This window comes from Mucilaginibacter antarcticus (assembly GCF_042686155.1).
Taxonomy (GTDB): Bacteria; Bacteroidota; Bacteroidia; order Sphingobacteriales; family Sphingobacteriaceae; genus Mucilaginibacter; species Mucilaginibacter antarcticus.
Window position 1 is genome coordinate 1 of sequence record NZ_JBHUON010000006.1, and the last position, 56473, is coordinate 56473.

Genomic DNA, 56473 nt, shown 5'->3' on the forward strand with positions numbered 1-56473 from the left:
ACCTCGCTATAGCCCTGATCGTTGTGCAATGCGGCGGAGACCCGGGTTTGTTTTTCAAAACATAAAAATGGTCGGAATTTCTTCCGACCATTCGTGGAATAACCGGCCTTTTAATTTTTATGATGATGCAATAATTACTACTATCTAAAAGATTTATATTGCTGAATCTCGCCTTTTAATTGCTGTATTTGTTCTTGTGCCTGTTTGTTAGCCAGGTAATAGTAAATAAAGCCTATCAAAAATATTTTACCCAACACAAATACAGCAGCAAACGCATACCGCCAGGCCTTGTGTATCCGCATGTGGTTAGACGATGACTCAACCTCAATAAACTGGTTGCCTTTATCGTTGTCGTGGCGTTTGTAACCAGTGTTAGCTTCTTTTACCTCGGGCAACATTTCGGGGGATGGAATAAGGCCATTAATGCCATCTTCAATACGGGTAAGCATATTTGGTGGTGGCGGTATGGCTATATGCTGCGCCAGGCGCTCCATGTCAAGCTCAACCTCAAACAAAGCATCTCTAACTTCGGGATATTGCTTTTTTAACCGCAATAATTCGCGGGTTTCTTCTTCAGAAGCCGAACCCAATACATAGGACTCCAAAACCCCACTTTCTATGTATTCCTTAATTTTCATTATACTTCCTTATAATTATAAAAGCTTCTTTCAAAAGTTTTTTTACCAGCTCTTCAGGTCGATTGATTTCTGTAGCAAGCTGCGCGGTTGTTTTTTTGCGATAGTAAATATTGCAAAAAATCAGCTTCTGCTCTTCGGTCATTTCATTCAAATGCTTATTGGGCAAGCTGTGCGTGGCATTCGGTGGATTGCAGCCTGCAGCCGCGTAGTCAAATTTAGCCAGTTGGTTTTTGGCATAACGTTGTAACGCGCACCAGTTGCTGCCCTCGTTCCAATTTATCGTGGTGAAATTTTGCGCCAGGCCCTTAAATATCTTTACCAGATAATCTTCGGCTACTTTTTTGTCACCAATTACCTCCATAATGTATCCTAAAAGCATAGCGGCATAATCATCATACAGCGTGCTTATGCTCAATGTTTTGGTATGCAACACCTGGTCCTGTTTCAACATCTTAGTCAATTATTCAAGTTAATTGCCGCCCCAAAAGTCATCATAGGTAACTGACTGACAAAATTATACAAACTTTATTTAATAAAGCAAAGGTATTTTGTTTTTAAAGCTATCAGTATTAAAGTAAATGTTAATTCGGGCTTTTTTGCTTAAACTCGCATATTAGCCCGTAAAAATTGTTGCACCAATTAAAACCACTGCGTTATGCTTACCTATATTTTGCGCTTTTGCTTCGCGATGTCGCTTTTAGCAACCGGTAATATGGCTTACAGCCAACAGTTTAAAAAAACAACGATCACTAATGATTTTATATCAGAGGGTGTTGCCGTTGGCGATGTTAACCATGATGGTAAAATGGATATTATGGCCGGCACTTGCTGGTTTGACGCTCCCGGGTGGACACGCCACGAGCTTGCCCCAACCAAATTACTAAACCCGGGTACTGAATACAGCAACTCGTTTTTAAATCATGCTATTGATGTTAACCAGGATGGCTGGATAGACCTGCTGGTGGTAGGTTACCCCGGCGAGCCGGCTACGTGGTATGAAAATCCTAAAAATGCGGCAGGTTATTGGAGAAAGTACGAGGTGTTAAACAGCGTAGGGGTCGGCAATGAGTCGCCGGCCTTTGCAGACGTTGATGGCGATGGGCATGATGACCTGATCTGCGCCGATGTAAAAGCAAAGCAAATGGTATGGTTAAGCCCCCCAACCAAAAAAGGCGATACGGTGTGGACGCGTTATAACATAGGGGTAAGAAATTTCGCCGGCATTGACAGATATTCGCATGGACTTGGGCTGGGCGATGTAAACCAGGATGGCCGTAAAGACGTAATGATAAAAGAGGGTTGGTGGGAAGCACCGGTAGATCGTAAAAAAGGTTTTTGGGAATTCCACCCCGCAAACTTTGGCGAGGAATGTTCGCAAATGTATGTGTACGATGTTAATAGCGATGGACTGAATGATGTGATCAGCGCATCGGCACATAAGTATGGTATTTGGTGGCATAAGCAGGGTAAAGACGCCCAGGGAGTCGCCACCTGGACTACGCACGAGATCAGTAAAGCCTTCTCGCAAACACATGGGGTTGCTTTTTCTGATATAAATAATGACGGTTTTCCGGACCTGGTTACCGGTAAGCGCAGGTTTGCCCATAACGACTCTAATACAGACCCCGGCACGCACGAAGCACCTGTGTTATACTGGTTTGAGCTTACGCCGGGTACAGCGCCTTACTTTACAGCCCACCAGATAGACGATGATGCCGGGGCAGGATTGAATGTTATTGTACAGGATATGGATAAGGACAAGCGGAAAGATATTGTGATATCTAACAAAAAAGGCGTATTTTATTTCCAAAATAACCGTTGACATACTACCTGTACTAACATCTGCTTATGACTTTAACCCGTAAACAAGCCTATCGAAGAATAGAAATTTCAAGAATTGTCATGATCGTAGCCGGCATTGCCAGCGCCTCTTTCGGCCTTGAAAGCTTTTTAATACCGAACGATTTTATTGACGGCGGCGTAACCGGTATATCTCTGCTGATAAGCTCGTTAACAAATTGGCCGATATCGGTGCTGATAGTGATCATTAATGCTCCATTTATATGGCTGGGCTACAAAAAGGTTGACAAGCTGTTTGCTATAAAAACACTGGTAGCTATTGCGGTGCTTGCTATTATATTAGCCACGGTGCATTTCCCCCTGGTTACTAAAGATAAGTTGCTTACAGCTGTGTTCGGCGGCTTCTTTCTCGGATCCGGGATAGGTTTGGCTATGCGCGGTGGAGCGGTGATTGACGGCACCGAGCTTTTGGCAGTATATATTAATCCCCGTTTGCCTATTTCTATAGGGCAAATCATTTTGATTATAAACATCGGGATATTTGGTGTAGCGGCTTTTTTCTTAGGTATCGAAGCTTCTTTATACTCCATATTAACTTATTTGGCCGCCACGCAAATGATCAACTACATAGTGCAGGGTATTGATGAGTTTACACAGGTAACCATCATATCCTCAAAGAGTGAACTGATTAAAAATGTAATTATGCGCCACCTGCACAGGGGGGTAACGATTTATAAGGGCGAGCGCGGCTTTGGCAAATCACAAATTGAAGATAAAAATATAGATATCATAGTAACCGTGATCACACTGCTTGAGGTGCAGCGTTTGGTAGCCCGGGTACAGCAGATAGATCCTACCGCTTTTATTGTAACCAATACCGTTACCGGGGTTAGGGGCGGGCTGGTGAAACGCCAGGCTTTAGACCACTAAATGCCTTCTACCATTTAGTAGCTTGCTGATATAGCCAAATCCGCGGGCTTTCTTATGTCCTAATTATCAATCTATTGTTAGGCTTTTTTACGGATTTTTTGTCAGGAAATAACTGCGTGACAGTATGGTGACAAATTGTCGGTAAAATTTTTATTTTGTTGCTAAGTTGGCAATATAAAGCTCAAATTACTCGCGATGTTTCGCACAATTGCAAAATATCAACCTTAAAGTGCTTTGTTTGTAAATCTGGCGGGAATAATCTAAATTCTAATCTCTAAATTCAATTTGATGATTTCTGTTTGTCAGGGTTTTAAAGTCCGATCTGACCTAAAATTTGGTGATCTAGAGATATTAAGTCCAAATTTTCGCCCTTTTTGTCGCTAATAATCCATTTCAGAACTTTTTTGGGTGCAATTTTCTTTCTTTCTTCTCTTTTTAGAAAAATAATCATTTTCAAAAATTACCATTTTCGACGGTAAAACATCTCCGAAAATTTATGGCATATTTTGTGTCCCCACCTATGTGGAAGCATACGGACTGACCGTGAGAAGACAGTTGGGCAACCTGGAAATTTAGAAAAACTATTAAAATTTAAAGTTATGTTAGTGATATTAGAAGTTGTTGCATTATTAGCTGTTATCATTGTTCCTCTTGCAATCCAGGCCAACAAGGCCGAAGCCAGAAGAGCATCAGCAAAATAAGCTCATACTATAACGATTTATTGAAGGGATAGCACCAGCTAGCCCTTTTTGTATTTATAGGCTGCCCCCACGTAATAAATAGACGACATATAAGCTATTTGATATTTAGAATCATTATTTATAAGTGCTGAATTATGCTGTTACGGTGTCAAAAGCCCCGTTTAAAGCGCTTTAAGGCAGTGTTTTGACTGTAGTTGAGGTTTGAGCTATTGTGTAAGCTTAACACACACTTGCAACCCCTTGCATTTGAGGGCATATTAATTAACTTTGTTCTGCATTAATATTACAAATGGATAACAAAAAGCTTGTTTTTTAACAGGTGGTTAAACTTCCGGCGTAAATATTTGTCATATCAGTAATTAACCAAGAATCATTTTATACATATACCATACTAATCATGAAGAAGATTGCCCTATTATCTACCCTATTTGTTGCCTTATTTGCAGTAAGCTCATCGGCGCAGCTAAAAACTAAAACTACTACTACGAAAACTACTGTAGTTAAAAAAACTACAGCGCCTGCGGCAGGTGCTAAAGTGAGCGCCGCTACAATTGAAGAAGGTAAACAACTGCTATCAAAGAGCGATTGCTTAAGCTGCCATAAAACCGACATCAAGATTGTAGGCCCTGCTTACAATGATGTAGCGAAAAAATACCCTGCAAACGCTGCTAACTACGAAAAATTAACGCAGAAGATAATTGCAGGTGGTGCAGGTGTTTGGGGCGATATCCCAATGTCGGCTCACCCGTCAACCCCACCGGCTGACATTAAAAAAATGGTGCAATATATTTTATCGCTTAAATAAAATTAGCCTATCTTAGTTACAGCCTTACCAAGGGCTTGTAACTTAAAATAATACAAGCCGGTATAGCAAAACTATACCGGCTTTTTTGTTATATACCAATTTATAAACCTAAAACTTAGCTAACATTATCCTTAGTGCCTGTGGCATACGGGTTTGTTTGCTTAAATTTTTCATGATGAATAAAAATTACAAGAAGTTATTAGCTGTAGTTTGTGTTGCTGCCATGGCTGTTTATGCCTGTAAATCGGTGCAGAAGTATGTTACCCAATACCCGGTTGAGCGGGACGCGGCGGGCAAGATCAAGGTAAACATGACTCCTGACCCTACTCCAAAATCGCCGGAGGAGGAAATGAAGCACATTTACATGCCGCCGGGCTATCACCTGCAATTGGTAGCAAGCGAGCCAATGGTGAGCCAACCCGTTGCCATAGCCTGGGACGGTGACGGCCGAATGTATGTAGCCGAGCTAAACACTTATATGCTGGATGTTAAAGGTACCGGCGAGCGCGACGCTACCTGTAAGATTAAGCTTTTAGAAGATACCAACGGCGACGGTATAATGGATAAGGTACTGTTTTTGCCGACAACTTGTTAATGCCACGTACGCTACAACCGCTGGATAACGGCCGTTTGCTAATAAGCCTTACTTATTCAAACAGTGTTTACTGCCTGCAGGATACTAATGGCGACGGTGTATCTGACAAAAAATGGCTGGCTTATGAAAATAATGGTAAGAATACCAATAACCTTGAACACCAAAAAAGCGGCTTGATCTGGAACCTGGATAACCGGATGTACTTAACCTATGACCCCGTACGCTTTACGGTTAAGGGTGATAAAGTGGTGCCCGATACCTTAATTGATGGCACCGCCGGCCAATGGGGTTTAGCTAACGACGATTATGGCCGCTTGTTCTTCTCATCCGCCGGAGGCGAGGATCCTGCATACCTGTATCAGCAAAACGTTCACTATGGTCATTTTGATTATGGGGACCGTTATGATAAGGATTTTATACCCGTTTGGCCAATTGTTACTACGCCCGATGTTCAAGGTGGTTTCGGTCGACTGCGTTTAGAGGATAGCACGCTTAATCACTTTACCGCTAGCTGCGGCCAGGGCGTTTTTAGGGGCGACAGACTACCGTCTGACCTTAAAGGCGACTTGTTGATCTGCGAGCCCGTGGGCCGTTTGATCCGTCGCGCTAAGGTGACCAATAATAACAGCAAAATTACCCTGCGCAACGCTTATGATAAATCTGAATTTATAGCTTCTACCGACCTTAATTTTAGGCCAGTTAATACCTCTACCGGTCCGGATGGTTGCCTGTACATTGTAGATATGTACCACGGTATTATTCAGGAAAGCGAGTGGACAAAAGCGGACAGCTATCTTCGCCCTAAAATTCAGCAAAAAGGGCTTGATAAAAATATTGGCCGCGGGCGTATTTTTCGTGTGGTGCACGATGATTATAAACCGCTTAATACCCGCCCGAAAATGCTGGAGGAAAGCAGCTCAAAATTGGTTGAGCACCTAAGCAACAATAACGGTTGGTGGCGGGACAATGCTCAAAAATTACTGGTACAACGCGGTGATAAGTCTGTTATAGCTGATTTGAGAACGCTTGCCGCAGGCGGCGGCCAACTGGCACGTATCCACGCTTTATGGACAATAAACGGCATGGATGCCATGGACGAAGAGACATTTGCCAAAGCCTTAAAAGACCCCGATGCAGAAGTGCGCAAACAGGCGGTTTGGATAGGAGAGGACTACATGACAAAGAACAGCAATGCCATAAGCCTACTCGAAAAATTAAGTAATGACTTAAGCAGCGATGTGCGTTTCCAACTGTTGCTTACCATGCGTTTTGTAAATTCGACTCAATCAAAAGCAATTATAGCCGGGCTTGTTAAAAATTATCCAGACGACCAGGCATTGCAAAATTCGCAACGTAGTTATGAGAATAAGCTAAGAGCTAAAACAGAACAACTGGTGCGTCAAAAAGCGATGAGTGAACAGGGCGCCAAACTAGTGGCTCAGGGCGCAATAATCTACAAACAATTATGCATCACCTGCCACGGTAGCGATGGAAAAGGTGTTAACACCGGCGGCCCCGGCATGATAGCTCCCGCGCTGGCTGCCAATCCCGACGTAAACGCCCAGGCGCCTGATAAGCTGATCCGCATATTGTTGCACGGTTTGAGTGGCCCTATTCGCGGTACCAGGTATCCGGATGCCATGCCTGCGCTGGGCGCCAATGATAATAACTACATCGCATCGGTACTAGGCTATGTACGTAATGATTTTGGGAACAAAGCACCAATTATACTGCCGGATGATGTTCAAAAAATAAGGGACGCGTCGAAAGAGCGAACTAAAACTTATACCATGGACGAGTTAGATGGTATAAGGTCGATTTTACGCAAGTAATATCGCGTAAGCAAAATAGAAAAGGGACAGGCCGGTTGGTTGGTCCCTTTTTTATTTATTTAAATTTATAAACGAAACATATGTTTGTTCGTAATATATAAGTTCGAATAGTCGATACTGCCTATCCTGAAATTACATTATGGTAGAATTACTTTCCAAACTAAAAGCTGAATACACTAGCAATTTTGTTAAAATTGGCAGTGGTCATAACGAGATACAATGGTCAGGAAAAATTGACGGTAAATATTGGCACGTTATGATTCATGTTATAGTTTTTAAAACGGATAGCGATCCAATAGATCTTTCCCCGTATTGACAGGGTCTCCTGAAAGGGACTCTACGCTGATTTAATATTTATCGCCCACACAATTACCACCGCGACTTGTTGTTATAAGATGAAAAAGCTGGTTATTTTTGATTTGGATGGTACCCTGGCCGAAAGTAAATCGGCTATTGATGATGAGATGGTTAAGATATTGGATGCCCTAGTTAACATAACTAAAGTCGCTATCATATCCGGCGGCGATTGGCCCCAGTTCGAAAAACAGGTTTTAGATCGTTTGACCAATAAAAAGGGTTTTAAAAATCTATCTATATTGCCCACTTGCGGCACCAAGTTTTATCAATATAAGTCGGGGTGGAAGAAACTATATGCAGAAGACTTTACATCAACCGAAAAAGAAAAGATCATTGCATCACTAAACGCCGCCGTTGTTGAGCAGGGCTTTAAGCCCGAGAAAACCTGGGGCGAACAAATTGAAGATCGCGGTAGCCAAATTACGTATTCGGCCTTAGGGCAACATGCGCCGCTGAAAGAGAAGAAAGAGTGGGACCCAGGCTTTGTAAAACGTAAAGAGATACAGAAGGCGTTGGCCATTACCGTCCCCGAATTTTCAGTGCATTTGGGCGGCACCACGTCAGTAGACATTACCAAGCCCGGCATTGATAAAGCTTACGGCATCAAAAAGTTGCACGACATTCTGGACATCAGAAAAAAGGACATGTTGTTTATTGGCGATGCGATATTTCCCGGGGGTAATGATTATCCTGCTGTTGAAGCGGGTATTGCTACCATCCGTATAAAAGACCCAAATGAGGCTAAACGCGTAGTGCAAGGCATTATAGCCTGTTTGGATAAAAAAGGGAAATATGATAACGTATTTTAACGGTACTACACCGTCATGTTCAAATTTTTACAAACAATTTCCGTCGTCATCACTTATTTAAATCATAAAACTCACAAACTATGAACGCTAAAGTACTAGGCTTCGCACTTATCATAATCGGCGCCGTAATGTTAATCTGGACAGGTTTTACTTACACCAAAAAAGAAAAAGTTATTGATGCCGGCCCTATAGAAATATCTGCCGACAGAGAAAAATCTGTTAACTGGCCACCATATTTGGGTGGGATATTGTTAATAGGCGGTATTGTAATTGTAGCAACTTCAAAAAAAAGCAGCTAAGGGTATAGCGCTACAATGGTCCGGATAAAAAAAGAAGGCGTAATACTGCGCCAGGCTGACGTTGACTTTGAAAGCGAGGCGGTGTTAAACCCGGCAGTTATAAAAGTAGGCGACGAGATAAAAATGTTTTATCGCGCTATCCGCAGGGGTAATCATTCTACCATTGGCTATTGCGTGTTAGATAAGCCTTTAACCGTATCAAACCGTTTGGATAAGCCCTTTATGGTGCCCGAGCACGACTATGAGCGTCATGGCATTGAAGACCCCCGCATAGTTTACATCGATGGCAGGTATTATATGACCTATGTGGCCTTTAACGGTAAAAATGCGCTGGGGGCGCTCGCCACCTCGGCCGATTTGAAAACATTTGAACGGCAGGGTGTTATTGTGCCGCAATTAACCTGCACAGCATTTGACGAATTGGCTAAAGTTAATACGGATATCATAGAGCGTTACAGGCAGGATTATAATTCTCCGGATACCATATTGATGGATAAGGACGTTGTATTTTATCCCCGCAGGATAAATGGCAAGCTCTGCTTTATGCACCGAATTAAGCCGGATATGCAGCTGGTAGCCATTGATAGCCTCGAAGAGTTAACTCAGGATTTTTGGGAAAACTATATTACCAATTTAGCTGAGTATGTTTTGCTGACGCCTAAAGGTCCGCACGAAATAAATTATGTTGGCGGCGGTTGCCCACCAGTAGAGACTCCGGAAGGTTGGCTTGTTATTTATCACGGGGTAGATAATGAAATGAAATATTCGGCTTGCGCGGCATTGTTTGATCTGGAAGACCCGGGTAAAGAAATTGCCCGCCTGCCTTATGCGCTGTTCAGCCCCGATCAGGACTATGAAATATCCGGCGACGTCAATAATGTTTGTTTCCCTACGGGCGCAATAGTTGAAAACGATACACTGTATATTTATTACGGTGCCGGCGATGATAAAATAGCTTGCGCATCTGTAAGTTTATCAGCTTTGGTGGCCGAATTGCTTTCGCATAGCGGTCTGCAATCGTTAGCGTAATAACCACACATTTGCTTTGGTAAAGCAGCTTATAAAAAGTATAATTGCATACCGCAATTATATACCAGGCAATGAAAAACTTCCTTGACGACGACTTTTTATTAGAGAGCGAGACCGCCAAAAAATTATACCACGACTATGCCAGTGCGATGCCGATCATCGACTATCACTGTCACCTGCCGCCCGATGAAATTGCCGATAATAAAACGTTTGCAAACATTAGCCGTATTTGGCTTAATGGCGACCACTATAAATGGCGCGCCATGCGTGCAAACGGTGTTAACGAAGCCTTTGTAACCGGGAACGCAAGTGACCGCGAGAAGTTTCAGAAATGGGCCGAAACCGTGCCGTATACCTTGCGTAACCCGCTATATCATTGGACACATTTAGAGCTGCAGCGGTACTTTGGTATCACCGATGTACTGTCGCCGGCTACTGCGGATAGGATTTATGATGAATGTTCAGAAAAACTAAGTTCGCCCGAATATAGTGTGCGGAGCCTGTTAAAGAAATTTAAGGTTGAGGTGGTTGGTACTACCGACGATCCGCTGGATAACCTTGCTCATCATCAAAAAATAAAACAGGATGATTTCGGCGTAAAAGTGTTGCCGTCGTTCAGGCCGGATAAGGCGATGAACCCCGATAATGTCGAGACGCTTAACGCTTACATAGATCAACTGACCGGTGTTACCGGCACCACAATCACCACACTGGATGATTATCTGGATGCTTTAAAAAACCGCCACGACTACTTTGCAGCCAATGGCAGTAAATTATCAGATCACGGCCTGGATCATATCTACGCTGCCGATTACACTGACGCGGAGATTGTCACGATTTTTAAAAAGATAAGGGGGAGCGAGGGATTATCTACGGACGAAAATATGAAATTCAGATCGGCGCTATTGCACCAGTTTGCTCTTTGGGATCATGAAAAAGGCTGGGTGCAGCAATATCATGTCGGCGCTTTACGCAACAACAATACTCGCGGGCTAGCCACTTTAGGCCCTGATACAGGTTGGGATTCCATAGGCGATTTTACTCACGGAAAAGCCCTGTCTAAGTTTTTAGACCGGTTGGACACCGATAATAAGCTGGCCAAAACCATCATTTACAATAGCAACCCGGTTAATAACTCACTTTTTGCAGCTATGACGGGTAACTTTAATGATGGCTCTGTGGCGGGTAAAATTCAGTTTGGATCGGGCTGGTGGTTTATGGATCAGAAACAGGGGATGATAGATCAATTGAACGCCTTGTCAAACATCGGCCTGTTGAGCCGATTGGTAGGTATGCTGACAGATTCGCGCAGTTTTATGTCTTTCCCAAGGCATGAGTATTTCCGCAGGATATTGTGTAACCTACTGGCCACCGATATTGAGAATGGCGAACTGCCAAACGATATAAAATGGACCGGTAAGATTGTTCAGGATATATGTTACAATAACGCCAGGGAGTATTTTGGCTTTTATGATAGTAATTGATCATACAGACGCAATGCTTTGCGTCTCTGACCATCATGCAATTGCCACCGGAGACGCAACGCATTGCGTCTCTACGGAATTTTAATCCATCCGAACTTTCACCACTAACTTTTTAATCAACCCTTCGCCAATCATTGGCGCGTGCACATCCTCGGGGAAGAAGATCACAAACTGCCCGTCTTTTACGGAGAAGTAAGTGTCAGGTTTGTCGTTATAAAACATGTAGTCTTTCTCTTCGCTGTATTCTTGTGCAATGCTATTGCAATCCTTCCGTGGTTTCCAGCCCATGGTTTCGTGGCCATGGATTACTACCTGTATATCTATGTTTTGATTATGGCACTCGAAGCGATCGAGGGTTTCTTCAACTTTCCGGCCGGGGTCGTTTGAGACGATTACTTTAACGCCGTCGGCCACCTTTATAACTCCTACCTCAAGCGCAGCCAGATCGGTGCCGTTAAGATATTCAAAAGCTGTTTTAAAGTTTCTATGCAAGCCGTAGTAACGTTCGGCACTGGTAAGGGTATCTATGATCATTATTATCTTTCTTAACTAATTAATCATTACTACCGCTGTATTTTCCCTGAGCCATCGCCACCTATTAAGGTTTCAATCTCAGCAACCGTGGCATGGTTCATATCACCCGGGATGGTGTGTTTCAATGCCGAGGCGGCTATACCAAATTCGGCAGCCTGCGCGGCGTTAAGTCCGGCAACCAACCCATAAATAAGCCCGCTGGCAAATGAATCGCCTGCCCCTACACGATCTACTATCCGCACATTATATTGTTTGGTGTGGTGGATCTCTGTGCCGTCAAATATCATGGCGCTTATGCTATTGTCAGATGCACTTTGGCTACCCCGTAAGGTTGATGCGATATATTTAAAGCCATATTTATCAGCCAGTTGTTTAAATACTATTTTGTAGTCATCCTGCTTCAAATTGCTTAGGTCTACGTCCGTATCCTCCGGATGAAAGCCAAGCGTAGCGTCAGGGCCCAGGCAAACGTCAACATATTGACAAAGCTGTGTAAGCGTCTCGCGGGCTTTTTCTGCTGTCCAGAGCTTTTTGCGGTAGTTTAGATCAAGGCTGGTGGTTAATCCTTTGGCTTTGGCTGCTTTTAGGGCAGCCAATGTAAGCGCGGCGGCTTTATCGCTCAGGGCGGGGGTGATGCCCGAGGTATGGAACCAATCGGCACCATCAAAAATTTTATCAAAGTCAAAATCACTTAACTCAACTTCGGTGATGGATGCATCCGCACGGTCATAAATAACCTGCGATGCTCGCATAGAGACACCCGGTTCTAAAAAGTATAATCCCAGGCGTTTGCCACCGCGGGCCACATGTTGTGTATCTACCCCATAGCGCCGCAGCTGGTTAATGGCAGCCTGCCCCAGCGCGTTATCAGGCAGTTTAGATATAAATGAGCTCTGTAACCCATAGTTACAAATCGCTGCGGCCACATTGGCTTCGCCGCCGCCGTAGTTAACATCAAAGCTTTCGGTTTGTACAAATCTTTTATAATCAGGGGTCGACAATCGCATCATGATCTCGCCCAGTGTTACCACTTTTTTTGACATTGGTTTATTACGGGCCTGGTTTATTGCTGGCATAGCCAAAAGTACATTAAACCCTGGCAAAAAAAAAGCGGCAGGTAAACCCGCCGCTTCTCTCTTATATAGTCATTTGGTTAAATCAGTACGAAGACACTAATGCCGCGTAATTATTGGTGGCCGGCAGGTTGGCTATCTTTGATGCAGCGTTTGCCAGTATATTGATATTACGCTCTCCATATTTTTCTTTAAGGCCTTTAACATACAGCCATTGTTGGTATTTGAGCGGCACCCGGGTTGCTTTCTTTTGAGCAAAGTAATTGCGATCCGTGCCTACCATAGCTGCTACGGCGTCATAAAATTCTTTACTATCGGGCAGCTTAGCGCTAACCGACGGGTAGCTGCTGCTCCACTTTTGATAGAACTCCTCGAATAGTTTTTCTTTTGGCAAATTGGTATGATATATCCACGGAGCGGAGGTGTTGTAAACGTAATCAATATACACCCTGGTGTTGGTGTATTCAGGGCTTTGTGTAAGGGTTTGTTTAATACAATCTGTGTTAGCTACAATAAGGCCTGCAATTGCCAATGGGTCTTTAGTCGCCAAAATATCATTAATAGGGCATTGTGCTTTAGCGGTGTTTACACCTATCGCCACTAAAAAAATAAGAACTAATTTTTTCATATCGACACCTCCTTATAATTGGTTAATTAAAGCTACAAACAAATTGTAACAAAGCTGTTACTATTTTTAAAATATTTTAATTCTATCCTGAAGGCTCTGTATGAATTAATCGATTAGCTCCTGGCACTTTTCGCAGTAGTAAGAGTGGCGCTTGGTTTTGCCGGTATCGGTTTTGTGCAACGCGATGTTATCACGCGGGCAAAAATTCTTTTCGTGGGCTTCAAGATGCCTGGTAAGTTGGTTGATTTTACGCCATTTCAAAAAGTCCTGAGAGAAATTAAGCACCTCCTGTATCAGGTCCTCCAATTTCTTTTCAGGTATCTGGCCAATAATACTTTCGGGATGCAGCCTTGCCCTAAATAGCGATTCGTTTTTGATGATGTTGCCCGAGCCTGAAAATATTTTTTGGTCCAGCAAAGCGTCACAAATCATCATTTTGGGTTTGGCTTTTAGTTTTGTAATAGCCTTTTGGGTGTCCCACTTTTTGCTCATAATATCCGCCGGCCAATCGTAAACATCATCAAGCGGCTCCTCAATTAGTTTTATAGAGCTTATAGAGAAGTTAACCTCGCCATTAGCAAATTGCATGTGCAGCGAAGCGTTCTTTTTTGGACTAGAATTTATGTAATACGATCCAAATAACATCATATGCACCCTCACCGCAAACTTAGGAAAGACGAGCAGCGTGTGCTTGCCCCAGGTTTTAATGTCTTTAAGGGTTTTGCCTATCAGCATCCCGGCATCAAATCCTTTGGCGTAACCGTTGGCATCTAATACCTTTTTGCCTTTAAAAGGTTTCAGTTTTTCTTTTAATATGATGATAGATGGTCCTTCTGGCATGGTGGTGTTTTTTAGGTAAATACAAAGATTGAGCCATTGTGTCTCTAAATAAAACATTACATTAGTCGCACGATAACCTATTCCAAGTAATGAAGATCCAATTTTTAATTGCCACAATTTTTTGTCTTACTTATACCCTGAACTGCAGCGCACAAGTTCGCGAGAATATCTACTACTTTAAAAACTCGGGCGCTAAAGTTGACAATGTAGACAGCGCCGATTATGTACGCGTAGTAAAGGCTCCCGAAGAAGGAGCTACTTTATATGACGTGGCTGAATATTATAAAAGCGAGAAGGTGAAATTTACCGGCAAAAGCGCTAAGGTTGAACCTTTGGTATACGAGGGTTTGTGCATCAGTTATTATCCCAACGGAAAGAAAAAAGAAATTATCAACTATAAAGCCGGGAACAGAGACGGCGACGCCTATCAGTATTTTAAGAACGGAAAAATATACCTGCACCGAAGGTATGTTGACCGAAATATGCTGATTATGGATTGTGCGGATAGTACCGGCAACGTTAGTGTAACCGAAGGCAACGGTAACTATGTTGGTTATGATGACGACTTTAAGAAAGTAACCGAGCAGGGCGAAATAAAAGCCGGCTTAAAAAACGGAAAATGGACAGGCATTGCTAATTTGGGGAAGATTTATCTTACCTATACGGAAGATTACGCAGATGGAAGGCTTATTGTCGGCAAATCAACAGACGAGAGCGGAGAAGCGTTCACTTACATGCAAAGGCTTATACAACCATCTTTTAAAGGTGGCCTGGCTGGCTTCGGAAGATACCTGGGCGATGGCATCCGTTATCCTCAATTAGCCAGAAACCGCCGCGAAGAAGGCAGGGTAGTTGTATCATTTATGGTAAAGACAGACGGGTCTCTGGATGGCTTTAAAGTAATTGAAAACCCCAATCAACTGATGACGGATGAGGCGATCAGGATATTAAAGATCTCGCCTAAATGGGAGCCAGGTGTGTTTTATGGAAAAATAGTGCCGGTTTGGTACACCGTCCCGGTGGCTTTCAGATTGTAACTTAACGCAAAGGGTGCATTACCTACAAATACGCTATCCCTTTATAATCGACGTGCCCATATTTTAATGGTTCAAAGGCTTCTTCAGCAAGTTCGCAACTTACCACTATGGTACGGAGCTCAACATCACCAAAAATGTTGGCAATAGCGGTGTCGGCGGCATCGCGGCCTGTGGCTATTTTAACCATGCCGTTTAGCGGTACCAATTTGGTGGCGTCAAACAATATCCACTCGCCGTTAATGTACGCTTCAAAACAGGCGTGAAAATCGGGTGGCACCAGCTGATAGGCGTAGCCGGTAAAATACCTGGCGGGTATGGTCAGCGCGCGGCACAGGGCAATCCCCAAGTGCGCAAAATCGCGGCAAACGCCCTGGCGCTCGGTAACGGTATCAAAGGCAGATGTTTCTGAATTCGTGGATCCGCTCAGGTATTCAACGTGCCAGTATATCCAATCGGTAATTGCAATTACTTTAGTAAACGGGTTTACAATATTGCCAAACATATCATTAGCCAGACGGTATAATTTGTCAGACTGACAATAACGGCTGGGGTACAAATACGGGATAATAGTGTGATCAAACTGCGCAACGGGCATCTCATACTGGCCTTGAAAATCAACTGTTTTAAAGCTATTATCTACAGTCGCCTTGTATGCGACCTTAATGATGCCCGGGTTAGTAACCTCAAACCTTACCATGCGGTTCTCTCCGGCGGTGGCGGGTAACTCTTCGGTAATAATGTTTGGGCTAACAGTAAACTCCTCGGTTAATACCTTTTGATGCGCTGTATGCAGTGCATTGACGTTTAAAATCAATGTACTCGCCGACTTCACTATATACTCCATTTCGGTGAATACATTAAATTTCATAGGGTGATGTTATGTTAGTTTATCAAATGCTTTATTAATCCAATCTTCAGACACATGCTCCAATGCCGCCTTTAACTCTTCGGCCCATTGTGTCGATATCATTTCAAGGTCTTTTTTCTCATATCGCTGCTCTACAATATGAAAGCTGTCTTTTTTGTAGATCGCCACATCTATCGGGAAATCAACATTGTTTGAGCTTACCCGGGTCGAATCAAACGATAAAAAGCCCGTTTTTAGCGCCAGCTTTAATGTAGAATCTTCTGTAAGCGTACGGTTCAAAATAGGTTTGCCGTGCCCGGTGTTACCTATAATGATAAATGGCGCGCCCTGGCCCAGTTCAACCCAGTTACCTTCGGGATACAGCAAAAACAATTTATGTTCGTCGTCATCCTTTAACTGCCCGCCAATAATGCTGTGCAGATCAAAGTTGAACCCGGCTTTTTCTAAAAACTCTTTATCCTCTCTAACAACCCGCTTTATTTGCTCGCCAAAAGCGTTTACCGCTTTATACATCTTGTTAAATTCGGTTGTCTCCAGTAATTCGGTAAAATATACAATGGCTTTGTCGCGTGTTGAGCGCAGGCCGCTTGTCATGATAAAAAGCGAAAATCCGTCTTTTTGTTCTATCGATATCTTCTTTTTTACAGTAGTATCTGTACCAGATGTTATACGTGTATCGGCAATGGCCAGCAGGCCCTCTTTAACCTTTATCCCGAGGCAATAAGTCATATCAGTATAAAAAATTAGTGACGGGCAAAGTAAAGAAATTATAGGTACCAAGCCATAATAAATAACTAGAAATGTTACGCCGTGGTTACCACCAAATTATATTACATTAGCTGCGTACACGTTGGCACAATACCTACCTAAAACCAACGTTGGTAACATGAAGCTACTTTATACCCTTTGCGGTTTAATTGTTCTGCTATTTGGCAGTCAAAGAGGGTATGCCCAGCATAACAAAACTATCCCTTTAGCCAAAATACATACCGATAGTACGACTAAAAAACTTAAGCAGGACACGCTTATACTGTCGCCAAAAGGTACCCCGCAAAAAGACCTTTACGACGTTATAGGCCAACTGCTCAAAAAAGACCCCCAGCCTGCCGACGACACGATCACTTCAAAGCCGGTAATATCCATAGTGCCCGCCATAGGCTATACTTTGGTAACTAAGCTGGCCGCAGTATTATCCGGCAATGTAGCTTTCCGCATGGGGCCAAAGGCGCGTGTCTCTACCATTACCGCCACCGTATCATACACCCAAAACAAACAGTTTAGTGTGCCGGTACAAACCAGTATCTGGAGCAAGAACAGCCACTACAATTATATTGGCGACTACCGTTTTTACGCCTACCCGCAAAGCACTTTCGGTTTAGGCAGCAACGCCAGCGCGGTTAATGAGAACCCGATGGACTACAACTTTATTCGCTTTTATGAAACCGCTTACCGCAAGGTAACCGGCAATTTTTATGTAGGCCTGGGCTTTTTGTTTGACAGCCACTATAATATCACCGATAAGGGCAATACAAACGGCACGGTGTCTGATTATGAACTGTATGGCAAGTCGGCACGGTCCATAGCATCTGGGTTTGCTTTTAGTAGTTTTTACGATTCACGCGATAATACTTACAATTCATCAAAGGGGCTTTACGCGCTAATGCAGTACCGTAGCGCTGTATCCACCTTTGGCAGTACCAGCGATTGGCATTCGCTAACGGTGGATGTACGCAAATATTTCAAGTTTCCGGCCAGCTCAGACAATGTAATTGCCTTGTGGAACTATGATTGGGTGATTATGAACGGCAGCCCGGGCTATTTGGATTTGCCAAGTGTAGGCTGGGATGTTAACTCGGCCACAGGGCGGGGTTATATACAAGGCCGCTTTAGGGGCGCCCAAATGTATTATGCCGAAGCGGAATATAGGTTCAGGATTTTGGCTAACGGGCTTATAAATGGCGTGGTGTTTGGCAATGCCGAAACATTTAGCGGTGCACAAGGCACGCGCCTGCAACGCATACAGCCGGGCTTTGGCCCAGGTCTGCGTATTAAATTAAACAAGGTGTCAAAAACAAGTATCGCCATTGATTATGCTTTTGGGGCCCAAGGGTCGCGGGGCGTATTTGTTGATGTTGGCGAGGCTTTTTAAGCGTTTTTAAGTATAGGTATAAACTAATATAGCTAATAGTTGTAAGTTTATGCTGTATAGATTAGTATATTAGTTACTCTAAATAATTTAGATGAGGGTTCATTTTTTTTCACAGATCAATCCGTACAACCGGGCTGCTTTCAGGGAGTATAGTACGCTTCAGAACCTGAAGACCGTCAAGATCATAGCCCTTATATATTTCATTGTCAACATAGTTTTAAGGATCGTTGTAACCCTATATGATCTGCCTGTTGAAAGCGTCAAAAACTACGACGAATTTAATACCGGAAATATCGTTTCGTCCTGTGTATCCCCCATTTTTTGGCTGGGCGCCATATTGCTGATTAGAAAATTTGACGGGGCGAGGCCTTTTAAGTTCACCAGCCAGGTTTTTAATGTAATGTTTGCGCTGTTTATTATGCTCAGCAGCATGCGCACCACTTTTTTTACTATGCACAACCCGCGTAACACGCTGGTAATGTACCTAATGGGGGTGGTAATGGTAGGTGTGTTTTTTACCTTCGAATTTTTTGAAACAATCATTATCACCGTAATTACCGGTGTTTGCTTCGCCGTAATGCTGCCTTACTACCAATCTTCTCCCAGCGAAATGATGATGAATAACCTGGCATCGCTTATACTGCTAACGCTATTTTATTGCATATCAAGGTTTGCTTTTTCTTACCGTGCCGATAATTACTTGCAGTTGAAAGCTATTGAAGAAAAAAACCTGGAAATTGAAACTGCCAGCCGTTTGAAAAATGAAATATTAGGTATTGTAGCCCACGACTTGCGTAATCCGTTAACCGCCATACGCGCACTTGCCGGCATTATAGAGGACGATATAAGTATTAACGCTGACAATCAGGAAAACCTGCAAATGATCAAAGCATCATGCGATAAGGCAACCTCTATTATTAATGACCTGATTGAATCGGCCCACAACGATATTGACCACGTGTTTGATGTTGAAGAGACCGAGCTTAATCAATATCTGTTAATCATAGTGGATGAATGGGTAAAGAGAAAAACAGACAAGGCTAATATTTTGTATTATGGTACAGATAAGCCGGTTTATCTGCACCTTAACAAAGAAAAAATGCAGCGCGTGATGGATAACCTGATCAGCAACTCCATCAAGTTTTCGGGTGCGAACGAGCGGGTTGAAATTAGGCTGCGCCATGTAGACAACGATATTTATATTGATGTAAGGGATTTTGGCATGGGTATACCTGACCGTTTACTACCGTTTATATTTGATCGCTTCTCGAGGGCTAGTCGCAGGGGGGTGCGTGGTGAAGACTCTGTAGGGCTGGGGCTAAGTATTGTAAGGCAGATAATTGAAAAACATGGAGGCGACATTAGCGTAACCAGTACTGAAAAGCAGGGCGCTACGTTTACAATACACATGACCACGCTGACCAACAATAAAGCCCGCTAACAACATGCCCGACCCAAAGCAAATACTGACGCTCGACGATATAAAGTTATTGGTTGATACTTTTTACGACCGAATACGCACCGACGAATTACTGGCCCCCATATTTAACCAGCGCATACAAGACCGCTGGCCCATACACCTTGAAAAGATGTATAAGTTTTGGCAAACCGTTTTGCTGGAGGAGCATACCTATTTTGGCAGCCCTTTTTTTCCGCATGCTAATTTACCGGTAGATCATGAACATTTTGCTGCCTGGCTTGCTCTCTTTACCCAAACGGTAGAGGAGCTTTTTACCGGCGACAAAGCCGAAGAAGCTAAATGGCGCGCCAATAAAATGGCGCAATTGTTTGAGGCTAAGATTGAGCACATACGAGACAATCCCCATAATATTTTATAAGCGTGCGTAAAGTACCCTTGTAGCATAGTCCTCTGGATTATAGAGGACAATACAATGGCCTTTTAATTCAGCTTATAGCGCCCCTTTCAACAAACCGCCTTCTGCGCGTACAGCCGCCCCATTGGTGGCCGATGCCAGCGGGCTTGAAAGATAAACAACCGTATTAGCCACTTCATCAACACTCAAAAAACGCTGAATGAGCGAGGTAGGACGCATCGTTTTAAAGAAATCTTCCTCTACCTGTGCTTTGGTTTTATTTTGATCTTTCGCCAGGTTATCTATAAAGCCGCCTACACCTTCGGACAGGGTAGGGCCGGGCAGCACTGAATTTACAGTTACATTGGTACCTTTAGTTAGTTCTGCAAGTCCGCGCGCTACAGCAATTTGGGCGGTCTTGGTCATGCCGTAATGGATCATTTCCTCCGGAATCTGCACGGCCGACTCGCTCGAAATAAAGATGATCCTGCCCCAGTTCTTTGCCAGCATCTTATCAAAATATGCACGGGATAGGCGCACACCGCTCAACACATTGATTTCATAGAAGCGCAGCCAGTCCTCGTCAGTAATATCCGAAAAAGCTTTAGGCTCAAATATCGCCACGTTGTTAATTAGTATATTTACTTCGGGTATTTGGGCTATCAGGGCATCTATCTCAGCCTTGTTGGTAAAATCCGCAACTACACCACTCACATTCTGATTGCCGGTAGCTTTGGTGATGCTTTTAACTGCATCATCAACACGTTGTTGCGTGCGGCCGTTTACAATTACTTTAGCGCCCTCGGCAGCCAGTTGTGTCGCAATGGCGTAACCTATCCCGGCGGTAGAGCCGCTGATGAGCGCTATTTTATCTTTTAGTTGTAAGTCCATGTGTATGTATTAAAAAGCATTTAATGCTAATCAAAGTAACAGCTAAGCCGCTAAATGTTTGTCATGCTTTTGTTGTAAAGGTGTAGGCCAAAAGTAATTAAATAAAAAAAGGGCAGGCCCCAAATGGTGCCCACCCCTAATCATCAAAACAACCTCACTTATCCTTATTACTGCTCTTCTGGCGTAGAAGTTACCTTATACGCTTTGTTTCCATTTGTGTCGCGTGTTTCCTGGAAGTATATATCTTCTGGCGATACGTAATATTGTATGCCATCTAGTTTAATCTTACGTGTGTCTGATGGTAATGAGTACACTAAATCGCCCACCTGTGGCATATTTGTTACTGCCGGCGCACTGCTGCTGCTACGGCGGCCCGGATTATCCTCAGTTGCTATGTCGTAGCCATTTTCGGCGCTTGAGTATTGGTCAAGCTGGCCGTCTTTACCGGCAACCTGATATACTATGGTGCCATCATCCCTGGTTACAGGCGTATAGTAAACGCCGTTAGCCTGGTAAAATTGCTGACCATTAATAGTAATAGCCGAAGCATTTCTAGGTAATGCGTTAACCGCTGCACCCAATGGTGGTTCAACTACCGTATACTGGCTGTTATCATACTGATAAAAGTACCCATCGCTATAAAAATAGCGGCTTGAACCCCAGGAGAACGGATAATAACCAAAAGGCAATACCCCTAAGCTAAAGCCTAAACGCGGAGAGTACAAGCTGCCGTAAAAACCACGATTATAATAGTAACCACCGGTGTTATACCATGGGCTGTAACGATATGCATAATTGCGGCCATAGTTGTTGTAACCATATCCGTTTGGATAGTAACGGCCACTTCTGTAATAGCCACCACGTATAGAACCAACACCACCACGGTAATTGTTATAATTGCCACGATTAGACGAACCTACGCCACCTCTTTCGAAGCTTAATCCGCGGCTGTATTGGGCGCCACGTTGTTGCGAGCCTTGCGGTGCTACTGCCCTTGGGCTAAAACTGTTATTGCTGCGGCCCCTGTCATAAGTACCTGCAGATTGCGGGCTACGACTAAAACTTCCGCCGCGTTGTACGCCGGGACTTGGGCTTGAAAAAGTGCCCTGCGATCTGCTGCTGTTACCACCTGAGATAGTGCCTTGAGATCTGCTGCTGCTACCACCTGAAAAACCGCCGGATGGACGACCGCCACCACCGCCGGAATTGCCGCCGCCCCCGCCACCGCGAGAAAAACCACCACCACCCCCGCCGCCGCCTGATCGACCGCCGCCGCCACCACCTGAAGAACCTCCACCTCCGCGTTGTTGAGCATTAACCTCTAAGGCCATAAATAAGCACATTAATGCACTTACGCCTGTTAATGTTAAATACTGATATATCCTTTTCATAATTCTTTATATATAGTTTAAATATGGCAGCGATGCGCTGTTGTAGTTATAGACTAAAAAATCGCCTGCGGTTTAACGCCTAATTAAAATATTGTCAAAAACCTATCCAAATTACCTGGTGTTGACATTTGGCGGTGCTAATGAGTTAGAAATTGCTGGGCATGGCATTATATGAAACATCAAACATAATTGCCGTTATACTTGTCTTGTTGATATAAAACTTATACCATGATACAATCAGACGAAGACTTCCGCGAAGAGTTTAAACCATTGCATGTACCTGCACATTTTTTGGAAGTAGACACGCAAGAAAATAAGATCATTTTTGCCCTTGCTCAGTCAGGAGAGGGGAGTGCCGATCAGGTTATTGCAAAGCTGGAAGAGTTGCAACCCGGTATTAAAGATGAGCAGTTAGTAGCCATTACCGGCAAGGTGTTGTCGCATCTTTACGACAAAGGCCTTATCCGCGGACGCGAGATGAATGGCGAAATGCACTACGATTTAGCTAAAATAACCCATGAAAATGATGGCGAGGTTGATCCGGAACTGTTAGCGCCCGGGCTGGATTAGCCATAAGATATAATCAGAAACAAAAAACTCCGGGATCATCTCCCGGAGTTTTTTGTTATTTAATTCTGTCTTCGATTTTTTGGATTGTTTCGAGATGATGTTTGAGCGTAGGCAGCGTTTTAGCGGCAAACGCCTTTAAGTCTTCACTTTTATTATTTTTTGCGGCATCCTCAAACATTTTCACATCTTTTTTATGGTCGGTAACCATAGCGCTTACGTAAGCCTTATCAAACTCAGCCGCCGATTTTTTCGACAGATCCTCTTTGATCTTTATTACCTCATCATTAATAGTGGCCGGCAGGGTGATATTTAGCTTTTGGGCTAAGGCTTTAAGCTCATCATTAGCTTTACTGTGATCTGCTACCATCATGGCTGCAAAATCTTTAACACCGGCATTAGTGGCTTTATTTTTAGCCAGTGCCCCCAAATCTACTTCGGCCATGCCGCCGTTAGCTGCATCCACCGCAAACTTTGCGTCATCGGCAGTCACAACTATAGCAGGTGCTACAGTTACCGTGTCGCCTACCAAACCGGTGCTAACGGCTGTGTCTTTGGCGTTATTAAGGCTATCGGCTTTCTCCGTACTGTCTTTTTTTCCGCCGCATGATTGTATAGCTAATGCCAGTGCGGCAATAACTAATGTTGAACTCAATTTTTTCATAGGTATATAGTTTTGATATATTGAGTTAACAATTATTAACCAAGCTGGTTTGAAGAGGATTGGTAAAGTCTTGATAAAAGGAGATAATTATTCTTCCGCTGTTTTGGTTAATTAACTGAAGGACACATCTATACTTGTGGTGCGGCCACAAATTTTAGCCCCATAACGCCTCCCATTATCATCAGCATAAAAAATAGCTCGGGCCAGTTGGTTGGCTCTTTGTAAAATATAACACCGGCCAATTTAATGCAAATAATGCTGCCGCCTGTCCACGCTGCAAAGGCCATAGCGGTAGGGATATCTTTAATAGCCATAGAGAAGAACCAGGCATTGGCAGCCCCAAAAACTATATAGCCCGTTATTGGCGCCATATAAATTATGCTCTGCAGGGTGTAAAAATTGGCCCAGTTAAGCAGCTTTAAATCATCAAGGCTAAATGATTTTACACTATAAGTCCATGCCGCTTGCAATACCGATGCTATGATGATGTATATCCAGGCCAACGCTCGAAAATTTGAGTTTGTGCAAGATATAGCGATTATGTTATCGGTATGTGTTTTAAATATTAAGGAATGCTGATGGGTAACATCTTGATTAAAACCCGTATTTTGCCTCAAATACCATCCCGATGAAAAACATTAAGATCTTCTTAATAGCCGCATTACTATTGGCCGGCACGCGCACCTTTGCCCAAACCACCACCATATGGTTGGTACGCCACGCCGAAAAAGCCATACCGGCATCTACAGCAACGATGACCGCCAGCGACCCCGAGTTAAGTGCCGAAGGCAAAAAGCGTGCAGAAGCATTGGCTAAAGAACTTAAAGATCATAAAATAGCAGCCGTGTTTGTTACACCATTTAAACGCACCACACAAACCGGCGAACCCACGCAAAAACAATTTAGCTTACCTGCATCTAAAAATTATGACGCGGCCAAATTACAGGCCTTTACTAAAAACGTTTTGTGGGAGTATGCCGGCAAAAACGTGTTGATAGTTGGCCACTCAAATACTGTAATACCTACTTTAGAAGCATTTGGTGGTACCGTAGCATTTACCGCGCTTAGTGACGATGATTACGACATGCTTTTTAAAATTACCGTGTCGCAGGGTTCCCTGGTATCAACAGGGGTTAGGTATTATGGCGATAAGCATCATACTACACAAATAAAATAGTAGTAGTGTAAGTTCTGCAACTTACTAAGCCTGAACGAGTAACTATGTAAACAATACGCTGTTGGCTATGCGGTTTTTACGCTTTGATGCGTTGCAAATACTTAATTTGACAGCCTGCTAAAACCTAACCAATTTAAGAAGGTTTAATCCCCCAAAGAACGTAGTATGCAGGGGGAAAATAAAAAATATTTTAAGGTAGCGCCGGGTATTTGGGGAGCTAAAATTGTGTTTGTTAACGTTTATTTTGTAACCCAAAATAGCCACTGGGTTTTAATAGATGCGGGTTTGCCGGGCAGTGCATCAAAAATTAAACAAATAGCAGCAGATCTTTTTGGCAATACACCGCCATCGGCAATATTACTTACTCATGGGCATTTTGACCATCGCGGTGCGCTTAAAGATTTATTAAAAACCTGGAATGTGCCGGTTTACGCGCATAAATTAGAATTGCCATATTTAACAGGCAAAGCTGCGTATCCACCGGCAGACCCAACAGTAGGTGGTGGTTTAATGACTTTGTTATCTGTCCTTTATCCACGTAAAGCCATCAATGTGCCTGACATACAGGCATTGCCGCACGACGGTAGTACCCCGTTTTTGCCGGGTTGGCGCACGGTGGTTACTCCGGGGCATTCGCCGGGCCACGTGTCTTACTTCCGCGAAGCCGACACTGTGCTGATTGCCGGCGATGCTTTTGTAACCACCAGGCAAGAGTCGGCCATAGCTACATTTTCTAATCTTAAAGAAGTAAACGGGCCGCCAAGATATTTTACACCCGATTGGGATGCTGCAAGATCTTCTGTACTTCGCTTGCGCGATCTTGAACCAAGCGTTGCTGCTACAGGTCATGGGCCGGTTATGGCAGGTGCACAATTAAAATCTGGCTTACAAAACCTGGCCTGGTACTTTGACGAGACCGCCAGGCCACAAAACGGCAGATATTCTAAACTCCCTGCAAAAACAGATAACGAAGGCGTTACCTACATCCCGCCGGCGCCATCGAGGCCTTATGCCTTAGCGTCCGCTGTGTTGTTGGCAGCGTTAAGCGCTTACACGTTGGTTAAACGGTACCGGCAAACGTCGCTATAAAATCTCAAAAGAATTTTCATATTGAGTAAACGAAGCAGCGTCAGATGTATAATTTTAGCTGCTTCGTTCTCGGTATGATTTGTAAGTTTATTGGTACCTAAAATCGTATACATCAGGCTCATGAGGCGGTTGATAGCTAAAAGGCAGGCGGTCGCCCATTTGCTGGCGATACCAGGTATCTTCTAATAAAAAGCTGCGATAGTCAAGGTAACTGCCGTTGCGGTCAACAATAGTATAATCAAGGTATAAGGTTACTAAGCCGGTTAGTGGGCGTTCAGTCGGTATTTTCGTTAGAAATTCTTGCTTTAACACTTTATCTTCTCCCGGCGTACTTGTGGCAATGGTTGCTCTTGGCTTGCTATAAATAACATTTAAAGTTGGTTTAAAAGCTATTTTAACCTATCATACTAACCGCTATGGTATAAGCGCCTGCTTTAAGATTATTAAAACGGTAATTACCATCGGCGTCTGTTTTGGTGTATCTGTCAGATCCGTCAATAAACACCGTTGCCGACGTAAGTATTTGCCCTTTATCGTTTTTTATGGTGCCGCTAACATACAGGCTTTGTTGGGCCTGTAGGTTAAGGCTTAGCATAAGGGTGACAATAAAAAAGAGCGATGATTTCATGAGGTATAGGGCTTTAAACGATGAAGTTATGAAGATTAAATGCTAAATAAAAAACCCAAGTGGTGTATGAGTGTTAATTCTATCATATTCGCCTGATTTATATTGCTTATGACCCTGAAAACTATACCTGTACCTGCCCGTATAGCGCTTTGCCTGTTTTGTTTTATAGCAAGTGTTGCCATTTTGATACTTGCTAAGGATGTTTTGGTACCGCTGGCATTTGCACTGGTGCTGGCCATGTTGCTAATACCGTTGGGCCGCAAATTAGAGAAGCTAGGAATGGGGCGGGGGTTTGCAGCATTTGTATGTGTACTGGCTTTGATACTTGCCTTCGCTATCATATTTGGATTGTTAGGCTGGCAGCTATCTGCTTTGATTGAAGATGCCGGCGATATCCGCAAACGCATTGCCGAAATGGGGCATCAGCTACAGCAACTTGTTAGTCAAAAAATTGGGATCAAGCCGCAGGAGCAGAAAGAAATTATAGAAAAGGCCGACATGGGTGCACCGGTGACTTTTGTGGCGCAAGGCACGGGTATATTGCTCGGTATAGCACTTGATGTATTGCTAGCGCTGGTTTATATTTTCCTGTTGATATTTTTTCGCGAACACTTTCTGCAATTCGTGTCGCGCGCGGTACCTGCAGATAAACAAACGGATACACTGCGCATCATTCGCGAAGCTGGTGGTATTTCACAACAATATTTAGCGGGCCTGGCTACCATGATAGCCTGCCTGTGGGTAATGTATGGCATTGGTTTTAGCGCGATAGGGGTTAAAAACGCCATTTTTTTTGCTATACTGTGCGGTACTTTAGAGATGGTACCTTTTGTGGGCAACATAATGGGTTGTTTGCTTACCGCGCTTATTACGCTAGCTACCGGCGGCAGCCCGGGACTGGTAGTTGGTATATTGGCCATATATGGCGTGGTGCAATTTGTACAAAGCTACTTTTTAGAACCCCTGGTAGTGGGTAGCGGCATTAACTTAAACCCTTTTTTCACCATTTTTGGTATTGTGGTGGGCGAGGCCATTTGGGGTATTCCGGGCATGGTGCTGGCACTGCCGTTATTTGGGATGTTAAAAATAGCCTGTGACCATTTCAACGAGTTAAAGCCTTACGGATTCTTGTTGGGGCAGGAAAAGAAGGCGCGTGCTAAGAAGTAATCTGTACGCGCTAAGCTGCACAGAAAACCATCCATTTTAATGACCAATATGTCCTGATTTACTACCAGTAGTTAAGCTTTAATTTTAATTTGTCCCCCGGTTTAAGTTCAAATCTACTTTTGAGCTATGTATAGCGATTTAAGATCAAAAAAAATGTTTTGAAAGGCACGGCTTTTGCATATCGCTTCACATGACTTCAGAAGAATTTAACTACTTAAGCTACCACGATAAAACAGAGCTTGTTTTACAGGGCACCTTTCTGGTTGACCGCCTGACGGACCATTATTATATCAAGCTTTATAATATCGATTGTTTTTACGTTGAAGTTTTCTTTGAAGACAGCAGTCACCTTATTACACACTTCAGGGCCTTTGAACATACTATGTTTATAGTGCCATATCTGGAAGAAGTAAGAATAGCTGTCTAAGGTTCTATCCCGAAATAGCCATCAAATAATCCCAATCCTGATCTGCGTTGTAAGGTTTACCTGCCAGCCAAACTTGCTGCCCATGGCTTATACCCTTTAATTTCACATTTTGATGTTGGGTCGTTAGCGTACGGTCTGCAATAAGTTGGTAGGCGTACTCAGAAATTATCAGGTCATTATCCAGTTCTTTAGTTTTTGCCTGCAGGCGCGCAGCAATATTAACGGGCAAACCCATTACGGATAGTTGCGGCCCATTATCCAGCCCAAACTCGCCGACAAAAACTTTACCGGCGTGCAAACCAATCCCCATCTCCAATGGCGCGCCGTAGTACGGCTCGGCATAAGCTTTGTTAAACAAATCAATGGTCTGAAACATTGTTTTAGCCGCCAAATACCCATTATTTACTGATGTTTTAAGGTCAGTTTGCAGGCCAAATACCGCGTACATACTGTCGCCGGCCACCTCAACCACCTTACCTTCAAACTTTTTAACTATGTGGTTAAAGGCGGTAAGTAACCGCCTTACAATTTGTATAACCGTTTGGCCGGGCTGCGCCTCCATGAGGCCGGTAAAATTGCGTAGATCCAAAAATAGGATTGCTAGCTCGCGCTCTTCATCTGCGATAGCAGGCGGTGCAGTTAATGTAAGGTAGTTGTTCTCCATACCAGAGTAGACGATCGTCACCCAAAAACATTTTAAACAAAATGAAAGCTAGGTACGCCTACAGCTATTTGTTGACTTCAAAACTTATAAATTACAATAATGCAGCTGTTTTATTTGCGATAGAAAAAGTTGTTTAATTAAATTTTTTTAGTTTTAAACTAAAAATGCAACAACTGTTAACGCGCATGCGTAAAAATAGTATCCTTTAATTATAAACTAGTGAATTATGACCCCTGTTAATACCGCTGTCTTAATAATAGACGATGAACAAATGGTGCGCGATAATATCGAAGAGATATTGATACCGCAGGCAGCCACCGAAGATGAATTAAATATAGACAATGCATTTAATCTGCTTTTTGATGCACCCAAGCCACTAATCGCTACTCGCACCCCAAATATCCCGGTTTTTACGGTTAACAAAGCATCTAACGGTATGGAAGGTGTTAAACTGGTTAGGGAAGCAGTTGAGGGGGGCAGGCCATACGCCGTAATATTTTTAGATATGCGCATGCCTGGTTGGAATGGCTTAGAAACAGCCATGGAGATACGTAAATATGACGAGAAAGCCGAAATTATATTTATTACTGCTTTTAGCGACCGTAGTATTGGCGAAATAATAGAACAGGCTGGACAAAATGTAGGCTACCATTGTAAACCTTACGCTCCCGAAGAGATTATACAACTGGCGACCAAAGCCGTTACTGATTACAATAAACTCCGTAATCTGGAAAAATTGATTGAGTCTATATCATCTATTGGGCTTAACAAACAGCAATTAGATTCTTTGCTTAAAAATATTTTGGATCAACTGGCAAATTCTGTTGAAACCGACGTAGCGCTTATGGGTAAGCTACATGATGACTTTAGCTATGAGCAAATACTATCTATAGGCGCCCTTGACAATAAAATAAATACGGCCGAGCTGATAACAAAGGTTAAAAGCATCCAACTAGAAAAGGATAGCGTTATACAAGTAGATGAGCTTTTTTTAGCGCGTATGGACAAATACACAGTGTTTGCCTTGCTAAAAAAGCACGAGAAACTTAAAACAGAAAAACTTTATCTGCTAAAATTATTTGTACAGAATGCCGCTCAAGCAATCCGCAATGCCGAGCTTAACGAAACACTGTTACAAAAAGAAAAGCTATCGGCTGTGGGCCAGGTAATTGGTATGGTGATGCATGATCTGCGCACACCCATCAAAAATATTAAAGTTATTACCGGTCTTGTCAGAGAGGAGGGTTATGACAGTGATCTGATTGACATGATCGATCAATCGGCAGAGCAAGCGTCGGAAATATTTGATGACTTTGTTGATTTTGTAAATAACACACCGGTAAAGAAAGAGCCTCTGGTGCTGCATAATGTTATAGCCGACGCGATTGAATTGGCAAGTAATAGGGATGGTATAGCTTTTATAAATATCACTACAAATATCCCCGAAAGCATTATTGTACAGGGCGACGAAAGTAAACTTAGACGCACCTTTAACAATTTAATTAACAATGCTATAGATGCGCTTCGCGATAATAATATGACTAACGCGCACATAGATGTCTCTGTTACAGCTACTAGTAAAAGCGTGTTTGTTTTAATAAAAGATAATGGTCCTGGTATCCCCCCAGAAATTGCCCGGACTTTGTTTGACCCTTTTGTTACCAAGAAAAAGAATAACGGTACCGGTTTGGGATTGGCTATTGTAAAACAATACATTAACGCCCATGGTGGCGATATTACCGTAGAAAATAATAATGGCGCAGCATTTACAATTAGCTTGCCTTTACAGTAAATCGTTTTATTTTAAATATGTAATAAAATGACCAAACCTACCAACACCGTTATCGAAGAATTACCGTTTGAGCAGAAGGACCTTTTTAACCTGGTTATTGAGAGTTTGCCCGATCAGATCTATTTAAAAGACATAAACAGCCGTTTTATACGCTGTAATACCCCGGTAGCTGTCAGCGCCGGGTTCAAATCAGCAGAGGAATTAATAGGAAAGACAGATTTTGATTGCCATCCGGACGAGGCTCAACAGTTTTTTGATGATGAGCAGGAATTGATGAAGTTAGATCAATCACTTATCAATCACGAAGAGTATTTTGTAGACAATAAAACCGGAGAAACTAAGTGGAATTTGAGTACCAAAGTTCCGGTTAAAAATGACTTGGGCCAGGTAGTTGGCTTATTAGGCATTAACCGGGACATTACGGCAATGAAAAAAGCTGTGCTTGACCGCGAGGAGATAATGAAAAAGCTGGTAGGGCGCAATGATGCACTTGAAAAGCTAACTGCTGAACTCTCTGAGAAGTCGAAAACATTAAATGAGCAGGCGGCAGCCCTGCAGCAGCTAAACCTGGAGCTTACCCGTCAAAAAGACCAGGAGTTAGAAAAAGCCATTGCACAGGGTAAATTTGAAATTGCTTCGGAGGTGTTACATGATATAGGTAACGCATTGGTCGGATTTGGATCTTACCTGGGTAAAATTAATCGCGTTATTGCAAAAAACAGTGTCAGCGCGGTAAAAAACCTTCATCAATTTATTAAAGATCAGCATGATGCTATGGCCGAGGGTATTGGCACCGCAAAAGCCGATGCACTAGTGGTTGTTACAGACGGTATTAGAAAAACGCAGGCAGAAAACAATGAGGATATTGTTACGGCGACCACTGAGCTTTTACATATTGTTACCCATATACAGGAGATACTAAATATCCAACGCCAGTTTGTAAGCGGTCACGAGGGTCAGCAAGACAGAAAACCCGTTAACCTGGCAAACATTATTGAAGACTGCAAGGCCATGTTGCAGGCCTCTTTCAGCAGGCAGCAAATAGCCTTCCACATTACAATGCAAACCGGTATACCCACCATAAAAGGCGACCCAACTAAGCTAATGCAGGTGGTTTTAAATGTGCTGAAAAATAGCATGGAAGCCATTGATCATGAAGCCCGTGATAAAGAGATCACTGTCGACGTTTCGGTTGTAAACAATGAGATTAGGCTAAACGTTACGGATAACGGCAATGGGTTTGACGAAGAAACCAGCAAGCGGTTTTTTACCCGAGGATTTACTACCAAAAAAACGGGTACCGGCTTAGGGCTTTACAATTGCAAATCAATTATCGAAAGCCACGGCGGACATTTTCGGATACACAGCCCGGGCGTGGGGCTGGGCGCAACTACCTCCATTACGTTTGGACAAAACGCAAATTGACAAAACGAAGCCCTTGGTTGTTATCAAGGGCTTTTGTTTTATATAAGTTATCAATATGGCTCGAATAAATGCCGCCGTCCTTTTAGACTATTAGTTATCTTCCAAAAGGGCGTATGCGTTTTACTAACTGCCTAAACCCGTAACAATTTTTATACGCGGTAGTCTGAATAATAAAAAACTAAACGCTTATGACTAAAAGTTTACTCATAATACTCCTGTTTATTATTGGCAACATCCTGTTTATTGGGCTGCATTGGTTTGTATTTACTTTTACGGCTCCGGTGGCATTGGCTGGCACCGGGTTGTTGCATCTTATCACCTTAATTTATTTCCCATACTCAAAACTTAACATCAAATGAAAAAAGCAATTGGTTTATTCGTAATAATAGCATTAATATTAGTGGTTTGCGTGTCGTCATGCAGCAGGGTTGAACCCAACTACGAGGGCGTGTTGATGACTAACTACGGCCGCAATGGCAAAAATGATTTTAAACGGGTGACAGGTAGCCAGTCAACTATCTGGTTTGGTACATCACTATATCAGGTGCCTATGTATGCGTTAAGTGGTAATCCCGAGCCTATCACGGTAACAGCCCGCGACGGTGGTGTGTTTACGGTTGACCCACAATACACTTACCAGGCAAAGCGCGATAGTGGTATCAACATCATATTCAATTACAAATACTTAGGTCTGTCGGGCCAATTAGGCGAAGATGATTTAAACAACATTGAAGCAAGCGTATTAAACCCACTGGTACTAAATGCTTACCGCGAAGAGGCACGTAACTTTGCTACAGACAGCCTGTTAACCAGCATCAACATATTTGAAAACAATGTTGAGGCACGGTTAAAGCAGCAATTTTCAGCAAAGTATTTTGATATCACCTCGCTTACCTCGGGCCTTAAACCGCCGACAAGCATGACCGAGAATATTGAAAAAATGAACAATGCCAAGGTAGAAACGCAAACCGTAAAAAATGAGCTGGCAACGGCAAAAATGCTGCAGGAGAAAGCTATAATTGACGCCCGTACCAATGAGATCAAATCTGCCGGTTACACCAAAGAAGTATTAGCCGAAAAGTGGATAGATGCTATTAAAACAAGTACCAACCGGATTATTATCACTGACGGTAAGACGCCGATAATATTAGGGCAATAGCCTACTGTACTAAAATTAAAGGCCACCTATCGATTGATAAGTGGCCTTTTGTGCTCCCGACGAGATTCGAACTCATATCGATGGTACCGGAAACCATAATTCTATCCATTGAACTACGGGAGCAATTGATGGGGCAAATATAATTAAACCCCTGTTATCTCAACACCTCATTTTATTTATTATCAGGCTTGCATTATTTGGCGGTTTGATGCGATAAAAACTATGCTTAAATTGGAACGATTCAGCTAATGCGATATCCTATGAAAATTATTTTCTTTTCGGCAAAGCCCTATGATATACAGTTTTTTGACAGTCATAATCAAGCTTTTGGTTTTGAAATGGAATATCTTGAAACCCATTTGGGGCCGCATATTGTTAAAGCTGTCGATGAGCAAACTTTTGCCGTATGCGTTTTTGTAAACGACAAGCTTACAACAGAAGTTATAGAAACTTTGGCCCTTAAGGGAGTAAAGGTTATTGCCCTGCGTTGCGCCGGTTTTAACAATCTACAACTTGAAACTGCCCGCAAATTGGGCATCAGGGTATGCCGGGTGCCGGCTTACTCGCCCGAAGCGGTGGCAGAGCATACAGTGGCTATGTTATTAACGCTTAACCGCAAAACGCATAAAGCTTATAACCGCGTGCGTGAGCAAAATTTTTCGCTTAACGGGTTGTTGGGGTTTAATCTGCATAAAAAGACGGTGGGCGTTATCGGTACCGGCAAAATTGGAAAGGCATTTTGCAAAATTATGCTTGGTTTTGGCTGTAAAGTTATGGCATTTGACCCGGTGATAGATCAAAACCTCCTGGCAGCCGGCATACAGTATGGTACGCTCGAAGAAACCATCAGTTCCGCAGATATTGTTTCTTTGCATTGTCCGCTAACGGCAGATAATCATCATTTAGTAAATACTAAAATTATCGGGCTAATGAAAAAGGGTGTAACACTCCTAAACACCAGCCGCGGCGGTTTGATCAAAACCGAGGACGTTATAGATGCGTTAAAGGCCGGCCATATAGGGTACCTTGGCATTGATGTTTACGAACAGGAGGAAAAGCTGTTTTTTAAAGATCTTTCCGGCAGTATTATCGAAGATGACACCATACAACGGTTAACAAGTTTCCCTAATGTGCTGGTAACCGGACATCAGGCTTTTTTTACAAAAGAAGCGCTTGACCAGATTGCCGAAATAACATTGAACAGTATTAAGCAGTTGAGTGTGGGAGAAGAGCCGGCCCCTGCAGTAATGTTAGTTTAATAAAATATAGCAGTTACATTCACTATAATATATCAACAATTTAAAATATTTTCGGTAGTCAGTCGTCTACTACATTATAATGAGATACAGATTTTTACTGATAATACTACTCTGGCTGTTTGCCGATGTTTATTTTTTTAACGCAGTAACTACCTTAACAAGCAAGCCTGTCTGGCACTGGCTCTACTGGTCGGCAGATATTTTAATTGCCGCGGGCATCATCCTCATCATTTTTGGCCGCAAAGCCGGCGACCGTACCAAACTGACTTCATGGTTAATGGCGCTGATGCTGTTATCGTCGGTGCCAAAAATCTTCGGTTCGCCGGTTTTGTTGTTAGAGGATATGACGCGCCTATTTACCGGCTTCGGCCCGCGCAGCGTTTTGGTGAGCGAACTTGCCCTTGCGGTAGCCGTTATACCGTTCTTCGCATTACTGTTCGGTTTAACCCGAGGGCGTCATCATTACCAGGTGCACAAACACACGCTATATTTCGATGATCTGCCTGAGGCATTTGATGGATTTACGCTTACACAGTTGTCAGATATCCACTCCGGCAGTTTTACCGATGCTAATGGGGTTAACAAAGGCGTAGACCTTGTAAACGCGCAGAATAGCGATGTTATTCTATTCACCGGCGATCTGGTAAACAATCGCGCCTCAGAAATGGCGCCATGGATATCTACCTTCGCGCGTTTAAAAGCGAAGATGGGCAAGTTCTCTGTATTAGGGAACCACGACTATGGCGATTATATAAAATGGGATAACGAGGCGTTAAAAGCCGGTAATCTCATCGCACTTAAAAAGGTTCATCAGGAAATAGGTTTTCGTTTGTTGCTGGATGAAGCCATCAAACTGGAAAGAGACGGACAAACAATTACGCTGATAGGAGTAGAGAACTGGGGCAAGGGCGGTTTTCACAAATATGGCGACCTGGATAAAGCTATCCAAAATGTCGACGACAGCGATATAAAGATCCTGATGTCGCACGATCCATCACACTGGGAAGCGGTAACTTTACAACACTTAAAACATATTCATTTAACACTATCCGGCCATACGCATGGCATGCAATTTGGCATTGAGCTTTTTGGCTTTAAATGGAGCCCTATCAAATACGTTTATAAACAATGGGCAGGTTTGTACAAACAAAGCAACCGCTACCTATACGTAAATCGTGGTTTCGGCTTTTTAGGTCTTAAAGGCAGGGTAGGTATTTGGCCCGAAATAACTGTGATTACGCTGAAAAAGAGCCCCCTCTAAATCTCCCCCCGGTAGGGAAGACTTTTAAGAAGCAAATTTTAGAGCCCTCCCTTCCGGGGAGGGTTTGGGAGGGGCTGCTTACACGTTAAACCTAAAGTGCATTACATCCCCGTCAACAACTACATAGCTCTTGCCTTCAACGCCTAATTTTCCAGCTTCTTTAATGGCAGGTTCAGAACCGTTGTATTTAACAAAGTCGTCATATTTAATAACCTCGGCGCGGATAAAACCTTTCTCAAAATCTGTGTGGATTACGCCCGCAGCCTGTGGCGCGGTAAAGCCTTGAGTAATGGTCCAGGCGCGTACTTCTTGCACACCGGCGGTAAAGTAGGTAGCCAGGTTAAGTAGTTTGTAGGCAGCCTTAATCAGCTTATTAACACCCGATTCGGTCAGGCCCAGATCGCTTAAAAACATTTCGCGCTCTTCAAATGATTCCAGCTCGGCAATCTCAGCTTCAATTTGTGCCGATATGATCAATACACCGGCACCTTCCTTGTCAGCAACTGCTTTAACCTTGTCAACATAAGCGTTGCCTGTATTTACAGAGCCTTCATCAACGTTGCAAATGTACAATACGGGTTTGGCGGTTAATAACCAGAGGTCGGCAATGTATTCTTTATCTTCTTCTTCAACCGGCGCAGTACGTGCGGACAGGCCTTTAAGCAAATGCTCTCTATAAACCGTTAGCACGTCAAAGGTTTTCTTAGCCTCTTTGTCGCCGCCGGTTTTGGCCATTTTTTCTACTTTCTGTATCTTTTTCTCAATACTGTCAAGATCCTTCAGTTGCAATTCGGTATCAATGATCTCTTTGTCGCGGATAGGGTCAACGCTGCCATCCACATGTATCACGTTATCGTTGTCAAAGCAGCGCAACACGTGCAAAATAGCATTGGTGGCGCGTATATTACCCAAAAACTGGTTGCCCAAACCTTCGCCTTTGCTGGCGCCTTTAACCAGGCCGGCAATGTCAACTATCTCAATAGTATTAGGCACTATTGACTTGGGTTGTACTATTTCCGTAAGTTTTGTAAGGCGCTCATCTGGCACCGTAATTACGCCCACATTGGGTTCAATAGTGCAAAACGGGAAGTTAGCCGCCTGCGCCTTAGCGTTTGATAAGCAATTAAAAAGAGTTGATTTACCGACGTTTGGTAAACCTACTATACCACATTGTAAAGCCATTATAAGCCCCCTCTAAATCTCCCCCGGTAGGAGAGACTTGTATTTTTTAAGTGAATATTAAACAAACAAAATTCAAAGCCCTCCCTACCGGGGAGGGTTGGGAGGGGCTTTAAAAGTCTGCAAAGATAACAGAAAATACTGCCTTATAATTTGAAAAAATAAACGACTTTTGCTGCAATTAGGCAAAGGCAGTAAACCCATGTAAAAGACAGGCAAAGTATGATGGAAGAAATGGTTGAACACATCGAACTGCTGCTTGAGCAAAATGACGAGCAACAAATTAAGGATTACCTTAACAACCTAAACATATCAGACGTTGAAGAGCTGATAGATGAGCTTCCGAAACATGGCCCGCTATTTATTGAAACCCTTTCGCTTAACCGCGCGGTAAACGTATTCCGTATCCTTGATTTCCCTACGCAGGAGCGGATCATTAAAAAACTTTCAGGAAAAAGAATTGCCGAGATAGTAAACGAGTTACCTCCCGATGACCGTACCGCTTTTTTTGCCGAGCTTCATGGCGACGCTGTAAAAGCGCTTATTCTGCACCTGTCCGCAGCCGATCGTAAAGAAGCGTTGTCTCTTTTAGGCTACAACGAAGACAGTGTAGGCCGTTTAATGACGCCGGATTACATCGCCGTTAAAAAGAGCTGGGATGTTAACCGGGTGCTTGCACATATCCGCCAGTTTGGTAAAAACTCAGAAACCATTGACGTTATATATGTATTGGGCGACAAAGGTGTTTTACTGGACGATATCCGGATACGGGAGATATTATTAGTTGACCCGGATACTAAAATCAGCCAGTTGATGGACGGCCGCCTTATCGCGCTGAAAGCTACCGATCCGCAGGAGGAAGCAATTAACGTGTTCAGGATGAATAACCGCACGGCATTGCCGGTTACCGATAACGAAAACGTTTTGTTAGGTATAGTAACCGTGGATGACATCCTTTGGATAGCTAACGAAGAATATACCGAAGACATACAAAAGATAGGTGGTACCGAGGCTTTGGATGAGCCCTACCTGGATATTAACCTTTTTAAGCTGGTTAAAAAGCGCGTAGGCTGGTTGATCATTTTGTTTTTAGGCGAGATGCTGACTGCCACGGCTATGGGCTATTTCCAGATGGAGATAGAGAAAGCTGTAGTGCTGGCACTGTTTATTCCGCTCATCATATCCAGTGGTGGTAACAGTGGTTCGCAGGCATCAACCTTAATTATACAGGCTATGGCGCTAGGCGAAGTTACCATTGAAGATTGGTGGCGGGTTATGCGCCGAGAGATCGTATCGGGCCTGATGCTGGGCCTTACCCTGGGTATTATAGGTTTTTTACGTATAGTGGTATGGAGCCATTTTAGCGACGTATATGGCCCTCATTATATGATGATTGGTGCTACGGTGGGCTTTTCGCTGATAGGCGTGGTGTTATGGGGATCTCTGTCAGGCTCAATGCTACCATTGTTGTTAAAGAGACTGGGTTTCGATCCGGCTACATCATCCGCCCCTTTTGTTGCCACGCTGGTTGATGTTACCGGGCTTGTAATATACTTCAGTATGGCAGTAATGTTTATGAGCGATGTTTTGAAGTAATTGGCTGCCATAGTTGTTTTGGTTTAAATAGTTCTATATTTAAGCAACTTAAAACTTAAACAAAAATGGAAGAAAACTTACCTAACGAATCAACTCAACCCAGTGAATCATTTAACGTACCCGAAACTCAACCCCAGGCAGGCATAATTTTACTGGACGATGCCCAAGCCTACTTAACTGAAGCCGGTAAATGGGCGCGCTTTTTAGGGATAGTAGCCGTTATATCCTCCGGTCTATTGGGCTTTCTGGCTCTATTTATGGGGGCTATTATGTCGGCGATGTCTCGCTTTCCGGGCATGGGTGCCTCTAAATTAGGCGGCTTACTTACTGTAATTTATTTGCCTATAGCTGTGCTATACCTTTTTGTAGGCCTTTACCTATATAAGTTTGGCACAAGGGTTAGAGATGGGGTAACTTTCGGGGATGCCACAAAAGTGACCGATGGCCTAGCCAAACTAAAATCATTGTTTAAGCTATTGGGTATTACCACCATAGTTGTGCTTGTCCTTTACGCCTTGTTCTTTATAATCATGATTGTAGCCGGCGCAGCTTTGTTCTCCGGCTTTAAACCAAGTTATCAATAAAAAAAGCCCTAAAAGAAAAGCCTCACTATATTGGTGAGGCTTTTCCTTTAGGTTATAATAAGTTTTTTAGGATTGCTATTATAAGTTCTCGAACGAAAAGTCATCGCCTGCAGTAGCTCTGGCGGTTTCGCTGTATTCACTCGGTTCGTAACGTTTTTCAACAACTTCCTGGTTATCTTTAACATAGTCGATGGTGCCGTTAAGGCCTTCCAGGAATTTTTCGAAGTCTTCTTTGTACAAAAAGATTTTGTGCTTAACAAAAGTTCCGTCTTCTAATCTCTTTTTGCTTTCGGTGATGGTGATGTAGTAGTCGTTAGATCTAGTTGCTTTTACATCAAAAAAATAAGTCCTTTTTCCCGCTCTGACTTTCTTTGAAAAAACCTCTTCGCGCTCTCTGTTGTCAAAATCTCCCATGCTTTGTGTTGTTGTAGTTTAGTTTGTTAGGCATAAATATAAATAATTTTTTAAACCACAAGTATCAAAACAAATATTATTGGCTTTTTTTAGGATTTTAAATGTAAAAGTTACGGATTACTGCTAATTACCGGGTATTTCTTCTTCTTCCAGCAACTGTTTCTCATATAACTCAAAGTATGTACCCTTGTGTTGCATTAGGTAGTTGTGGTTGCCTTGTTCAATAATTTCGCCATTATCCATCACCAAAATCTTGTCCGCGTTTTTTATGGTAGATATGCGGTGCGCAATTATAATATTGGTTTTGCCTTGCATAATACGCCCGAGATTCTGTAAAATCTCTTCTTCGGTGCGTGTGTCCACAGCGGACAGGCAATCATCAAATACCAATATCTGGGGCTGCTTTGCCAATGCTCTTGCGATGGACACCCGCTGTTTTTGCCCGCCTGAAAGGGTTATGCCACGCTCGCCTATCAGGGTCTCAAAACCTTTCTCCAGTTCCTTTATATTGTTGTAAACGGCGGCATCTTTAGCGGCCTGCTCAACCAGTGGCATGTCCAGCACGTCGGCGCTAAAGGCAATGTTGTGCGCTATAGTGTCCGAAAATAGAAAAACCTCTTGCGGCACAAAACCTATCTGTGCCCGGTAGCCCTCAATATTAAGGCTGGTTACAGGGTCGTTATCTATCAATACCTGTCCACCCGTGGTATCATACATCCGCAACAGCAAATTAGCAATGGTTGATTTGCCAGAGCCTGTACGACCAATAATAGCCACCATTTGGCCCGGGTGTGCGGTAAACGACACGTTTTTAAGCGCTTGTATGCCGGTGTCCGGATAGGTAAACGACACGTTGTTAAACTCAATCAGGCCGTTGATAATACGTTTAGGAACATTCGGCGACACGATCTCCGGCTTTTGATGAAGGAACTCGTTGATGCGTTTTTGCGAGGCCGCCGCACGTTGTATTAATGAGGTAACCCAACCCAATGCCATCACCGGGAAGGTAAGCTGATTAAGATAAACTAAAAATTCAGCAATATTGCCGGGGGTGATGGTGCCTTTCATTACCTCAAGTCCGCCAATAAATATGGTGATAACGTTACTAAAGCCAACCAAAAACAACATGATAGGGTGAAATGCCGCCTGCACCTTTACCAGTGCCATAGAGTGGGTTTTGTAATCCTCGCTCTCTTGCGCAAACCTGTCGCGGATAGACGGCTCCCTGACGTAAGACCGGATGATACGGATGCCCGAAAAATTCTCCTGCACAAAACTTGACAAGGCAGATAGGCGCTCCTGTATTTTTTCGCTGCGGAAGTTGATAATGTTGTTAACGTAATAAATAAGCAGAGCCAAAAAAGGCAACGGTAAAACGGAGTACACCGCCAGCGTAACATTTACCCTTAGCATGAAATAAATAACCAGTATAAAAAGCACTACAGTATTAATAGTATACATAATGCCCGGGCCAAGGTACATGCGCACCCGGTTCACGTCTTCGGTTACGCGGTTCATCAGATCGCCGGTATTGTGGCGGCGGTAAAAAGCCAGGGACAAATCCTGGTAGTGGCTGTAGATTTCGTTTTTTAAATCATACTCAATATGCCGCGACATGAGGATGAGAGTTTGCCGCATAAAGAACAAAAACAAACCACGTATCAGCGCTAAAGCCAGCACCAGTATCCCAAAAAGCAACAAGCTTGACCCAAATACTTCATAGATCATCCCCTGCCGGTTAAAGCCTGTAAATAACTGGTAGGTGCCAATATTATCTGTTACCAAATCAAACGCTAGGCGAATAACCTGTGCTGGTAATACACCAAACATATTTGAAATAATCACAAACAGCACCCCCGGGATAAGGTGCCAGCGGTATTTAATGAAAAATTTATTCAGGTATGCCAGGTCTTTCATGAAGAGGCAAAAGTAAGTTAAATAGCGTTACCGCGATAATCTAAAACACGCCAGCTCTTCGCCGTCGCGGGTTTGGTTTTCTACCCGTTTTAGCCCCGCTTTTTCAAGCACCCGTTGCGACGCGGTGTTGGGTAAACTTGTCATCGCTATTATTTCATTTATGCTGTCATCAGCAAAAGCATGGGCGACCATTGCGCGAGCCATTTCTGATGCAATACCCTGCCCCCAAAGCTGGCGTTCAATGCTGTAGCCCAACTCTAAAACAGCAGGATTATCATTAAAAGGGCGTAAAAGGCAACTGCCTATAAAAGCGCCATCAGCAGAATTAAACATCCCCCAAATACCGTTGGTTTTTGATTCTGCGTATTTGCTTAACGCGGTAGTAAAAATATCGATGCGCTGTTGGCGGCTGCGTTTGGGGATGTACAAAAGCAACTGCTCATCATTAAAATGGGCAAGATAAGTTTCCATTTCTTCGGGCAAAAATTCGCGTATGGTTATTTTGGGTGTTTGCGCAATGATGGTCATGACGTAAAAGTAGATAAAATGCGGGTTGGATGGCGTTGCCAGGCACTAATGTATGGCGGGGTAGGTTGCCTCCGCGAGCCAGGTTCTATACAAACATTCCTACTTTTCCCTATAAAAATCTTTTTTGCAATAAAAAAATACCTACTTTTGTTGCGCCTTAAAACAAGCGATGCCCTTAGCGAAAAACACCGACTCAATATTTACCCAGCTCGACGATTGCGGGCACAAGAAGGTAGTATTCTGCAGCGATCCGGATACGGGCTTGCAAGCTATTATAGCAATACACAATACTGTGCTTGGCCCCGCATTGGGCGGGGTGCGTATGTGGGCCTATAAATCAGAGTCTGAAGCGTTAAAAGATGTTTTGCGCTTATCGCGTAGCATGACCTATAAAGCAGCTATTTCTGGCCTTAATTTAGGTGGTGGCAGCGCGGTTATCATTGGCGACTCCCGCAAAGACAAAACGGAAGCGCTGATGCGTAATTTCGGTCGGTTTGTTAAAAACTTCAACGGCGAATTTATTGCAGGCGAGGACGTAGGTACCAACCTGCGCGATATGGAATACATTAAGATGGAGACCGACCACGTGGCTGGCTTGCCAGAAACCATAGGCGGTAGCGGCGATCCGGCTCCAATTGCAGCTATGGGGGTTTTTATGGGCATTAAAGCATCTGTTAAAGAAGCTTTTGGCACTGATAGCCTTACCGGAAAATCTGTTATTGTACAAGGCATAGGTCATGTTGGCGAACACCTGGTTAAATTGCTTCGCGATGAAAATGTAAAAGTTTACATCAGCGACATAAATGACGACCGTACGCGCCAGGTATCAAAAAAATATGGGGCCGAAGCCGTATCAAACAATAGTATTTTTGATATTGATGCTGATATTTATTCGCCTTGCGCCTTAGGTGGCACCATTAATACACAAACCATTAACAAGCTAAAATGCGGTATCATAGCCGGCTCGGCTAATAACCAATTAGAAGACGAGGACGTGCATGGCCAGTTATTGTTAGATAAAGGCATACTATTTGCACCCGATTACGTTATTAATGCCGGCGGTGTTATTAACTGTTATTCGGAACTGATGGGCTTTAGCAAAAAACGCTCATTGCAGCTTACCGAAAATATTTATGAAGCTACGCGCAATGTTTTGAAACTTTCTAAGGTCGAAAGTATTCCTACAATATTAGCAGCAAATAAAATTGTTGAAAAACGCCTTTCAGATATTAACAAAGTAAAATCAAGCTATTAAAGATTACATCACAATAAATTACACATTAACCGGGAATTAATTCCTAAATCGTTCTTACAACTATGTTAAACAGAAGGCACCTACGGGTAAAAGTATTACAGTCATTATACGCATATCACCAAACAGGTGCGGGTAATCTTAAACAGCAGGAGAAAAACTTATTGGCAAGCATTGACGAGGTATACGAGATGTATATCTGGATGCTGTCGCTGATATCAGAGGTGGTGGGGTATGCCGAACTTGACGCTATTGACCGCGCAAACAAACATTTGCCAACAGCAGATGACCTAAATGCCAGCCAAAAAATTTTAAGCAACACTTTTTACAAATCGCTGGGCGACAATAAGGAGTTTTTGGTTGGGTTAAAAAAGTACAAAGTAGAGTGGAATTTTGAGCCCGAATTGGTAAAAACATTATTCACTAATTTAAAGAGTTCGCCGGAGTACACCGAGTATATTACCAAAACAGATGATACTATACACTCTGACAAAGACATTATCAAATTCATTTTCAAAAAAATCATCTTAAAATCATCACTTGCCGACCAGGTTTTTGAAGAAAAGTTTATTTTTTGGCCAGTTGATAAAGATGTTTTGCAGGCGCTGATAGCTAAAACTTTTAAGAACTTTGCGTTTGAAGAGCCGGTAAAAAACAAGCTTGCCGAGGTTACAGGTAATTGGGAAGAGGACAAAGCCTTTATTATTAAATTACTGGATAATGCCGTACGTTACGATGCCGATTATCAGCAATTGATAGCTGCTAAAACCCAAAATTGGGAGCCTGAGCGTATAGCTATGATGGACACTTTGTTAATGAAAATGGCTATTGCCGAATTTGTTAACTTTAACTCTATCCCGGTAAAGGTTACTATTAACGAGTATCTGGAGATATCAAAAGAGTTTAGCACGCCAAAAAGTAATTCGTTTATAAACGGTATCTTAGACAAGATTTTAGCCGAATTGAAGGCCGAGAAAAAGATTAACAAAGTAGGAAGAGGACTAATAGAATAATCAGCAATGAAAAAACTGTTTTTAAGTGTGATACTTGCAGCCGGCTTAATGGCTTGCAATCAACCCGAGAAAAAGAAAGACGTTAAGTTTACTACCGATGGTTCTGACATTCGTTTTGACAAGGAGACCTATGATTTTGGTAAAATAAGATCAGGCGAGGTTGTATCTTACCGTTTTAAATTTACCAATACCGGCAAATCTCCCTTAATCATCAGCAACGCTACTGCTACTTGCGGCTGTACTATTCCAGAATGGCCTAAAACCCCGGTTTTGCCGGGTGATACTTCCTCAATCGCTGTAACTTTTAATAGCGCCGGTAAAACTGGCCTGCAGGATAAACAAATAAAAATAACGTCGAACGCGCAACCTGCAGAGGGCATGGTGCATGTAATTGGCGAAGTAATTACAAACAACTAATTTTAAAATGACAGCTACAATTTTATTACAAATGGGTGGGTTAGGTGGTTACAGCCAATTTTTACCTTTGGTGCTTATCATCGTCGTATTCTATTTTTTTATGATACGCCCACAGATGAAAAAGCAAAAAGATCAAAAAACTTTTGCTAACGATCTTAAAAAAGGCGATAAGATAGTAACTACAGCAGGTATCCATGGTAAAATTGCCGAAGTTGCTGAAGCTACTATATTGATTGAAACCGAAGGCGGTGGTAAGATCCGTTTCAACAAGTCGGCAGTAGCTTTAGATGAGTCGAAAGCTTTGTCTGCGCCGGTATCAACTAAGTAAGTTTAACGCAGGGCTTACAGCCAAAAGATATAATAACAAGCGGAAAGTGGAGCTAATGCTTCAAACTTTCCGCTTTTAGCTTTTTAGCTCAAAATGGCAATAATCAAACTATCAGCAACAGAGCGCAGGCGGGCATCGGTATTTATTACCTGCCTGTTGTTGGCTATTGCTGCCTGGATAATGGTAAAGTTGTCTAATACCTACAATTATAATGTTAAGGCTGTGCTTACTTATCGTAACGCGCCGCAGCGCAGGGCTTTTCATGCTCTGCAGTCCGATACCGTTAGCATTACTCAAAAAGCGACAGGTTGGCAAATCATATCTTCCAAACTTAAGCGTGATAACAGGACGTTGCGTATTGATCTGAAACGGTTAGAATATGATTCGCACGTTGTGTTAAGCTCACAGCTGCCCACCATCAATGCTAACCGGGCGGCTGATAATAAAATCATTGCTTTTAGCCCCGATACGCTTTATTTTGATTTTATGCATCGCAGTGTGCGCAGGGTTCCGGTGCAGTTGGTTAAGTCTATACAATATCAGCAGCAGTTTGGTCAATCGGGCAACATCGTTCTTAAGCCGGCTTACATTACCATTACCGGCCCTACTAATCGCATTAATAAAATAACAGCCTGGCGCACAGATTCGCTGGTGATGACGGATGTGAGCGAGAAGATTAGCGCCAGGATAAATCTGGTATCATCTACAGAGGGAAATGTCGCCATATATCCGAAGGTAGTAGAAGTCAAGGTTCCTGTTGAAGAGTTTACCGAAAAAACGGTCTTGCTGCCTGTAAAGCTGGTGGGCAATCTTGATTTTTATAATGTCAAAATTTTCCCGCAGCGGGTTAAAGTAACGTTTACCACGTCGTTAAGTAGTTTTGCTGATGTTGATGTGCCGCTTTTTGAAGCACAGGCTGATTTACACCTTTGGCGCGCCTATAACTACACCAGTCTGCCTGTTAAAGTCACCCGTTTACCTGCATTTTGTAAAGTGGTTAGTATTGAACCACGGAATGTTGATTTCATCATAAAAAAGTGATGCTTAAAATAGGGATAACCGGAAATATAGGTAGCGGCAAAACCATGGTAAGCAAGTTGTTTGAACTTTTGGGAATACCTGTCTTTTACGCTGATGTAGCGGCGAAAGACGCTATGGTTACCGATGCGGTTTTGATTGCCGGTGTAAAGGAGGCATTTAGCAATGAGGCTTATCTACCGGATGGCGCGTTAAACCGTAAATACATAGCGAATATAGTTTTTAATGACGACGCTCAGCTTGCCAGGCTTAATGCTTTAACGCATCCTGCAGTTTTTAGGGCTTTTGATGCCTGGGTGGCAGGTATAAAAGACGCGCCGTATGTAATTAAGGAAGCGGCCTTGCTGTTTGAAAGTACATCATACAAAATGTGCGATTACTCGCTGTTGGTTACCGCGCCCCTTAAGGAGCGTATAGCCCGCGTAACTAAGAGAGATGGGATAACCCGCGAACAGGTAGAAGCCCGGGAGGCAAAACAGTTTACCGAAGATAAAAAACGCCAATTAACTGATTACCTAATAGCCAACGATGAAACTGAGCTGCTGATACCACAGGTATTAAACCTGCATCAAAAGTTTTTGCAATTGGCTACACGATAAAATATTAACAATCCAAGTGTTATTTTGAGAAACGAAGCATCTGCCGTAGGGCGACGCGTGGTTTGCAGATGCTTCGCTACGCTCAAGATGACCACAGTATAACAAATGAGCATTCTAGAAGATTTTATCGTTATAAACCCTAACGGCATTTACTGTAAATACGGAGATTTTTACCTCGACCCGCAGCAGCCGGTGCAAACCGCAGTAGTATCGCACGCCCATGCAGACCATGCTGTGAGCGGCAACAAAGACGTTTATTGTACCCGGCCCACCCGCGAGTTTATGTACCTGCGTTACCACCGATCGGCCGCACAGGTGTTTAATATTGTTGACTACAATAAGTCATTTATTATTAAAGATATAACGCTAACGTTTATCCCTGCGGGCCATATGCTGGGTTCGGCAATGATATTAATGGAGTACGAGGGCGCAAGCTATCTATACACCGGTGACTACAAAATACAGGAAGATAGCACCTGCGAACCTATTGAATGGGTTAAGGCTGATGTGCTGATTACGGAAACTACTTTTGCTGATCCGAATGTTATACACCCCGACCCGGTAGAAGAGATCAAAAAGCTGAATGGCATAAAAAGTAATATCCTTTTAGGTGCCTACGGGCTGGGTAAGAGCCAACGTCTGCTAAAGATGATAAACGAATACGCTCCGCAGAAAAAAGTGCTTATACATCATAAAATAATGCCTATTAACCAGATTTACGAACGCCTGGGTATAGCTTTAGGCAAACACCAGATGTATGGCCGTAAACTAATGAAAGAGCAGCTGGAATATGTTTATATCGTTCCGCCATTTACCTTTAATAGTTATATAAAAGCTACCGGCGTGAAGCGTCTGTTTGCGTCTGGCTGGAAAAACCTGCAGGTAAACCGCGAGGATACATTATTTATATCAGACCATGTGGATTGGAACGATATTTTGCAAGCTATAAAAATGGTTAACCCTAAACAGGTATGGACATTGCATGGTAACGGCAGCTATTTAAAAGCACATATTGGTGGCGAAATAATGGTAAAAGTGCTTAACTAACGAAAATTGAAAGAGGGCGAAGATTATTATATCAACAAAGAAGGCTTACATGTGTTAACAGAAAGGTATCACCTTAAACGCGGTTATTGCTGCGAGAACGGCTGCATGCATTGCCCGTGGAATTACGGAAAAGGTGCAGATGTTGACATTTCAGAGAAAAAATAAACATATTTGTAATCTTTGATCAAAATTAGTTTATGCGGATAGACGACGAAATACAAAGCTCAAAATTTGAGGATAACTACCAAAAGGTGGTCATCAACATCGCGTATACCGAAGGTTGGTTAAAAAACACCCTGAACTGCCATTTTGAAAAACATAACTTAACACAGCAGCAGTTTAATATTTTACGTATTTTAAGAGGGCAATACCCGAAACCGGCCACTGTTAACCTGCTAAAAGAACGCATGATTGATAAAATGAGCGATGCATCGCGCATTGTTGATCGTCTGGTTCAAAAAGATATGATAACCCGCTGTACTAATAATAAAGACCGCCGTGCGGTAGATATCCGCATCAGCGAAAAAGGGCTGGAGGTACTTGCTGTAATGGATAGAGAGTTTAAGACTAAAGATCTCCTTCAAAAAAATCTAACGCTTGAAGAGGCTGGTCAGTTAAGCGATTTGCTTGATAAGTTAAGAGGATAGTTGACTTCGGAATTTCGATTTGTCCTGTAACTTATTCTTCCGTACGGTTGGCGCGTTATCCTGGTTTTAAATACAAAGACCGCTTATCTTATTCTTAATAAGCGTTTTATCTGCGCCTGTTTTTGCAAATAATAATGCTTGCTCAAAATTGTGCCTGGCCTGTTGTTTATCCAATCCAGTATAAAGCTCGCCCAATAAAACGTAGTAGAACTGGTTGCCTGTTAGGTGTAATTTTTCCGCTTCTGCAATAGCCTGAATATTGCCCTTAACTTTAGCCAAGACATATAACCGGTTTAACGCGGCCATGGGCGAATATGCTAATTGCACAAGTTGATCATACAACCCTAATACGGTTTGCCATTTTTGCATGTTATCCGGTTTTTGAGTGCGCCAATAGGCAATAGTGGCTTCAATATGATACTTAGACAAATCTGTGCCGGTTGCGGCGCAGTTTAAAAAGTAAACACCTTTGCTAATCAGGTCCGTATCCCAAAGGGTAGTGTCTTGGTCCTCATACAAAATATGTTCGCCGTTTTTGTTTACCCGCGCCTCAAATCGCGAAGCATGAAAACACATTAGCGATAGCAGTGCGTTTACTGCGGGCTTGTTGGTCTGCTGGTTTTCAACAAGCATGGTGCACAATCGCATAGCTTCCAAACAAAGGTCTTTGCGTAACGTGTTATTACTGCTTAGAGAATAATATCCCTCGTTAAATAATAAATATATGGTAGTTAAAACTGGGGCAAGGCGCTGGTCAATTTCCCGATCGTTTGGTATTTCTATGTTGATCTTTTCCTCCCTTAGTCTTTCCCTTGCACGGTATAGCCGCTTGCTAATCGTTTCTTTATTGGATAAAAAAGCATCAGCAATCTCATCTATCCCAAATCCACAGAGTATACGTAGCGATAACCCTATTTGCGCTTCGGGTGCAATAGCAGGGTGACAAATAGCAAACATCATTTGCAGCTGGCTGTCGTTTATGTTTTGCGGCGATAGGTCTATGTCCGTTTCGTAAAACTGTGGTGTGGCATTTACCAGTTCGGGCGATATTTTGCCATAGAACAAGCTGTTGCGTTGCAAATGGTTTTTCGCTTTGTTTTTTGCAACGTTGTACAGCCAGGCAGTAGGGTTAGGTGGCAGGCCTTTTATTCCCCAGGTGTGTGCGGCGGTAACAAAGGTGTCACTGGCCAGGTCCTCTGCAATTTCTATTTGCCCAAACCCAAAATGACGACAGAGTACCGAAACTATCTTCCGGTACTCTGTCCTGAATAAATGGGGGATAATTTCCTGATCCATATTTAAACAAGGCTACACCATGTGTATGCTTCTAACAGTCGGTTTAATGTACCCCGTCACCTTTAGCCAGCAGGCGCACCTCAATGGTGTTGCCTTCGCCTTGTAAAACAGGGCTGCCTTTTGCAAATTCTGCAGCTTCATCGGCCGAGTTAGCTTTCACTATCACGTAGCCGCCCAGAGTTTCTTTAATTTCGCCAAAAGGGCCATTGGTTACCACTTTGTCGTGGTGTACAACTTTAGCGTCAGCAAATAGTAAACCATTGCCTTTGCCCTCAAAATGGCCTTTGGCAGCAAGGGCGTTTAGCCAATCCATGGTTTGCTGCATCCACTGTTGCATTTGTTCAGGCGAGGCCGTTTTGCTGCCGTCCTGGTGCCTGAAAATTAACATGTACTCGTTCATTTCTTTGATGTTTTAAATGTTACCGTATAATTGAACTATACCGATATATCAAATGAGAATTGAGATAATGGACAAAGTACAATAAAAAAATAAATGATATTACAGGAGTGTAGTTACCATTAGCAAGTGCTAATTTATATGCGCTAACAAACTTAACGTGGGTTATGCTGGTTTATAAAATGAGGATCGATCTTTCTAAAGATCCAATAAAACGACAAACCCACCAGTGTGCCGTAAATCGCTCCGGTAGCAACATCTACAGGATAGTGCACCCCAACATAAACCTGGGCAAAGCAAATAGCTGCAGCCCAACCTAATAAGGTTGGTAATACCCATTTATAACGCCTGTAAAACACAGCACTTAAAAATACCGCGATAGCAAAATGATCGCTGGCATGAGTAGAGGGGAAGCTGTAGCCCGTTCCGCATGGCACGCGGCTTACAATGGTTGCCGCCATAGCGGGATCATTGCATGGGCGCACTCGTTTGTAAGCTGATTTGATGATGGTAGCGCTGCCAAAATCGGCAAGGCCAAACGTCAAAGCAAGCAACACTATGATGATTAACCCCGGCTTTTTATATCGCCAAAGGCAAAAAACAAAAATGAAAACATATAGCGGAATCCATACCAACCTGTTGCGCAGCACCGGCATCAGCACGTCAAAAAAGGCATTGCCTAAGTCGTGGTTAATGAAGTGAAAAAGTTGCCGGTCAAGTTGCAGCAGGTAATCTGGCATAGCGTGCTTTGTTGCCGTAAATATATAAATATTCAACCGGCATGCCATCAATCTCAATTATTCAATATTAACCCAATTTCATTAATCGTTCACTTAATATCCGTATTTTAGCGGCATCACTTATCAGATAATATTTTGACTTTAATAAAATCAATCTCAGGCATACGCGGTACTATTGGTGGTGCTGCAGGCGATGGTTTAACACCATTTGATATCGTAAAATTCACTTCGGCCTATGGCGCATGGGCTGTTAAAAAGTCCGGCATAAAAAAGATTGTTGTTGGTCGCGATGCCCGGATATCCGGCAGCATGGTAAATAATATTGTTACCGGCACCCTCATGGGTTTGGGTATTGATGTGGTTGATATTGGCCTGTCAACAACACCGACAGTAGAAATTGCTGTTCCGCTTGAAAAAGCTGCGGGTGGTATCATCCTTACCGCCAGCCATAATCCAAAACAATGGAATGCCCTTAAGCTATTAAATGCCGATGGTGAGTTTATTAGCGATACTGACGGTAAAGAGGTTTTAGAAATAGCTGAAAGCAGTGATTTTACGTACGCTGATGTTAATTTATTAGGTAAAGTAACTTTTGACGATAGCTATCTGCAAAAACATATAGACCAGATATTGGCCTTGCCATTGGTTGATGTTGCTGCTATTGCAGCTGCAAATTTTAAGGTTGTTATTGATTGCGTAAACTCAACAGGCGGTATTTTTGTACCGGCATTGTTAGCGCAATTAGGTGTTAAAACCGTACATAAACTATTCTGCGAGCCGGATGGCGAGTTTCCGCATAACCCGGAGCCGCTTCCTGAAAATTTGTTAGCGCTATCAAAAGAAGTTACCGCCAAACAAGCAGACATGGGCATAGCCGTAGACCCGGATGTTGATCGCTTGTGCTTTGTGAATGAAGATGGTAATGTTTTTGGCGAGGAGTACACACTTGTTGCGGTTGCTGATTATATCTTGAAAAACAAAAAAGGGAATACGGTTTCAAACTTGTCATCTACCCGCGCCCTGCGCGATGTTACCGAAGAGGCCGGTGGCGAATACCACGCGGCTGCAGTAGGTGAGGTTAATGTTGTAAATAAAATGAAAGAAGTAGGCGCAGTAATTGGCGGCGAGGGTAATGGCGGGGTGATCTATCCCGAACTGCACTACGGCCGCGACGCGCTGGTTGGTATAGCTTTGTTTTTAACACATCTGGCTAAATATGGTAAGCCTATATCGCACCTTCGTGCATCGTACCCTAACTATTTTATTTCAAAAAATAAGATAACGCTTACACCCGAGATGGATATTGACGCTTTATTGTTAAAGGTGGAAGAGAAATACAAAGACCAGCCACACTCAACTATCGATGGTTTGAAAATCGAGTTTGACAAGCAGTGGGTGCATCTTCGCAGGTCTAATACAGAGCCAATAATCCGTATCTATTCAGAAGGTAATTCTGAAACTGTGGCTAACAACTTGGCAAACAAGATTATTGCAGACATAAAAGAAATTTTGAAACTGAATTAATTGAATCGATTGAGGGTAGGGAGTCGCTAACCATTATCAGCCCTCAATCACTAATTCACTCATTAAAATAGTTAACTGATGAAGATTTATCTTGATAATGCTGCAACCACACCGTTGGATGCAGAAGTAATGAAAGTAATGTATAGTGCGATGGAAAGCACTTATGGTAATCCTTCGTCTATACATGCGCATGGCCGCGAGGCCAGGTCGCTTATAGAGCGGGCGCGTAAAACCATCGCTAACTTACTACATGCGTCGCCTGCCGAGATATTTTTTACCAGCAGTGGCACCGAGGCTGATAATATGGCTATCCGTTGCGGAATAGTGGATAATGGCATCACTCACGCTATTACTACCCATATTGAGCATCACGCCGTTGTACACACGCTTGAAGCTATGGAGAAGGCCGGCACCATTAAACTAAGTTTTTTAGATGTAGACAGCAAAGGCAACATTGACTTTGACCAGCTTGAGCAATTACTGCAAGACAACCCGCGCACATTTGTATCGCTAATGCACGCCAATAATGAAATAGGCACCCTTACGGACATTGAACGTCTAGGCGATCTTTGCGAGCACTATAACGCCATTTTTCATTGCGATACGGTCCAAACCATGGGCCATTTCCCCCATGATCTGGGTAAGCTTAAAGTGCATTTCCTGGTATCGGCGGCACATAAATACCATGGCCCAAAAGGGGTAGGCTTTTTGCACATCAGCCACAAAATAAAAATCAAACCGCTGATATACGGGGGCGCACAGGAGCGTAACATGCGCGGTGGTACTGAAAATGTTTACGGTATTGTTGGTATGGCAAAAGCGCTTGAGTTGGCCTATGCTGATATGGAGCAACACCGCGCTTATATCCAGGGCCTTAAAGATTATCTGAAAGAACAATTGATAGAAAATATCCCCGGTGTTGAGTTTAACGGCGAAACCGGCGAGGATAAGAGCCTTTACACTGTACTAAATGTTTCATTTCCTGAGACAGACATGGCCGATATGTTGCTGTTTAATTTGGATATTGCAGGTATATCGGCATCTGGTGGCAGCGCCTGTAGCTCGGGTACCGATATTGGGTCGCATGTGCTTACGGGTATTGGTGCCAGCAGCACCCGGCCGTCTGTAAGGTTCTCGTTTTCAAAATACAATACTAAAGAAGAGCTTGATTTTGTGGTAAATAAGGTACGTGGGCTGTTTATGGTAAACGCGTAGATCTTCTTTACACACCAACGCGTCATTTCGAGGAACGAAGCAATCTCTCTTAGTACATTCAAAGGCGGAGCCATTAGCGAAGCGTGGGAAGTTCTCGTATCCAGGTTGTACACATGGATTAGCATGAGTGAACTGCTTCGTTCGTCGCAATGACGAAGTATTGTTTGTTAATTATTTTTCTTTTGAAGAAAATACTGGCACGGTTTTCGGTACTTTATTATTATCTACTAAATAATAAAACCTATGAACATTAACAATCAAAATTCCGGAGACGGTAACCGACCAGAAGAAAGTCCAGAAAGACGCCAAACCGAACAAGAAGGTTCAGGTTATACACCGCAGCGCGAGCAGCAACAACAAGATAACGGTAGCGATGGTTCGTACAGCGAACAAAACGATGTTACCCCACCAAATCAAAAAGAGTTCCCGAAAGAAGGACCGGGTCACACCGACTTTTCCAGCCGTCCGCAAGGCCGTACCACCGGCCGAATGGTAGGACATGAACCGGGTACTGAAGGTATGTAGGCGCTTTATCTGTCAGCCACCAAACTTAGGAGGCAGACTATAATAAAAAAGGTGGACGTTTTGCGTCCACCTTTTTTATTATTTGGTATATGATACTAGTTATTCATCATTTTTAAGAAAGCTGATAATTCATCTTTCATTTCGCGGCGATCTACAATAAAGTCAAGGAAACCGTGCTCTTGCACAAACTCTGCCGTTTGGAAACCTTTAGGCAGATCCTTTTTAATTGTTTCTTTAATAACCCGCGGACCGGCAAAGCCTATCAAGGCCCCTGGTTCAGCAATGTTAATATCGCCCAACATGGCATATGATGCCGTTACGCCGCCGGTAGTCGGGTCTGTTAGTAAAGAGATATAAGGCACTTTAGCCTGCGACAGTAAAGCCAACTTTGCCGAAGTTTTAGCCATCTGCATTAAAGAGAAAGCCGCCTCCATCATACGCGCACCACCTGACTTTGAAATCATCAGGAAGGGTACTTTATGCTCAATAGCGTAATCAATCGATCGGGCTATCTTCTCACCCACTACAGAACCCATCGAGCCACCTATAAAGGTGAAATCCATACAGGCAATTACCAGGTCCTGCCCGTTTATTTTACCAACACCAGCACGTATAGCATCTTTTAAACCCGTCTTAAACTGGGTTTCGGTTATACGATCAGTGTATTTTTTTGAGTCGGTAAACTGCAGGGGGTCGCCCGATGTCAGGTCAGCGTTCAGTTCAATAAATTCGTTGTTGTCAAACAATACAGAAAAGTATTCTTTTGAACCAATACGTAAGTGGTAGCCGCAATAGTGGCAAACGTATTGATTTTCAACCTGCTCAGTGTAGTGTAGTGGTTTTTTGCATTGAGGGCACTTGTTCCAGATGCCATCGGGTGCTTCTTTCTTTTCCTCAGTGGTCGTAATTATCCCTTTGATCTCACGTTTAAACCAAGCCATATCTATGTCTAAATCTTTCAATACGCAAAGAAACGAATTATTTTGGTAGATGTTTGCTCTATTTTATAGAAACAAGAATCATAAAGCAACAAACAAGAGGTTAGTCGGCTTTTAGCTATCAACGAACCTTCAAAACATCTTCGATCATGATTGTTCATTCTCGCTCTTCTCTCTTGACTCTACAAAACCCATTACTTTTGTAGACATTTATTTTCGTAACGAGCATAATTTTTTTACCTTCGGGACCCAAACTAAATGCAATGGATTTAAAAAGTTATAAAGGAGTTTTGCACGGCGACCAAGTGCAGGAACTATTTGAAGCAGCTAAAAAGCACCAATTTGCTTTACCTGCGGTAAACGTTATTGGTACTAACACTATCAACGCTGTATTAGAAACTGCAAAGGCTGTTAATTCGCCTGTAATTATTCAGTTCTCTCATGGTGGCGCCCAGTTTTATGCTGGTAAATCATTAGACAACGCGCAACTGCAAGCTTGTATTTTAGGTGCAGTATCAGGTGCTAAGCACGTACATTTATTGGCCGAGCATTATGGTGTTGCTGTTATTTTACACACAGACCACGCTGCCAAAAAATTGTTACCATGGATTGATGGCTTGTTAGAGCACGGCGAGAAATTCTTTGCTGAAACCGGCAAACCTTTGTTCTCATCGCACATGCTTGACCTTTCTGAAGAGTCGTTAGAAGAAAATATTGAAATATCTGCTAAATACCTTGCGCGCATGGCCAAATTGGGCATGACCCTTGAAATTGAGCTGGGTGTAACCGGTGGCGAAGAAGACGGTGTTGATAACAGCGATGTTGACAGCTCACGTTTATATACCCAACCCGAAGAAGTTTCTTACAGCTACGAAAACTTATTAAAAGTTAGCCCGCGCTTTACTGTTGCTGCTGCTTTTGGTAATGTACATGGCGTATACAAACCGGGTAACGTTAAGTTACAGCCGGTTATTTTACATAACTCTCAAGAGTACGTTAAACAGAAATTTAACCTTACTGAAGAAAAACCTATCAACTTTGTATTCCACGGTGGATCAGGTTCAAGCCAGGAAGAAATTCGCGAGGCTATTAGCTACGGCGCTATCAAAATGAACATTGATACTGATATGCAATGGGCTTACTGGGAAGGTATTAAAGATTACTACCAATCAAAAGAAGGTTATCTGCAAGATCAAATTGGCAACCCTGAAGGTGCCGATTCGCCAAACAAAAAGTACTATGATCCACGCGTATGGTTACGTAAAGGCGAAGAGAACTTTGTTAAGCGTTTAAAAGTTGCTTTCGAAGATTTGAATTGCATAAACGCAACTGATAGATTATAATATAAGCGCAACTTAAATATACAAAGCGCCGATGTGAAAACATTGGCGCTTTTTTTTGGTTATAAATCGATATTAAAAGATTGATTTATATGGCCGCTAAAAAAAAGACCAACTTCTTTGAAAAATTTTCTAATTGGGCTACGGCCGCCACGG

At 43.0% G+C, this 56473-nt stretch carries 61 protein-coding genes, 1 tRNA gene and 1 pseudogene (1 of these 63 cut by a window edge); 39 read left to right on the top strand and 24 right to left on the bottom strand.

Features of this window, described 5'->3' with window-relative positions; genetic code table 11:
• Nucleotides 1-140: 140 nt before the first annotated feature.
• Together ACFSYC_RS06635 and ACFSYC_RS06640 are read right to left on the bottom strand one after the other, a co-directional pair.
• Entirely contained in the window at nt 141-638 is a 498-nt protein-coding gene (locus ACFSYC_RS06635; RefSeq protein WP_377124812.1) for a hypothetical protein, read from the bottom strand.
• On the bottom strand, nt 628-1089 hold the full coding sequence (locus tag ACFSYC_RS06640; RefSeq protein ID WP_377124814.1) for a sigma factor-like helix-turn-helix DNA-binding protein: 462 nt from the start codon (nt 1087-1089) through the stop codon (nt 628-630). The genes ACFSYC_RS06635 and ACFSYC_RS06640 overlap by 11 nt, the downstream gene beginning before the upstream one ends.
• A gap of 204 nt (nt 1090-1293) precedes the next feature.
• Between ACFSYC_RS06640 and ACFSYC_RS06645 the strand changes: the two genes are divergently transcribed.
• The 9 genes and pseudogenes from ACFSYC_RS06645 to uxaC all read left to right on the top strand — a co-directional run bounded on the left by ACFSYC_RS06645 (nt 1294) and on the right by uxaC (nt 11279).
• Nucleotides 1294-2460 carry an FG-GAP repeat domain-containing protein gene (locus ACFSYC_RS06645; RefSeq protein ID WP_377124816.1) on the top strand — a complete coding sequence of 389 codons (1167 nt, stop codon included), beginning with the start codon at nt 1294-1296 and terminating at the stop codon, nt 2458-2460.
• A gap of 26 nt (nt 2461-2486) precedes the next feature.
• Entirely contained in the window at nt 2487-3368 is an 882-nt protein-coding gene (locus ACFSYC_RS06650; protein ID WP_377124818.1) for a YitT family protein, read from the top strand.
• A 1098-nt stretch (nt 3369-4466) separates the two neighbouring features.
• Nucleotides 4467-4874 carry a c-type cytochrome gene (locus ACFSYC_RS06655; protein WP_377124820.1) on the top strand — a complete coding sequence of 136 codons (408 nt, stop codon included), beginning with the start codon at nt 4467-4469 and terminating at the stop codon, nt 4872-4874.
• Between the two features lie 364 nt (nt 4875-5238).
• Nucleotides 5239-6281, top strand: a pseudogene (locus tag ACFSYC_RS19645) (DUF7133 domain-containing protein); the annotation flags it as partial.
• 597 nt (nt 6282-6878) lie between these two features.
• Nucleotides 6879-7301, top strand: coding sequence for a c-type cytochrome (locus tag ACFSYC_RS19650; protein WP_449288988.1), 423 nt, complete (start codon nt 6879-6881; stop codon nt 7299-7301).
• A gap of 395 nt (nt 7302-7696) precedes the next feature.
• The gene (locus ACFSYC_RS06670; RefSeq protein WP_377124826.1) at nt 7697-8467 is read left to right on the top strand and encodes an HAD-IIB family hydrolase; all 771 of its coding nucleotides are present in this window, start codon (nt 7697-7699) and stop codon (nt 8465-8467) included.
• Between the two features lie 80 nt (nt 8468-8547).
• A complete protein-coding gene (locus ACFSYC_RS06675) occupies nt 8548-8766 on the top strand; it encodes a hypothetical protein (RefSeq protein ID WP_377124828.1) in 219 nt (72 codons plus the stop codon).
• A 15-nt stretch (nt 8767-8781) separates the two neighbouring features.
• The gene (locus tag ACFSYC_RS06680) at nt 8782-9795 is read left to right on the top strand and encodes a glycoside hydrolase family 130 protein (RefSeq protein WP_377124830.1); all 1014 of its coding nucleotides are present in this window, start codon (nt 8782-8784) and stop codon (nt 9793-9795) included.
• A gap of 71 nt (nt 9796-9866) precedes the next feature.
• Nucleotides 9867-11279: a glucuronate isomerase gene (gene uxaC, locus ACFSYC_RS06685; RefSeq protein WP_377124832.1), complete on the top strand. Its 1413-nt coding sequence runs from the start codon at nt 9867-9869 to the stop codon at nt 11277-11279.
• Between the two features lie 81 nt (nt 11280-11360).
• Here uxaC and ACFSYC_RS06690 read toward each other — a convergent pair whose 3' ends face one another.
• From ACFSYC_RS06690 to ACFSYC_RS06705, 4 genes are all read right to left on the bottom strand, one after another.
• Nucleotides 11361-11813, bottom strand: a complete 453-nt coding sequence (locus ACFSYC_RS06690; RefSeq protein ID WP_377124834.1) for a YhcH/YjgK/YiaL family protein — start codon at nt 11811-11813, stop codon at nt 11361-11363.
• A gap of 29 nt (nt 11814-11842) precedes the next feature.
• The gene (locus ACFSYC_RS06695) at nt 11843-12856 is read right to left on the bottom strand and encodes a PfkB family carbohydrate kinase (RefSeq protein WP_377124836.1); all 1014 of its coding nucleotides are present in this window, start codon (nt 12854-12856) and stop codon (nt 11843-11845) included.
• Between the two features lie 115 nt (nt 12857-12971).
• Entirely contained in the window at nt 12972-13514 is a 543-nt protein-coding gene (locus tag ACFSYC_RS06700) for a hypothetical protein (protein WP_377124838.1), read from the bottom strand.
• 105 nt (nt 13515-13619) lie between these two features.
• On the bottom strand, nt 13620-14354 hold the full coding sequence (locus tag ACFSYC_RS06705; RefSeq protein ID WP_377124840.1) for an endonuclease: 735 nt from the start codon (nt 14352-14354) through the stop codon (nt 13620-13622).
• Between the two features lie 89 nt (nt 14355-14443).
• Here ACFSYC_RS06705 and ACFSYC_RS06710 point away from each other — a divergent pair, with 89 nt between their 5' ends.
• Nucleotides 14444-15391 (top strand): TonB family protein, encoded by a 948-nt coding sequence (locus tag ACFSYC_RS06710; protein ID WP_377124842.1) that lies wholly within the window; start codon nt 14444-14446, stop codon nt 15389-15391.
• A gap of 22 nt (nt 15392-15413) precedes the next feature.
• Here the strand turns inward: ACFSYC_RS06710 and ACFSYC_RS06715 are convergent, their stop codons facing one another.
• Together ACFSYC_RS06715 and ACFSYC_RS06720 are read right to left on the bottom strand one after the other, a co-directional pair.
• A complete protein-coding gene (locus ACFSYC_RS06715; RefSeq protein WP_377124844.1) occupies nt 15414-16259 on the bottom strand; it encodes a transglutaminase-like domain-containing protein in 846 nt (281 codons plus the stop codon).
• A gap of 9 nt (nt 16260-16268) precedes the next feature.
• A complete protein-coding gene (locus ACFSYC_RS06720; protein ID WP_377124846.1) occupies nt 16269-16988 on the bottom strand; it encodes a peptidase in 720 nt (239 codons plus the stop codon).
• Nucleotides 16989-17145: 157 nt separating this feature from the next.
• On the opposite strand from ACFSYC_RS06720, the gene ACFSYC_RS06725 reads away from it, so the two are divergent.
• The 3 genes from ACFSYC_RS06725 (at nt 17146) to ACFSYC_RS06735 (ending at nt 20246) form a co-directional block, all read left to right on the top strand.
• Nucleotides 17146-18408 carry a hypothetical protein gene (locus ACFSYC_RS06725; RefSeq protein ID WP_377124848.1) on the top strand — a complete coding sequence of 421 codons (1263 nt, stop codon included), beginning with the start codon at nt 17146-17148 and terminating at the stop codon, nt 18406-18408.
• Between the two features lie 91 nt (nt 18409-18499).
• Nucleotides 18500-19849, top strand: coding sequence for a sensor histidine kinase (locus ACFSYC_RS06730; RefSeq protein WP_377124850.1), 1350 nt, complete (start codon nt 18500-18502; stop codon nt 19847-19849).
• A 4-nt stretch (nt 19850-19853) separates the two neighbouring features.
• The gene (locus ACFSYC_RS06735) at nt 19854-20246 is read left to right on the top strand and encodes a group III truncated hemoglobin (protein ID WP_377124852.1); all 393 of its coding nucleotides are present in this window, start codon (nt 19854-19856) and stop codon (nt 20244-20246) included.
• A gap of 72 nt (nt 20247-20318) precedes the next feature.
• Here ACFSYC_RS06735 and ACFSYC_RS06740 read toward each other — a convergent pair whose 3' ends face one another.
• Both ACFSYC_RS06740 and ACFSYC_RS06745 read right to left on the bottom strand, forming a co-directional pair.
• Nucleotides 20319-21113, bottom strand: a complete 795-nt coding sequence (locus ACFSYC_RS06740; RefSeq protein ID WP_377124854.1) for an SDR family NAD(P)-dependent oxidoreductase — start codon at nt 21111-21113, stop codon at nt 20319-20321.
• Nucleotides 21114-21280: 167 nt separating this feature from the next.
• Nucleotides 21281-22504 (bottom strand): DUF6515 family protein, encoded by a 1224-nt coding sequence (locus ACFSYC_RS06745; protein ID WP_377124856.1) that lies wholly within the window; start codon nt 22502-22504, stop codon nt 21281-21283.
• A gap of 228 nt (nt 22505-22732) precedes the next feature.
• Between ACFSYC_RS06745 and ACFSYC_RS06750 the strand changes: the two genes are divergently transcribed.
• Nucleotides 22733-23074 carry a hypothetical protein gene (locus tag ACFSYC_RS06750; protein WP_377124858.1) on the top strand — a complete coding sequence of 114 codons (342 nt, stop codon included), beginning with the start codon at nt 22733-22735 and terminating at the stop codon, nt 23072-23074.
• Nucleotides 23075-23129: 55 nt separating this feature from the next.
• Here the strand turns inward: ACFSYC_RS06750 and ACFSYC_RS06755 are convergent, their stop codons facing one another.
• Both ACFSYC_RS06755 and ACFSYC_RS06760 read right to left on the bottom strand, forming a co-directional pair.
• Complete coding sequence (locus ACFSYC_RS06755) at nt 23130-23735, bottom strand: DUF4142 domain-containing protein (RefSeq protein ID WP_377124860.1); 606 nt, start codon at nt 23733-23735, stop codon at nt 23130-23132.
• A gap of 128 nt (nt 23736-23863) precedes the next feature.
• Nucleotides 23864-24238, bottom strand: a complete 375-nt coding sequence (locus tag ACFSYC_RS06760) for a DMT family transporter (RefSeq protein WP_377124862.1) — start codon at nt 24236-24238, stop codon at nt 23864-23866.
• Between the two features lie 125 nt (nt 24239-24363).
• Between ACFSYC_RS06760 and ACFSYC_RS06765 the strand changes: the two genes are divergently transcribed.
• Nucleotides 24364-24912, top strand: a complete 549-nt coding sequence (locus ACFSYC_RS06765; protein WP_377124864.1) for a histidine phosphatase family protein — start codon at nt 24364-24366, stop codon at nt 24910-24912.
• Nucleotides 24913-25077: 165 nt separating this feature from the next.
• Nucleotides 25078-26001 carry an MBL fold metallo-hydrolase gene (locus tag ACFSYC_RS06770; protein ID WP_377124866.1) on the top strand — a complete coding sequence of 308 codons (924 nt, stop codon included), beginning with the start codon at nt 25078-25080 and terminating at the stop codon, nt 25999-26001.
• 87 nt (nt 26002-26088) lie between these two features.
• Here ACFSYC_RS06770 and ACFSYC_RS06775 read toward each other — a convergent pair whose 3' ends face one another.
• Nucleotides 26089-26313 (bottom strand): hypothetical protein, encoded by a 225-nt coding sequence (locus tag ACFSYC_RS06775; RefSeq protein WP_377124868.1) that lies wholly within the window; start codon nt 26311-26313, stop codon nt 26089-26091.
• Nucleotides 26314-26395: 82 nt separating this feature from the next.
• On the bottom strand, nt 26396-26629 hold the full coding sequence (locus tag ACFSYC_RS06780) for a carboxypeptidase-like regulatory domain-containing protein (RefSeq protein WP_377124870.1): 234 nt from the start codon (nt 26627-26629) through the stop codon (nt 26396-26398).
• Between the two features lie 108 nt (nt 26630-26737).
• Here ACFSYC_RS06780 and ACFSYC_RS06785 point away from each other — a divergent pair, with 108 nt between their 5' ends.
• Nucleotides 26738-27796 (top strand): AI-2E family transporter, encoded by a 1059-nt coding sequence (locus ACFSYC_RS06785; protein ID WP_377124872.1) that lies wholly within the window; start codon nt 26738-26740, stop codon nt 27794-27796.
• Between the two features lie 190 nt (nt 27797-27986).
• The gene (locus tag ACFSYC_RS06790; protein WP_377124874.1) at nt 27987-28223 is read left to right on the top strand and encodes a hypothetical protein; all 237 of its coding nucleotides are present in this window, start codon (nt 27987-27989) and stop codon (nt 28221-28223) included.
• Between the two features lie 4 nt (nt 28224-28227).
• Here the strand turns inward: ACFSYC_RS06790 and ACFSYC_RS06795 are convergent, their stop codons facing one another.
• A complete protein-coding gene (locus ACFSYC_RS06795; protein WP_377124876.1) occupies nt 28228-28887 on the bottom strand; it encodes an adenylate/guanylate cyclase domain-containing protein in 660 nt (219 codons plus the stop codon).
• A 226-nt stretch (nt 28888-29113) separates the two neighbouring features.
• Between ACFSYC_RS06795 and ACFSYC_RS06800 the strand changes: the two genes are divergently transcribed.
• The 3 genes from ACFSYC_RS06800 (at nt 29114) to ACFSYC_RS06810 (ending at nt 33263) form a co-directional block, all read left to right on the top strand.
• Nucleotides 29114-30679 carry an ATP-binding protein gene (locus tag ACFSYC_RS06800; RefSeq protein ID WP_377124878.1) on the top strand — a complete coding sequence of 522 codons (1566 nt, stop codon included), beginning with the start codon at nt 29114-29116 and terminating at the stop codon, nt 30677-30679.
• A 27-nt stretch (nt 30680-30706) separates the two neighbouring features.
• Complete coding sequence (locus tag ACFSYC_RS06805; protein WP_377124880.1) at nt 30707-32104, top strand: ATP-binding protein; 1398 nt, start codon at nt 30707-30709, stop codon at nt 32102-32104.
• 355 nt (nt 32105-32459) lie between these two features.
• A complete protein-coding gene (locus tag ACFSYC_RS06810) occupies nt 32460-33263 on the top strand; it encodes an SPFH domain-containing protein (protein ID WP_377124882.1) in 804 nt (267 codons plus the stop codon).
• A 51-nt stretch (nt 33264-33314) separates the two neighbouring features.
• Here ACFSYC_RS06810 and ACFSYC_RS06815 read toward each other — a convergent pair.
• Nucleotides 33315-33386, bottom strand: a tRNA-Arg gene (locus ACFSYC_RS06815).
• Between the two features lie 137 nt (nt 33387-33523).
• Between ACFSYC_RS06815 and ACFSYC_RS06820 the strand changes: the two genes are divergently transcribed.
• Nucleotides 33524-34522 carry a 2-hydroxyacid dehydrogenase gene (locus ACFSYC_RS06820; protein WP_377124884.1) on the top strand — a complete coding sequence of 333 codons (999 nt, stop codon included), beginning with the start codon at nt 33524-33526 and terminating at the stop codon, nt 34520-34522.
• A gap of 79 nt (nt 34523-34601) precedes the next feature.
• On the top strand, nt 34602-35783 hold the full coding sequence (locus ACFSYC_RS06825; RefSeq protein ID WP_377124886.1) for a metallophosphoesterase: 1182 nt from the start codon (nt 34602-34604) through the stop codon (nt 35781-35783).
• A gap of 78 nt (nt 35784-35861) precedes the next feature.
• Here ACFSYC_RS06825 and ychF read toward each other — a convergent pair whose 3' ends face one another.
• Nucleotides 35862-36965 (bottom strand): redox-regulated ATPase YchF, encoded by a 1104-nt coding sequence (ychF, locus tag ACFSYC_RS06830; RefSeq protein WP_377124888.1) that lies wholly within the window; start codon nt 36963-36965, stop codon nt 35862-35864.
• 219 nt (nt 36966-37184) lie between these two features.
• Between ychF and mgtE the strand changes: the two genes are divergently transcribed.
• On the top strand, nt 37185-38558 hold the full coding sequence (mgtE, locus tag ACFSYC_RS06835) for a magnesium transporter (RefSeq protein WP_377124890.1): 1374 nt from the start codon (nt 37185-37187) through the stop codon (nt 38556-38558).
• Nucleotides 38559-38623: 65 nt separating this feature from the next.
• Complete coding sequence (locus ACFSYC_RS06840; protein ID WP_377124892.1) at nt 38624-39142, top strand: DUF5362 family protein; 519 nt, start codon at nt 38624-38626, stop codon at nt 39140-39142.
• Between the two features lie 78 nt (nt 39143-39220).
• On the opposite strand, the gene ACFSYC_RS06845 is transcribed toward ACFSYC_RS06840, so the two are convergent.
• The 3 genes from ACFSYC_RS06845 to ACFSYC_RS06855 form a co-directional block, all read right to left on the bottom strand.
• Nucleotides 39221-39556, bottom strand: a complete 336-nt coding sequence (locus ACFSYC_RS06845) for a DUF3276 family protein (protein ID WP_377124894.1) — start codon at nt 39554-39556, stop codon at nt 39221-39223.
• A gap of 123 nt (nt 39557-39679) precedes the next feature.
• Nucleotides 39680-41473 carry an ABC transporter ATP-binding protein gene (locus ACFSYC_RS06850; protein WP_377124896.1) on the bottom strand — a complete coding sequence of 598 codons (1794 nt, stop codon included), beginning with the start codon at nt 41471-41473 and terminating at the stop codon, nt 39680-39682.
• 27 nt (nt 41474-41500) lie between these two features.
• Complete coding sequence (locus tag ACFSYC_RS06855) at nt 41501-42001, bottom strand: GNAT family N-acetyltransferase (protein WP_377124898.1); 501 nt, start codon at nt 41999-42001, stop codon at nt 41501-41503.
• 169 nt (nt 42002-42170) lie between these two features.
• Between ACFSYC_RS06855 and ACFSYC_RS06860 the strand changes: the two genes are divergently transcribed.
• From ACFSYC_RS06860 to ACFSYC_RS06900, 9 genes are all read left to right on the top strand, one after another.
• Nucleotides 42171-43256: a Glu/Leu/Phe/Val family dehydrogenase gene (locus ACFSYC_RS06860; protein ID WP_377124901.1), complete on the top strand. Its 1086-nt coding sequence runs from the start codon at nt 42171-42173 to the stop codon at nt 43254-43256.
• A gap of 62 nt (nt 43257-43318) precedes the next feature.
• Nucleotides 43319-44266 carry a transcription antitermination factor NusB gene (gene nusB / locus ACFSYC_RS06865; protein WP_377124903.1) on the top strand — a complete coding sequence of 316 codons (948 nt, stop codon included), beginning with the start codon at nt 43319-43321 and terminating at the stop codon, nt 44264-44266.
• A 6-nt stretch (nt 44267-44272) separates the two neighbouring features.
• Nucleotides 44273-44683 (top strand): DUF1573 domain-containing protein, encoded by a 411-nt coding sequence (locus ACFSYC_RS06870; RefSeq protein ID WP_377124905.1) that lies wholly within the window; start codon nt 44273-44275, stop codon nt 44681-44683.
• A gap of 7 nt (nt 44684-44690) precedes the next feature.
• The gene (gene yajC, locus ACFSYC_RS06875) at nt 44691-45011 is read left to right on the top strand and encodes a preprotein translocase subunit YajC (protein WP_377124907.1); all 321 of its coding nucleotides are present in this window, start codon (nt 44691-44693) and stop codon (nt 45009-45011) included.
• A 93-nt stretch (nt 45012-45104) separates the two neighbouring features.
• Nucleotides 45105-46052: a CdaR family protein gene (locus ACFSYC_RS06880; protein WP_377124909.1), complete on the top strand. Its 948-nt coding sequence runs from the start codon at nt 45105-45107 to the stop codon at nt 46050-46052.
• On the top strand, nt 46052-46648 hold the full coding sequence (gene coaE, locus ACFSYC_RS06885; protein ID WP_377124911.1) for a dephospho-CoA kinase: 597 nt from the start codon (nt 46052-46054) through the stop codon (nt 46646-46648). Before ACFSYC_RS06880 ends, coaE begins: the two co-directional genes overlap by 1 nt.
• Nucleotides 46649-46753: 105 nt before the next feature.
• Entirely contained in the window at nt 46754-47695 is a 942-nt protein-coding gene (locus ACFSYC_RS06890) for an MBL fold metallo-hydrolase (protein WP_377124913.1), read from the top strand.
• Nucleotides 47696-47701: 6 nt separating this feature from the next.
• A complete protein-coding gene (locus tag ACFSYC_RS06895) occupies nt 47702-47860 on the top strand; it encodes a DUF5522 domain-containing protein (RefSeq protein ID WP_377124915.1) in 159 nt (52 codons plus the stop codon).
• A 32-nt stretch (nt 47861-47892) separates the two neighbouring features.
• Nucleotides 47893-48342, top strand: a complete 450-nt coding sequence (locus ACFSYC_RS06900) for a MarR family winged helix-turn-helix transcriptional regulator (RefSeq protein WP_377124917.1) — start codon at nt 47893-47895, stop codon at nt 48340-48342.
• 66 nt (nt 48343-48408) lie between these two features.
• On the opposite strand, the gene ACFSYC_RS06905 is transcribed toward ACFSYC_RS06900, so the two are convergent.
• From ACFSYC_RS06905 to ACFSYC_RS06915, 3 genes are all read right to left on the bottom strand, one after another.
• Nucleotides 48409-49638, bottom strand: coding sequence for an RNA polymerase sigma factor (locus ACFSYC_RS06905; protein ID WP_377124919.1), 1230 nt, complete (start codon nt 49636-49638; stop codon nt 48409-48411).
• 43 nt (nt 49639-49681) lie between these two features.
• Entirely contained in the window at nt 49682-50038 is a 357-nt protein-coding gene (locus tag ACFSYC_RS06910; protein WP_377124921.1) for a YciI family protein, read from the bottom strand.
• A gap of 152 nt (nt 50039-50190) precedes the next feature.
• Nucleotides 50191-50775, bottom strand: coding sequence for a phosphatase PAP2 family protein (locus ACFSYC_RS06915; protein WP_377124923.1), 585 nt, complete (start codon nt 50773-50775; stop codon nt 50191-50193).
• Nucleotides 50776-50910: 135 nt separating this feature from the next.
• Between ACFSYC_RS06915 and glmM the strand changes: the two genes are divergently transcribed.
• From glmM to ACFSYC_RS06930, 3 genes are all read left to right on the top strand, one after another.
• Nucleotides 50911-52299: a phosphoglucosamine mutase gene (gene glmM, locus ACFSYC_RS06920; RefSeq protein ID WP_377124925.1), complete on the top strand. Its 1389-nt coding sequence runs from the start codon at nt 50911-50913 to the stop codon at nt 52297-52299.
• A 78-nt stretch (nt 52300-52377) separates the two neighbouring features.
• The gene (locus ACFSYC_RS06925; RefSeq protein WP_377124927.1) at nt 52378-53514 is read left to right on the top strand and encodes a cysteine desulfurase family protein; all 1137 of its coding nucleotides are present in this window, start codon (nt 52378-52380) and stop codon (nt 53512-53514) included.
• Between the two features lie 243 nt (nt 53515-53757).
• On the top strand, nt 53758-54039 hold the full coding sequence (locus ACFSYC_RS06930; protein ID WP_377124929.1) for a hypothetical protein: 282 nt from the start codon (nt 53758-53760) through the stop codon (nt 54037-54039).
• Nucleotides 54040-54134: 95 nt separating this feature from the next.
• On the opposite strand, the gene accD is transcribed toward ACFSYC_RS06930, so the two are convergent.
• Nucleotides 54135-54980, bottom strand: coding sequence for an acetyl-CoA carboxylase, carboxyltransferase subunit beta (gene accD / locus ACFSYC_RS06935; protein ID WP_377124931.1), 846 nt, complete (start codon nt 54978-54980; stop codon nt 54135-54137).
• 260 nt (nt 54981-55240) lie between these two features.
• On the opposite strand from accD, the gene fbaA reads away from it, so the two are divergent.
• Together fbaA and ACFSYC_RS06945 are read left to right on the top strand one after the other, a co-directional pair.
• Complete coding sequence (fbaA, locus tag ACFSYC_RS06940; RefSeq protein WP_377124933.1) at nt 55241-56320, top strand: class II fructose-bisphosphate aldolase; 1080 nt, start codon at nt 55241-55243, stop codon at nt 56318-56320.
• An 89-nt stretch (nt 56321-56409) separates the two neighbouring features.
• Nucleotides 56410-56473 carry the beginning of a low affinity iron permease family protein gene (locus ACFSYC_RS06945; RefSeq protein WP_377124935.1) on the top strand. 446 nt of this gene lie beyond the right edge of the window, so the window shows 64 of its 510 coding nt (coding positions 1-64); it begins with the start codon at nt 56410-56412; the stop codon falls past the right edge of the window.

Excerpts from the sequence above, each read along its gene's own strand:
- ACFSYC_RS06635 (WP_377124812.1), bottom strand. The coding sequence starts at position 638 with ATGAAAATTAAGGAATACATAGAAAGTGGGGTTTTGGAGTCCTATGTA.
- ACFSYC_RS06640 (WP_377124814.1), bottom strand. The coding sequence starts at position 1,089 with ATGTTGAAACAGGACCAGGTGTTGCATACCAAAACATTGAGCATAAGC.
- ACFSYC_RS06645 (WP_377124816.1), top strand. The coding sequence starts at position 1,294 with ATGCTTACCTATATTTTGCGCTTTTGCTTCGCGATGTCGCTTTTAGCA.
- ACFSYC_RS06650 (WP_377124818.1), top strand. The coding sequence starts at position 2,487 with ATGACTTTAACCCGTAAACAAGCCTATCGAAGAATAGAAATTTCAAGA.
- ACFSYC_RS06655 (WP_377124820.1), top strand. The coding sequence starts at position 4,467 with ATGAAGAAGATTGCCCTATTATCTACCCTATTTGTTGCCTTATTTGCA.
- ACFSYC_RS19650 (WP_449288988.1), top strand. The coding sequence starts at position 6,879 with ATGAGTGAACAGGGCGCCAAACTAGTGGCTCAGGGCGCAATAATCTAC.
- ACFSYC_RS06670 (WP_377124826.1), top strand. The coding sequence starts at position 7,697 with ATGAAAAAGCTGGTTATTTTTGATTTGGATGGTACCCTGGCCGAAAGT.
- ACFSYC_RS06675 (WP_377124828.1), top strand. The coding sequence starts at position 8,548 with ATGAACGCTAAAGTACTAGGCTTCGCACTTATCATAATCGGCGCCGTA.
- ACFSYC_RS06680 (WP_377124830.1), top strand. The coding sequence starts at position 8,782 with ATGGTCCGGATAAAAAAAGAAGGCGTAATACTGCGCCAGGCTGACGTT.
- uxaC (WP_377124832.1), top strand. The coding sequence starts at position 9,867 with ATGAAAAACTTCCTTGACGACGACTTTTTATTAGAGAGCGAGACCGCC.
- ACFSYC_RS06690 (WP_377124834.1), bottom strand. The coding sequence starts at position 11,813 with ATGATCATAGATACCCTTACCAGTGCCGAACGTTACTACGGCTTGCAT.
- ACFSYC_RS06695 (WP_377124836.1), bottom strand. The coding sequence starts at position 12,856 with ATGTCAAAAAAAGTGGTAACACTGGGCGAGATCATGATGCGATTGTCG.
- ACFSYC_RS06700 (WP_377124838.1), bottom strand. The coding sequence starts at position 13,514 with ATGAAAAAATTAGTTCTTATTTTTTTAGTGGCGATAGGTGTAAACACC.
- ACFSYC_RS06705 (WP_377124840.1), bottom strand. The coding sequence starts at position 14,354 with ATGCCAGAAGGACCATCTATCATCATATTAAAAGAAAAACTGAAACCT.
- ACFSYC_RS06710 (WP_377124842.1), top strand. The coding sequence starts at position 14,444 with ATGAAGATCCAATTTTTAATTGCCACAATTTTTTGTCTTACTTATACC.
- ACFSYC_RS06715 (WP_377124844.1), bottom strand. The coding sequence starts at position 16,259 with ATGAAATTTAATGTATTCACCGAAATGGAGTATATAGTGAAGTCGGCG.
- ACFSYC_RS06720 (WP_377124846.1), bottom strand. The coding sequence starts at position 16,988 with ATGACTTATTGCCTCGGGATAAAGGTTAAAGAGGGCCTGCTGGCCATT.
- ACFSYC_RS06725 (WP_377124848.1), top strand. The coding sequence starts at position 17,146 with ATGAAGCTACTTTATACCCTTTGCGGTTTAATTGTTCTGCTATTTGGC.
- ACFSYC_RS06730 (WP_377124850.1), top strand. The coding sequence starts at position 18,500 with ATGAGGGTTCATTTTTTTTCACAGATCAATCCGTACAACCGGGCTGCT.
- ACFSYC_RS06735 (WP_377124852.1), top strand. The coding sequence starts at position 19,854 with ATGCCCGACCCAAAGCAAATACTGACGCTCGACGATATAAAGTTATTG.
- ACFSYC_RS06740 (WP_377124854.1), bottom strand. The coding sequence starts at position 21,113 with ATGGACTTACAACTAAAAGATAAAATAGCGCTCATCAGCGGCTCTACC.
- ACFSYC_RS06745 (WP_377124856.1), bottom strand. The coding sequence starts at position 22,504 with ATGAAAAGGATATATCAGTATTTAACATTAACAGGCGTAAGTGCATTA.
- ACFSYC_RS06750 (WP_377124858.1), top strand. The coding sequence starts at position 22,733 with ATGATACAATCAGACGAAGACTTCCGCGAAGAGTTTAAACCATTGCAT.
- ACFSYC_RS06755 (WP_377124860.1), bottom strand. The coding sequence starts at position 23,735 with ATGAAAAAATTGAGTTCAACATTAGTTATTGCCGCACTGGCATTAGCT.
- ACFSYC_RS06765 (WP_377124864.1), top strand. The coding sequence starts at position 24,364 with ATGAAAAACATTAAGATCTTCTTAATAGCCGCATTACTATTGGCCGGC.
- ACFSYC_RS06770 (WP_377124866.1), top strand. The coding sequence starts at position 25,078 with ATGCAGGGGGAAAATAAAAAATATTTTAAGGTAGCGCCGGGTATTTGG.
- ACFSYC_RS06780 (WP_377124870.1), bottom strand. The coding sequence starts at position 26,629 with ATGAAATCATCGCTCTTTTTTATTGTCACCCTTATGCTAAGCCTTAAC.
- ACFSYC_RS06785 (WP_377124872.1), top strand. The coding sequence starts at position 26,738 with ATGACCCTGAAAACTATACCTGTACCTGCCCGTATAGCGCTTTGCCTG.
- ACFSYC_RS06790 (WP_377124874.1), top strand. The coding sequence starts at position 27,987 with ATGACTTCAGAAGAATTTAACTACTTAAGCTACCACGATAAAACAGAG.
- ACFSYC_RS06795 (WP_377124876.1), bottom strand. The coding sequence starts at position 28,887 with ATGGAGAACAACTACCTTACATTAACTGCACCGCCTGCTATCGCAGAT.
- ACFSYC_RS06800 (WP_377124878.1), top strand. The coding sequence starts at position 29,114 with ATGACCCCTGTTAATACCGCTGTCTTAATAATAGACGATGAACAAATG.
- ACFSYC_RS06805 (WP_377124880.1), top strand. The coding sequence starts at position 30,707 with ATGACCAAACCTACCAACACCGTTATCGAAGAATTACCGTTTGAGCAG.
- ACFSYC_RS06810 (WP_377124882.1), top strand. The coding sequence starts at position 32,460 with ATGAAAAAAGCAATTGGTTTATTCGTAATAATAGCATTAATATTAGTG.
- ACFSYC_RS06820 (WP_377124884.1), top strand. The coding sequence starts at position 33,524 with ATGAAAATTATTTTCTTTTCGGCAAAGCCCTATGATATACAGTTTTTT.
- ACFSYC_RS06825 (WP_377124886.1), top strand. The coding sequence starts at position 34,602 with ATGAGATACAGATTTTTACTGATAATACTACTCTGGCTGTTTGCCGAT.
- ychF (WP_377124888.1), bottom strand. The coding sequence starts at position 36,965 with ATGGCTTTACAATGTGGTATAGTAGGTTTACCAAACGTCGGTAAATCA.
- mgtE (WP_377124890.1), top strand. The coding sequence starts at position 37,185 with ATGATGGAAGAAATGGTTGAACACATCGAACTGCTGCTTGAGCAAAAT.
- ACFSYC_RS06840 (WP_377124892.1), top strand. The coding sequence starts at position 38,624 with ATGGAAGAAAACTTACCTAACGAATCAACTCAACCCAGTGAATCATTT.
- ACFSYC_RS06845 (WP_377124894.1), bottom strand. The coding sequence starts at position 39,556 with ATGGGAGATTTTGACAACAGAGAGCGCGAAGAGGTTTTTTCAAAGAAA.
- ACFSYC_RS06850 (WP_377124896.1), bottom strand. The coding sequence starts at position 41,473 with ATGAAAGACCTGGCATACCTGAATAAATTTTTCATTAAATACCGCTGG.
- ACFSYC_RS06855 (WP_377124898.1), bottom strand. The coding sequence starts at position 42,001 with ATGACCATCATTGCGCAAACACCCAAAATAACCATACGCGAATTTTTG.
- ACFSYC_RS06860 (WP_377124901.1), top strand. The coding sequence starts at position 42,171 with ATGCCCTTAGCGAAAAACACCGACTCAATATTTACCCAGCTCGACGAT.
- nusB (WP_377124903.1), top strand. The coding sequence starts at position 43,319 with ATGTTAAACAGAAGGCACCTACGGGTAAAAGTATTACAGTCATTATAC.
- ACFSYC_RS06870 (WP_377124905.1), top strand. The coding sequence starts at position 44,273 with ATGAAAAAACTGTTTTTAAGTGTGATACTTGCAGCCGGCTTAATGGCT.
- yajC (WP_377124907.1), top strand. The coding sequence starts at position 44,691 with ATGACAGCTACAATTTTATTACAAATGGGTGGGTTAGGTGGTTACAGC.
- ACFSYC_RS06880 (WP_377124909.1), top strand. The coding sequence starts at position 45,105 with ATGGCAATAATCAAACTATCAGCAACAGAGCGCAGGCGGGCATCGGTA.
- coaE (WP_377124911.1), top strand. The coding sequence starts at position 46,052 with ATGCTTAAAATAGGGATAACCGGAAATATAGGTAGCGGCAAAACCATG.
- ACFSYC_RS06890 (WP_377124913.1), top strand. The coding sequence starts at position 46,754 with ATGAGCATTCTAGAAGATTTTATCGTTATAAACCCTAACGGCATTTAC.
- ACFSYC_RS06900 (WP_377124917.1), top strand. The coding sequence starts at position 47,893 with ATGCGGATAGACGACGAAATACAAAGCTCAAAATTTGAGGATAACTAC.
- ACFSYC_RS06905 (WP_377124919.1), bottom strand. The coding sequence starts at position 49,638 with ATGGATCAGGAAATTATCCCCCATTTATTCAGGACAGAGTACCGGAAG.
- ACFSYC_RS06910 (WP_377124921.1), bottom strand. The coding sequence starts at position 50,038 with ATGAACGAGTACATGTTAATTTTCAGGCACCAGGACGGCAGCAAAACG.
- ACFSYC_RS06915 (WP_377124923.1), bottom strand. The coding sequence starts at position 50,775 with ATGCCAGATTACCTGCTGCAACTTGACCGGCAACTTTTTCACTTCATT.
- ACFSYC_RS06925 (WP_377124927.1), top strand. The coding sequence starts at position 52,378 with ATGAAGATTTATCTTGATAATGCTGCAACCACACCGTTGGATGCAGAA.
- ACFSYC_RS06930 (WP_377124929.1), top strand. The coding sequence starts at position 53,758 with ATGAACATTAACAATCAAAATTCCGGAGACGGTAACCGACCAGAAGAA.
- accD (WP_377124931.1), bottom strand. The coding sequence starts at position 54,980 with ATGGCTTGGTTTAAACGTGAGATCAAAGGGATAATTACGACCACTGAG.
- fbaA (WP_377124933.1), top strand. The coding sequence starts at position 55,241 with ATGGATTTAAAAAGTTATAAAGGAGTTTTGCACGGCGACCAAGTGCAG.